Source organism: Labrenzia sp. C1B70 (assembly GCF_000475395.1).
Taxonomy (GTDB): Bacteria; Pseudomonadota; Alphaproteobacteria; order Rhizobiales; family Stappiaceae; genus Roseibium; species Roseibium algicola.
Genome location: NZ_AXCE01000024.1, coordinates 1 through 57,671, shown reverse-complemented (window position 1 = coordinate 57,671; position 57,671 = coordinate 1). Strand labels below are relative to the sequence as shown.

Below are 57,671 nucleotides of genomic sequence, written 5' to 3'. Positions count from 1 at the left end.
CGATGATGCCGCCGGCAGCGATCAGGATCAGGGACAGGAGCCACAGGCCGGAGCCCGGACCGATCAGGGTGGCAACAACGGCCAGTCCCATGCCGGCGATACCGTACCAGATGGCGCGCTTGGCGCTTTCCTGGCCGGAAAGGCCTCCCAGAGACAGGATGAACAGAACAGCCGCAACAACGTAAACGGCGGTCGTGAAACCGAATTCCATCTGCCGGCCTCCTTAGGATTTCTGGAACATGGCGAGCATGCGCCGGGTGACGAGGAATCCGCCGAAGATGTTGATCCCGGCCATGAAGACGGACAGGCCTGCCAGCAGGATGACCAGGAACGATCCGGATCCGATCTGCATCAGCGCACCGAGAATGATGATCGACGAAATGGCGTTGGTGACAGCCATCAGCGGCGTGTGCAGCGAGTGACTGACGTTCCAGATCACCTGGAAACCGACGAATACCGAGAGCACGAAAACGATGAAATGCTGCATGAAGCTGGCCGGGGCGATGAGGCCCACCAGCAGCAGAAGCAGGCCACCAACCGCCAGCAGGGTCACCTGCTGCTTGGTCTGCGCCTTGAAGGCGGCAGTTTCCTGCGCACGCTTTTCTTCCGCCGTCAGTTCCTTCGGCTTTTCCTTCGATTTCGCCGCGATTGCCTGCACCTTGGGCGGCGGCGGCGGGAAGGTGATCTCGCCTTCATGGGTCACGGTCGCGCCACGGATGACGTCGTCTTCCATGTTGTGAACGATCTGACCATCCTTCTCGGGCGTCAGGTCGGTCAGCATATGGCGGATGTTGGTGGCATAAAGCGTGGACGATTGAGCCGCCATGCGCGAGGGGAAGTCGGTATAGCCGATGATCGTGACACCATTCTCGGTGACGACCTTCTCGTCCTTGACCGTTCCTTCCGCGTTGCCGCCGCGTTCGGCGGCAAGATCGACGATGACCGAGCCCGGCTTCATGGCCTTGACCATGTCTTCCAGCCACAGCTTCGGTGCGTCCCTGTTCGGGATCAGTGCCGTAGTGATGACAATGTCCATCTCCGGAGCCAGTTCCCGGAATTTTGCAAGCTGGGCTTCGCGGAACTCTGGTGAGGAAACGCTGGCATAACCGCCGGTCGCAGCGCCGTCCTGCTGGTCTTCTTCAAAATCCAGATAAACGAATTCAGCGCCCATCGATTCGACCTGCTCGGCCACTTCCGGGCGCACGTCGAATGCATAGGTGATCGCGCCGAGCGACGTGGATGTGCCGATGGCCGCCAGACCCGCGACGCCTGCTCCCACGACCAAGACCTTCGCAGGCGGTACCTTGCCAGCAGCAGTGATCTGGCCGGTGAAGAAGCGTCCGAAATTGTTGCCCGCCTCGATAACGGCGCGATATCCGGCGATGTTGGCCATGGAGCTGAGAGCATCCATCTTCTGGGCACGCGAGATACGCGGCACCATCTCCATGGCAATGACGCTGGCGCCCGATTCCTTCGCCTTTTCCAGCCCGTCGGTGTTCCCACCGGGGTTGAAGAAGGAAATCAGGGTCTTGTCCTTTGTCAGATAGCCCAATTCCTTGTCATCGGGCTGCCGGACCTTGGTTACGATGTCCGATTTCTTCCAAAGACTTGCGGCAGTCTTGACGATTTCAACGCCGGCTTCTTCATAAGCCTGGTCGGAAAATCCGGCGGCGGTCCCGGCTCCGCTTTGCACAAGGCAGGAGAAGCCAAGCTTCTGCAGCTGCTTTGCGGATTCGGGTGTCATCGCCACACGGTTCTCCCCGGGGAAGGTTTCCTTTGGTGTGCCGATCTTTAGGGCTTCTGGCATACGTCTCTCCAGCAAGTGTCGAGGAATTGGCCTCAGGTAAGGGCAAGTTGGCCGGATTGGCTAACAAACTCCCCCCGTGCGTCCTGTCCCTCACAAACGTGCTGCGAATTTAGAAACGAAAATATTACTTATGACAAGGTGTCTTGCGATTGAATTTGGAGGGTATTACCGCACTGCACAGTGAGAGCAGCGCGATATAAATTTCACGGGATTTACAAAATAGGGGTATCGGAAACTGTGGGCGAGGGCATTCGGCAGTCGGAATACTCAAATAGGGCCCGGAATTAGTAAATTTTCCCGGCCCTATACACATATCAAGGCAAAATGACCAAAGACTGGTCGTGCGTAAAACCCCGGCAGCGGTTCCTGGGGAAAGAGCCGCTGCCGGACGAAAATTTATTCTGCAGCAGGGTCCAGAGCGGCTTTTGCGTCCAGATCCGCGGCATCATGACGCTCCGGAAGCTGCTCGTGATCTTCTCCCCAGGTCCGGTTCACCTTGCGCCCGCGAACAACCGCCGGGCGAGCATCGATCTTCTGGGCCCAGGCCAGGAGATTCTTGTATTCGTGAACGGAGAGGAATTCCGCCGCGTCATAGGCGCGGCCAAGAACCATTCCGCCATACCAGGGGAAGATCGCCATGTCGGCGATGGTGTAGTCGTCACCGGCGATGTAAGGGCGATCAGCCAGCGCCTTGTCGAGGACGTCAAGCTGACGCTTGGCTTCCATTGCGAAGCGATCGATGGGGTATTGGTACTTTTCCGGCGCATAGGCGTAGAAATGGCCGAAGCCGCCGCCAAGATAAGGGGCGGATCCCATCTGCCAGAACAGCCAGTTCAGCGTTTCGGTGCGTTTCGCCGGATCCTTGGGCAGGAATTCACCGAATTTCTCGGCCAGATACAGCAGAATGGAACCGGATTCGAACACGCGCGTCGGGGTCTCGGTCGAGTGGTCGACAAGGGCCGGGATCTTGGAATTGGGATTGGCTTCCACGAAACCACTGGAGAATTGATCGCCTTCGTTGATCTTGATCAGCCAGGCATCATATTCAGCGCCCTTGTGACCGAGTGCGAGCAATTCCTCGAGCATCACCGTTACCTTGACGCCGTTCGGGGTCGCCAGAGAATAAAGCTGAAGCGGATGCTTGCCGACAGGCCGGTCCTTTTCGTGGGTTGAACCGGAAATCGGCCGGTTGATATTGGCGAACTGGCCGCCGCTCGGCTGTTCCCAGGTCCAGACTTTAGGCGGGGTGTAGGTCAGGTCACTCATGTGAAAGGGTCTCCGGAACGGGTCGGGCAGTAAAGGAGGGCGTGGATCGGAGCCAGGGTTGGTTCGATCCATCGCAATCTTACGATTAAATAGGCGGCAATGGCAGGATTGCCTAGGGTCGATTTTTGCCCTGAGGCATATTATTGCGCAAAATCGGACCTGGTTGAAACCGGGTCGCGATAAGTTCCAGTTTAGAGGTTTTCTGTTCTTTCTTCTTCGTCAAAGTTAGGATGCGTTTTCGTCATCGACCCCTGATCGTATTTCAGGCATTGTACTAAAGTCGCATTTGGAAATGCCAATGGTCGGCACCGTGATCATTGGCGCGGCCCGGCTGCAAATTGCAGGACAAGCAGCATAGGAGACGAAGTCGGGAGGTCGGTAACAACAAGAAAAGGAATGCGGACATCCCGTCTTGAATGTCATCACGTTTAGGGAGGACGACATGAATTTAAGGCCCGATCCGAGTTTTTATCCGACGCCGCGCATGGCTATGGAAGCGCCGGTTGAGAAGCTGGCTTTCACCTTGATGCTCAGTCCAGATTTCTCTCAACCCGATGGTCTGGCTGTCGTCAATGTCGATCCGCAAAGTCCTGACTACGGCAAGATCGTGCATACCGTCTTCATGCCGAACAAGGGAGACGAATTCCACCATTTCGGGTGGAACGCCTGTTCCTCGGCGCTGTCGCCGCTGACAGGGCATGCCTTTCTCGAGCGCCGTTACCTGATCATCCCGGGCATCCGGTCGTCGCGCATCTACGTCGTTGACGTGAAAGAGCCGCTTCAAGCGAAAATTCACAAGATCATCGAACCGGAAGAAGTCTTCGCCAAGACAGGCTATTCCCGCCCGCACACCATCCATTGCGGGCCGGAAGGCATCTATGTCTCGACCCTTGGGGGAGGCGGTGCGGATGGCACCGACGGACCTCCGGGCATCTTTATCATGGACTGCGAGACTTTCGACATTCTCGGCCGATATGAAATGGATCGTGGCATCCAGGACAAACACTATGATTTCTGGTGGAACCTGCCGCGCGACTACATGGTGTCGTCGGAGTGGGGACTGCCGCCGCAGTTCGAGAACGGTCTCGTTGCAGAAGACCTTCTGTCCAACAAATACGGCCACAGCCTGCATTTCTGGGATCTGCGCGGGCGAAAGAACATCCAGACCATCGATCTGGGTGAAAACCACCAGATGGCGCTCGAGGTTCGCCCTGCCCACGATCCCGCCAAACAATACGGCTTTTGTGGCGTTGTCGTCGACACGACCAACCTGCAAGGGGCGATCTTCACCTGGTGGCGCAAAGACGATGGCACGTTTGAAGCCAGGAAGACCATCACCATCGACCCGCAGCCGGCCGATCCCGCAGACCTGCCTGAAATGCTGAAGGGGTTTTCCGCAGTTCCACCGCTGGTGACCGACATCGACCTGAGTCTCGATGACAAATATCTCTATGTCGCATGCTGGGGCACCGGTGAAATGCATCAGTATGATGTCTCCGACCCAATGAACCCGACGCTCGCCGGCAAGGTCGAGATCGGCGGGATCGTGAAGAAGACGAAACACCCGAACGGCAAGGATTTCGGTTACGGACCGCAAATGGTCGAAATCAGCCGGGATGGTCAGCGCGTCTATTGGACCAACTCGCTTTATTCCACCTGGGACGAACAGTTCTATCCGGGCGAGCGCGGCGCCGCGATGGTGATGGCTCGTGTTGGAGCCGGTGGCGGACTGACGCTCGATCCGGATTTCTGGGTCGAATTCCCGGCGGGCTACAGGTCGCACCAGATCCGGCTTGAAGGCGGGGACTGCTCTACCGACAGTTTCTGCTTCCCGTCGGTCTAGGTTTTGGAAGAGGCAAGTTTGTCGGCTCTCTGGTGGGCCGTCATTGCGTCTGGTCTCTATCACGGCGTGAACCCGGGCATGGGTTGGCCGCTGGCGGTGTCTGCTGCCTTGATGGAACAACGCGCGTTGGCCCTGCCGCGTGCGTTGTTGCTGCTGGCGGTCGGGCATCTGGCGGCAATGCTGGTTATTCTCTTGCCTTTTTCGGCAATGATCACGCTGGTTTCCCTGGAACAGGAAATCCGCATTGGCGCCGCCTGTCTGGTGATCGGCATGGGGCTGTACCTGCTGATCGCTGATCGCCATCCGCGCTTTCTGGCCCGTATTTCACCGGCGAAGCTTGGCCTCTGGTCCTTTCTGGTGGCGATCGCTCATGGGGCAGGGCTCATGCTGGTGCCTATCTACCTGGGTATCTGCGCAATGGAGCAGGAGGCCGGCCACGCGGCGGCCGGTACTCTCATGGGGGCAGATTTGAGGATGGCGTTGCTCGTGGCCGCGGTCCACACGCTCGCCATGGCGCTTGCCGGTGGCCTGCTGGCCATCGGCGTCTATTTCTGGCTGGGCCTGCGGTTCCTGCAAAAGGCGTGGTTCAACCTGGACAGGGTCTGGGCAGCCAGCCTCGTTTTCGTCGGTTTGTTTGCCCTTGTCCTGGCGCTCCGGAGCTGAGCTGCTCATCAGGTCAGCAGATGTGCCTCGAACGGAAACATCGACAGTGTCTCGATGCCGGTTTCGGTGATCAGGACCTGCTGCTCCAGCTTGACGCCTTCCTTGGCACCATCCTCGCCAATGTAGCTTTCGACACACAGTGTCATGCCCGGTTCCACGACACCGTCATAACCGGCGTCCGGAAAGTCGCCATGGTGATAGAGGTAGGGGTATTCGCCGGTCATGCCGCAGCCATGGGCAGACAGGTAGTAGCGGTTGGCATAGTAGCGGTCGGGGATGTTCCACGCCCGGTCGGCATATTCCCGGAAGCTCATTCCGGGCTTCAGAATGCCCATGTTGTAGTGAACCTGTTCGTAGGCGACCTTGTAAAGTTCGCGCTGGGTGTCCGTCGGCCGGTCCGGGCCGGAGTGGAAGGTGCGTGAAAAGTCGGCATAATAACCGTGGCAGCCGACAACATCCGTATCGAGGGCTATCAGCTCGTTCGCGCCGATGACGTTGTCAGATGTTTCCTGGAACCATGGATTGGTGCGCGCGCCAGCATTCAGCAGCCTCGTTTCGACATAGTCGCCGTTCTGCGCGATGATCGACTTGTGCAGCACTGACCAGAGTTCGGCTTCGGTAAGCCCCGGGCGAATTGCTTCACGCAGCTTGCCGACGCCTATTTCCGTCGCGCGCAACGAAGCAATCACGCATTTCATTTCTTCCGGCGATTTGATCGCGCGCGCCATCTCCACGGGTTGCTGCGCGTCGACCACGTTGAGTCCGGCTTCTTTCAGCGCGATGGTTGTTCCCGCATTAAGCCGTTCCAGCCCCACCGTGGCGTCCTTCAAGCCTGTCAGCTCATGAATGGTATCCGCCATCTCCGCCGCCCATGCGCGTTCGCGCTCTGCAATATGAGGACCGGCAGCGACGAAGCTCGCGGTTTTAGAGGGGCGGACCTCGTCGACGGTTTCATAGCCCTCTCCAAGATGAAGACAGCCGGTGAACTCAAATAGAATGGAGCGGTTCTGGGTCAGCAGCAGGTAGCGCGACGGGGCATTGCGCATGGAAAAAACCTGCATGTTCCGCGTGCCGGTCGCATAGCGGATGTTGACCGGGTCGGAGAGGATTACCGCATCAACACCATATTCAGCCATCTTTTGCCGCACACGCTGCTGCCGGTATGTGCGCACGGCCACCAGATCGATCCCTTCCACCTCGGGTGCGCGGTCAAGCTGCGCCAGTCCCTGAAGGTCGCTGCGCTCCGCGTGCCAGTCCAGTTCCGCCATTTGTCATCGTCTCCAGTTCAACTGGATGGAATATCGGGCGAGCTTCGATTCTTTAAAAGACTGGAAAAAATCGGGTCATTGGATAACCTGCAGTAATGCGAGCCTATCGAAAATCACTCCCGCCGCTCGACACATTGGTCTTCTTTGAAGCCGCCATGCGTCATTTGAACTTTACAGAGGCTGCCGAAGAACTCTTCGTGACCCAGGCCGCCGTTTCCAAACGCATTCGGCAGCTGGAAGACTGGCTGGGCGTCGATCTGTTCGAGCGGTCCGGTCGCAGGCTTCTGCCGACAGAAGCAGGAACATATCTTGCCGAGAAGACCGGCATGACGCTGGATTATCTGACGCAGGCGCTGAGCGCACTGAAAGTGCCGGAGAGGCCTGTCGTGCGGATTGCGTCTGTGACGGCACTTGCTGCCTTCTGGCTCCAGCCTAAGCTCAAGGAATTTGCACTGTCAGACGAAGCCTGCCTGTTCAATCTGGCAACAGCAGACGATCTGGGAGACCTGCTCAAACCAGAGCACGACCTTGTCATCCTGCACGGAGACGGCCGGTTTGCGGGCTGGCAGTCGGAATTGTTGTTTCAGGAGGTCCTGACACCTGTCGGGATGCCGGAGATTATTGACGCCCTGCGGTCAGGAGGTGGCGGTAAACAGCCGGCGCTTCTCAACTACCCGCGTCTTGCTCCGAACTGGATCGATTGGACAGGCTGGATCCAGCGGACAGGGAGATTGGATCTGAAAGATTGGCCTGTTCAGTCATGTGCAAGCTACAATCAGTCTATAGGGCGGGCCTTGAAGGGGCTCGGTATTGCGCTTGGCGCCTTGCCATTGTTGCGGGAAGAGATTTCTTCGGGAAGGCTCGTGCCGCTGGAAGGTGCTACGCTCAAGACGGGAATGGGCTATTACATCGCCTGGCCAAACATGCGGCCGCTCGGCACGGAGGCCGAGCGATTGAAATCCGCGCTGCTGGAAGCCGACTGAGGCGTCAGTTCCTCACCACATAGACCGAACATTTCGAATGACGGACGACCCGCGCTGCGTTTGGTCCGAGCAGGAATTCGCTCAGATGCGGCTGGTGGGCGCCAATGACAATGAGGTCTGCCCCGGTCTTTTTCGCGACTTCCAGGATTTCCTCGTAAATGGAGCCGGTGGCGACCAGATGCCGGATTTCGCTGTTTCTTTCCGCCCCGAGGACGCTTGAAACCTTCTCGACCAGCTTTTTCTGGGTTTCCGCCACCATCTGACCCTGGAAGTTCTCGTCGAAATAGGAAGCGACAAGATTGATACCGGCGCTCGGGACGACCGTGATCACATCGAGCTGGGCACCGTCCAGACGGGCGAGCTTGTCGGCCGTTTCCAGAACCTTGGTGTCGTCGACCTGCTGGACGTCGACGGCGCACAAGATGGATTTCGTCATGCCGCTACTCCTTCTTCACGGTTGGTCCGGCCTGCGCGGGCGCGCTGGAGCATGAAGACAAGGGCCAGAAGCAGAAGCCCCGGAATATAGATCAGCTCCTTCGGCAACTGATCCGCCTCGAGGCGAGCTTCTTTAACGACCACGGGTTCGTCGCCGTAGAAGTCGAACGTTCCGAGCTGTTCGAAATAGGGCGTCCCCGGGAAGGGTTCCTCCAGCTTCAGAACACCGTCTTCTTCGAGGGTCGTCAGGCCAAGCGCCTGCAATCTGGCTTCGCCCCCGTCTTCGCTTCCGGGCGTGATCGCAATGCGCGTTTCCATCGTGTTGCCGGTGTCGAAATCCGGACCACTCAGCACCAGACGGATCTCGCTGCCTGCAGGTGCATCACCAACTGCCTGGACGAAACGGTCCGGCGAGACGATCTCGAACGGAGGTTGGATCCGGTTCATGAAGAAATCCGGACGGAACAGCACGAAGGCGACCAGCACCAGGGCAACACTTTCGTAGATCCTGTTCTTGGTCAGGAAATAGCCCATGGTGCCTGCGGTAAACACAAGGATGGCTATCGTCGCCATGATGAAGACGAGTATGCCCTGGGTCACCGTGACGTCGATCAGGAGAAGATCGGTGTTGAAGATGAAGACGAAGGGCAGGGCGACCGTCCGCAGAGAATAGAAGAATGCCGTGAACCCGGTCTTTATGGCATCGCCTCCTGACACCGCCGCCGCGGCAAAGGAGGCTAGACCCACGGGTGGCGTTACGTCCGCCATGATGCCGAAATAGAAGACGAACAGGTGCACGGCAATGAGCGGAACTATCAGTCCGGATTGCGCGCCGAGTTCGACCACGACCCCGGCCATCAGTGAAGACACCACGATGTAGTTCGCCGTTGTCGGCAGACCCATGCCAAGTATCAGCGACAGGACGCCGACGAACACCAGCATCAGCACCAGATTGCCACCGGATACGAACTCGACGAGATCTGCCATCACCTGGCCGATGCCGGTCAGGGTGACCGTGCCGACGATGATGCCGGCTGTTGCGGTCGCAAGGCCGATGCCGATCATGTTGCGGGCACCGTCGATCATGCCGTGGACGAGGTCGTTGACGCCCTCCTTGAAGGCTTCAACTGTCTCGTTCTCGCCCCGGAAGATCGCCTTGATCGGACGCTGGGTCAAAAGGATCGCGAAGAGCAGAGCCGTTGCCCAGAAGGCTGAAAGGCCCGGTGACTTCTGCTCGATCATCAGGAAGTAGACGAGCACGACGATCGGAAGCAGGTAGTAGAGACCAGCCTTGTAGATCTGGGAAATATCCGGAAGCGTGATTTCCTTCGCGTTGGGATCGTCCGGATGAAGGTCATCGACGCTGGCGGCCAGTTTCAACAGAGCGATATAGGCAAGGAAAACCAGTAGCGCGAGGATCCACGACGCGCCTTCCGGTACCAGGGCGACAACCCAGCCGACCGGGTATTGCACACCATAGCAAAGAGCGGCAAAGGCCGCGAAAAACACGAACATGCCGATGATCGTGCGCAGGGTTGAAACGGTCTTGTGCCCGATGGTTGGCATGTTCCGCTTAACGGCTTCAAGGTGCACGATATAGACCAGCGCGATGTAGGAAATCACGGCCGGTAGAAAGGCGTGAGTGATCACGTCGACATAGGAAATGCCGACATATTCGACCATCAGAAAGGCGGCGGCGCCCATCACCGGCGGCATGATTTGGCCGTTCACGGAGGATGCGACCTCGACCGATCCCGCTTGTTCAGAGGTAAAGCCGACGCGCTTCATCAGCGGAATGGTGAATGTGCCCGTGGTAACGACGTTTGCGATGGACGAGCCGGAGATGAGGCCGGTGGCTGCAGAGCCGACAACGGCTGCCTTGGCCGGGCCACCTTTCAGGTGACCGAGCGCGCCGAAGGCCATCTTGATGAAGTAGTTGCCCGCACCCGCCTTGTCCAGCAAGGCGCCAAAGAGCACGAACAGGAAGACGAACTTGGTGGAGACACCGAGCGCGATACCGAAGACACCCTCCGACGTGATCCACATGTGGCTCATCGCCTTTTGCAGCGAAGCGCCCTTCCAGCGGATGACCTCCGGGACCCATTCTGAGGAGCCGAAGAAGACGTAGAGCAGGAATACGGTTGCGACGATGGCCATGGCCGGGCCGAGTGCCCGGCGCGCGGCTTCAAACAGGACCACGATACCTGCAAGGGCGAACCACTTGTCGGTGTCGTCGGCCAAACCGCCGTTGGCAACGATCTTGTCGTAGAAGAAGAAGCCGTAAAGCGAAATGAAGGCGCCGAAAAACGCCAGGGCCCAGTCCTGGATCGGGACGCGGTGTCTCGGACTGCTCGACAGTGCGGGGTAGGCCATGAATGCCAGGAACATCGCAAACGCCAGATGCACCTGTCGGCTGTTGTTGATGATGTCCGACGGCAGGACGTAATAGACGATGGGGGAGGCGAGCAAAACCTGGAAGCAGGACCAGATCAGGGCCACGGTGGCGATCATCATCCCGACGGACCCGGCAGGGTTCCTGGACCCGGAATCGGAGGAGGCGACGAGTTCCTGAAGTTCTTCTTCGGATAGTCCCTGTCGTTGGTCCCGTCCGTTCGGCTGGTTCTGTTCAGACATGAAGTTCCCCCGGTCTTCCGGCTGAAGCGCAACGTCGGCATTGCGCTCGGCTGGCACCCGACAGCCACGCAGCCCGTGGCATCTGTTAATTCATTCAAGAAATGCCTTGGCCAAAGTGTCGTTCAATGGGCCGCAGCAGAGAAACGGGCCCGGACATGGTCCGGACCCGAAATGTTGGCAAGGATTAGTTGATCCAGCCCTGTTCCTGGTAGTACTTCGCAGCACCCGGATGAAGCGGTGCGGACAGGCCGTCCTTCACCATTTCTTCCGGCTTCAGGTTGGCAAAGGCAGGATGCAGCTTCTTGAAGGCATCGAAGTTCTCGAACACTGACTTGACCAGCGTGTAGACGACTTCATCGTCCACCTTGGCGGACGTGATGAAGGTCGCGCCGACACCGAAGGTGGTGACGTCTTCGTCATTGCCGCGATACATGCCGCCCGGGATAGTGGCCTTGCGGTAGTAGCTGTTGTCTTCGATCAGCTTTCCGACAACCGGGCCGTCAACGTTCACGAGTTTGGAATCGCACGCCGTGGTTGCTTCCTGAATGGAACCGGACGGGTGGCCGACCGTGTAAACCATGGCATCGATCTGGTTGTCGCAGAGGGCGGCAGACTGTTCTGCAGCCTTCAGCTCGGTCGCCTGCGCGAAGTCATCCGTGGACCAGCCCATCGCTTCCATCAGAACTTCCATGGTGCCGCGCTGACCGGAACCCGGGTTGCCGATGTTGACCCGCTTGCCTTTCAGGTCCTCGAAGGACGTGACGCCGCTATCGGCGCGGGCAACGACGGTGAACGGCTCGGGGTGCACGGAGAAGACGGCTCGCAGGTCTTCGAACGGGCCTTTTTCCTCGAACTGCGAGGTGCCGTTGTAAGCGTGATACTGCCAATCGGACTGGGCAACACCAAACTCCAGTTCGCCTTCACGCACCGTGTTGATGTTGTAGACGGACCCGCCGGTGGATTCCACGGAGCAACGAATGCCATGGTCCTTGCGGCCCTTGTTGACGAGCCGGCAAATGGCTCCGCCGGTCGGATAGTAAACGCCAGTCACACCACCAGTGCCGATGGTGATGAATTGCTCTGCAGAGGCTGCGCCGGTGAATGCGATGCTGGTCGCCATGACGGCGCCCGCAAGGTTCAGTTTCATCATCATTTGACTTGGCTTCCCTTTGTTTGAATTCTTGTGTCCGGCATGGCGATCCACGCTAGACGTTTTCAAATTCGTCGAGCAGACGATTGTGTCTGTCGACCTCCTGGATCCGGGCTTCCGCCTCGGCTCCGGCCCGCGCAACCAGCATGCCTGTAATGGTTTCGATAAGCACAAGCGTGGCTGCGTAAGACGAAAAAAAGTGTGGACTTTCAGTGCGTTGTATGAAGTGGTAATTCGCGAATTGCAACCCTGGAAAGGCGTGGCTGTCGGTCAGGACGATCACCTGTGCACCATTTCCTGCCGCCACTTTTGCCGCGCGTACCGAACGGTGGGCATAAGGGTGCTTGGATAGGACGATGACCGTGTCGGCCGATGTAATGCCGGCAAGCGTGCTGCCCAGAGTGGCTCCATTGCGCCCGGCAACGACCCACCTGTCATCGAACCACTTGGCCAGATAGGCGAAATAGTCGGTAAAACCTGCTGAGGCGAGGGCGCCTATCAGGATGATCTTGCGGGACTGGCTTAGCCGGTCGACGGCAGCATCCAGAACGGCCGGGTCAATGTCGTCCACCAGTGCCTTGATGTTGTCGATGCAAGCGGAGACCTGGCGTGGCAGCAAAGGCAGGTCGGCATCCGAGCGCAGCTTCCTGGCCTTGTCCTGAAACGTGTCTCGCCCACGGTGGCTCAACTCGTTCCGGGCCTGTTCGCGCAACGCTTCGTAATCAGAAAAACCCAGTGCCCTTGCAAGTCGGGTGTAGCTCGCCGGCGAAACACCACTGGCAGATGCGACCGACCTCAGGCTGCGGGTGGCGATTTCCACCTGGTTTTCCGCAATGTAATCCGCTGCCGTACGCAATGCATCGCTCAGGTCGGCATAATTGGCCGAAATTGCGGTGCGAAGATGGGGCGACGAAATGGTTTCCATTCGGTTACTGTTCCATTTGTTTTTTACATTGTCAATTTGTGAAACAAATGTTTCGCGTTGAAAACGATCCCTCCCTTTCTACCGGAAATCCCTACGGTTTTGCCCGTCCTGCCCGCACTCGCAAGGCAGTAAAATGTCCCTGTCCAAGCGGTTTGGCGCGGTGATGACGGTTCTCGGAACCTGCTCAAAACGTCACTGATAAAAATACACGCATAAATTGATTTTTGAAAATTTAATACACGTTAAGGTTTTGTTAATGATATAATCCATTGGGGGCATTGCGCTTTTCCTGTGACCATAAGGGGAGAGAGACATGACTGACTACACATCGAGAACTTTGGCCACATGTGCCCGGTCGGTGCTGTTGACACTTGCAATGGCAGCTCCGGCAATTGCCGGTGACTTCTTTGAAGTCGAGCCCGGGGTCGATCTCTATTACGAGGATCACGGATCGGGACTTCCGATCGTGTTTGTTCCCGGTTGGACCTTCACCACACAGGTTTTCGAACATCAGATCGAAGCCTTTGCGAAAGACCACCGGGTCATCACCTTCGATCCTCGAAGCCACGGCCGCTCGACGCTGACACTGGAAGGCAATAACTACGTTACCCAGGGGGCGGACCTTGCAAAGTTGCTTGATCATCTCAAGGTCGAAAAGCCGGTGCTGGTGGGGTGGTCATTCGGTTGCCTGACCACTTGGGAATTCATCAAGACAAGGTCTGTGGATGCTGCGTCCGCCCATATGTGCATCGATCTTTCGCCGACACCGCTAACCGGCAATGACGGCGACTGGGCTGAGGGAAGCGTCGCGGAAATTGCGGAACTTTACAGCGGCATTCAGTCAGCTGAAGGCCAACGCAACGTCATCAACTGGTATGCCGACGAGGTCATGATCGAACAGGACTACACGCCGGAACTGTCCCGCTGGATTGTTGACCAGTCGACCAAGTCGCCACCATTCGTGGCCGCGGCTTATCTGGCGGCCGGAAATTTCAGCAATTACCTGGAGACGGCCAAGGAGGTCGATGCGAAGCTGCCGTCGGCCTTCGTGATCGCCGATCACTGGTCCGACAGTGCCAAGGCCTACCTTGCCGTCCATACGCCCAACAGCTCGGTGCAGGCCTTTGGTGGCCATATGATGTTCTGGGAGTATCCGGACCGGTTCAACAGGGTGCTGGCCGGATTCATCGCACAGATCGAATAAGCTTCAGGCTGAACCATTGAGTAAGTGGCGGGTGAGGCCTTGAAACTTTGCCTCACCCGCATCTGTTAGGTGACCCAAGTAGAAGGGCTTAAGCAGCCTGCAACGTATAGACCGAGAACCATTTGTTCTCGTCGCTGTCGACGTCCGTGATCTGCCATCCGCCTTCGCGGGCGATGCCTTCGAACGCTTCCTCGCTGTATTTGTGCGAGTTTTCCGTGTGGATTGTCTCGCCCTTTGCGAATGCGACGGTTTCCCCGGCGATGGAGACCTGCTGCTGACCCAGGCTTTCCAGATGCATCTCGATACGGCTTTCGCCCTCGTTCCAGATGGCTTTGTGTGCGAAGGCGGCGAGGTCGAAATCGCCATCCAGTTCCCTGTTGATCCGCTGCAAAAGGTTCTGGTTGAAGGCTGCTGTGATCCCGGCCGGATCGTCATAGGCTTCCTGCAGGACTTTTGCATCCTTTGGCCGGTCCACACCGATAACCAAGCTGGCCTCCGGCATGGCTGAGCGAATGTTCGCCAGGAGTGCCGCTGCCTCGGTTTTTTCGAAGTTGCCGATCGTGGAACCGGGAAAGAAGATCAGCACTGGCAACTCGGGCAGCAACGGCAGTTGTCCGAAGGGCTGTGTGAAATCGGCAGCAACCGGTATTACCGCCAATGACGGGTATGCGCGGCGCACCCGTTCGGCAGCAGCTTTCAGGTGATTGGCTGAAATGTCGATCGGCATGTAGACGGACAGGTCCGGAAAGGCATTCAGCAACAGGTCTGTCTTGCGGCTGGACCCGCTGCCCAGTTCGACCATCGCTCCGCGTGCGCCCGGTAGACGGCGATATTTCCTGGCATTCTGGGCGAGGATCGAGATCTCCGTTCGGGTCGGGTAATAGGCATCCAGTTCGGTGATCGCTTCGAACAGATGTGACCCGACATCGTCGTAGAGCCATTTGCTGCTGATCGCCTTCTGATCCTTGAGTAGACCGGAGAGGATGTCGTCGCGAAACATATCCGACTGGTTCTCGTCCGTTTGGTTCTCGGGAGAAACATGCTTGGTCATCATTGATCTCCCGCCAGCCTCAGGCCGAGCATCTGCCAGCGTTGGTGTGGATAGAAGAAGGTGCGGTAGGACGACCGCAACTGTTCCTTCGGGGTCGCGCAGGACCCGCCGCGCAGCACCATCTGGTTGACCATGAACTTGCCATTGTATTCGCCAATGGCCCCCTCGGGTGGTCTGAAGCCCGGATAGGGGCTGAAAGCGCTGCTGGTCCATTGCCAGACATCACCCCAAAGGCCGGGCCTGCGGCCAACAGGCTGAAAGGCTCCGCTTTCCAGGAAATTGCCTTCGATCGGGGTCGGCTCTGCAGCGGCTTCCCACTCTGCTTCCGTCGGCAACCGGCGACCTGCCCAGCGGGCAAAGGCTTCCGCTTCATAGTAACTGACGTGGACAACCGGTGCCGCAAGATCAACCGGTCGTGGTCCCTGCAAGGTATAGGTCCACCATTGACCGTCCTGCTGCCACCAGTAGAGGGGGCTGTCCCAACCGTTCTTCTCTCGCACGGCCCAGCCTTCCATCAGCCAGAGCGTTTGGGTTGAGTAACCACCATCTTCCATGAAGGCGATCCACTCGCCGTTTGTTACGGGACGATCCGCAAGACGATAGGGCTCCAGCCAGACCTTGTGACGTGGCCCTTCGCAGTCATACGCAAAGCCGGTCCCGTCGTGGCCGATTTCGAGAAGACCACCGTCGTAGGAAACCCATTCGGCGGTTTTAACCGCGCTGACCGGTGCCGGTTTTGGTTCGACATAGGCGGGCAGCAGCGGATTGAAGGAAAACGCATGGAGGAGATCGGTGACCAGCAGTTCCTGATGCTGCATCTCATGATGACAGCCGAGGGTAATCAGCTCTTCAAGCTTGTCCTGTTCGAGCGAAAAGGCGTTTCGGGCAACTCCTTCACGCAGGGCGTCTTCGACATGTGAGCGGTAGTCAAGCACGTCGGTGGCGCTGGGCCGCGAAAGCAGGCCCCGTCTCGACCGGGTATGCCTCGGGCCGGCTTGTACGTAGTACGAATTGAAGAGCACGGCGAAACGATCATCGCGTGGCTGATAGCCAGGTAGCGAAGGCTTCAGGATGAATTCTTCGAAGAACCAAGTGGTATGTGCCATGTGCCACTTGGGCGGGCTGGCATCCTCCATGGATTGCAGCCCCATGTCCTCCGGACTGAGGGGGGCGGCGAGAGCAAGTGTCTGTGCCCTGACCCGATCGAACAGGTCGGTAACGGCGGAAAGGGGCGCTTCATGCGTCCGCTCATCCAGCAATGTCATTTCAATCCCTCCACGCGGGAACCGGCTGCTGTGCCTCCAGCCGGACCTGTGTCTGCCACCAAGCGACTTCTAGGTAGGCAGCGAACGGGGCATTCCAATGTCGGAAATTGCACCGGTCCTGTGCACAAATGCGCGATCAAGGCACTTGGTTGCGCGTTGTTGATAAAAAGGAACATTGTTGAGATTGATCTTCAATTGATTGGATCGGATGCGGAAAGTCACCAAGTCGTTGAGAGTGATGGAAGTTTTGCGTTTTGCCTTCCTGCAGATCAGGTGTGACCGTCGAAACCCATCCTAAAAAACAGCTACTGACAGGGTGTGTCAGGAGTTGCAGCAACCAGAGTTCACATTGATGTGAGGGAAGCTAAAATCGTTTCGCGTCAGCTTGAAATGGCCCTTCGCAGCAGCGCCGCACTGCCTGTCTCGGGCGGCATCCGTGTTTTCCTGATGAACTTCACTTGACTTATTCGGACGGTCGTCCTAACTCGTCGATAGGTCATTTGTCCTAATGAATGGTGCGGAAACACGAAGGGAGATGGATATGGTTGCGGCAGGCGAGACACGGCGTCAGATCGTGGATGCGGCGGACAGCCTTTTCTATGCCCAAGGTTTTACGCAGACGTCCTTCGCGGACATTGCTGCAGCGGTGAAAATCTCGCGCGGCAACTTCTATTATCATTTCAAGACCAAGGACGAGATCCTCGATGCCGTGATCGACAAGCGTTTGTCGGATCGAAAAGAGCTGCTCGCCAAATGGGACGAGACGGCGGATGAAGCACGGAAACGGATTGAGTGTTTTATCCGGATCGTCATCGTCAACCAGACGAAGATCATGGCTTACGGCTGTCCCGTCGGTACGCTGACGACGGAGCTGGCAAAGATCGATCATCCCTCACGGGGCAAGGCCAACGAGATCATGGCCCTGTTCGGCGACTGGCTTGAAACACAGTTTCGCGAAATCGGCTGCGGTGAGAATTCGCGGGACAATGCCATGCATGTCCTTGGCTGGAGCCAGGGTGTCGCGACACTCGCCCAGGCATTCAAGGACAAGGCCTATGTCGAGCGTGAAGTCTCGAAAATCCTGCGCTGGCTGGACGGCGTCATTGCCGGGACACAGCAGAACAAGATCCAGTAACTCGCCTTTGCCTTTCGTAAAAACCTAAATGGAGAATGACATGTTTGTCGTGACACTCACCTTTGCTGACAAATCCCGGGCAGGCGAACTCATGGAAGGCCACAAGGCCTGGATCCAACGCGGGTTCGAGCAAGGATATTTCCTGATGGTCGGCAGCCTGCAGCCGAACCGCGGCGGTGGGATTATAGCGCACGGCGCTAGCATGGAAAAACTTGAAGGATTTGTTGCCGAAGACCCTTTCGTTGCTGAAGGTGTCGTTACGGCCGAAATTCTGGAAATAACACCTGCGCGGTTCGATGATCGCCTGGAGTTTTTGGCTGCCTGATCGCGGATCATGATGCAGTAAGATGTTCATGAGGGACGGGGCAGGTTGCCAGTGACGGGTTTTTGGTGGCACATCGATCTGGAATGACTATCGATGGAGATGGGACCGTGCTTTCAGACAGCGCGGATCCGGGAGGACGCCAAATGCTCGAACTCAAGGGATCCATTCCCGCCCTTGTCACACCGTTCAGGGACGGAAGCGTTGACATCGAAGCGCTGGAACGTCTCGTTGAGTGGCACATTGCCCAGGGCAGCGACGGGCTGGTTGCTGTCGGGACGACGGGCGAAAGCCCGACTGTCTCCAAGATCGAGCATAAGGACGTCATCAAGCGGGTCGTCGATCTTGTGGCCGGCCGCATTCCGGTTGTTGCCGGGACTGGCTCCAACGCAACGGCGCAATCCCTCGACATGCTTCAGCACGCTGAAGCCGTTGGCGCAGATGCGGCGCTGGTCGTGACGCCCTATTACAACAAGCCCAACCAGGCAGGCCTGCTCAGCCACTACAAGGTTCTCCACGACAACAGCGCGATCCCGATCATCCTCTACAATATTCCGGGACGGTGTGTGATCGACATATTGCCGGAAACCATGGCCGAGATGGCACGCTGGCCGCGGATTATCGGCGTGAAGGATGCCACCGGCAGCATGGAGCGGGTCAGCAAGCAAAGGGCACTTTGCGGCAAGGCTTTCATGCAGTTCAGTGCTGAGGACGCCGCTGCACTGGGTTTCAACGCCCATGGCGGGCACGGGTGCATTTCAGTGACCGCCAACGTGGCTCCAGGCCTTTGTGCCGAGTTCCAGAGCGCATCACTTGCTGAAAACCTCGAACTTGCCCGGGAGTATCAGGACCGCCTGTTGCCTCTCCACTCCGCGATGTTCCTCGAGCCACCCGCAGCCTGCGCCAAATACGGCCTGTCCAGACTGGGGCTTTGCCGCGAAGATGTCCGCTTGCCACTGACACCGGTGACTGAGGAAACCCGTCGCGAGATCGACAAAGCCATGGAAATCGCCGGTCTGCTCTAGAGCCTCTGCTCGTTCGCCGTACTCTCTGTGGCTGGAAATCGCATTCCGAGCGATTGGTTATCTGAAGCGCCCCGGCTCGGGGCGCTTCATTTATTTGATCAAGCCGTGACGGGCTTACTGAACCCGCGGAAAAAGCGTCTCGATTTCGCCGAGATCGCTATTGCCTTCCAGCCGGTCAAGTTCCGGCTTCCACGGGCAGGTGACAGCCGGTGCGTTCAGCATGGCAAGAGCCTTCCCGGCAGATGCAGGGATGACCTGTGTCAGCGCTTCCATGACGACGCGCAGGCAGTCCAGCGTCACGTAGATCACCGTCTGGCAACGCTCGCGGGTCTCCTCGTTCTTGATGAGATCCCAGGGAGCCTGCTCGGCGAAGTAGTTGTTCATCTCGTCGGCGACGGTAATGATCGACTGCATGCGAGCCGGGATTTCAGCAAGGTTGACCCATTCGCCCATGCCCTTGGTGGCTTCAAGCACGGACTTGCGGATCGCTTCGTCCTCGGCTGACAGCGGACCCGGTGCCGGCAGTTTGCCGTCAAAACGGGCCTTGGAGAACTTGGCCGCCCGCGACAGCAGGTTGCCGATCTTGTTGCCCAGTTCCGTGTTGTAGGACTGGGTGATGAAGTCGACCGAAATCTGGCTGTCGCTGTCCGCACGCATGTGCCGGGCGAGGTACCAGCGCAAGGCGTCGACGCCCAGCTTCTCGATGACCTCGATCGGATCGACGACGTTGCCGATGGACTTCGACATCTTCACGCCGCCCGCACCAACCCAGTGACTGTGGACGGACAGCTTCTTCGGCAGCGGCAGACCGGCGGCCATCAGCATGATCGGCCAGTAGACCCCATGCGGCTTGAGAATATCCTTGCCGATCAGGTGCTCGCATTCCGCCCACCAGCTCTCGTAGCCTGCTTCCGGCCAGTTGATGTTGGTGAGGTAGTTCGCCAGCGCATCGAACCAGACATAGGTGACGAAGTCAGTGTCGAAAGGCAGTTCGATACCCAGGGTTACACGGGCCTTCGGCCGGGAGATACAGAGATCTTCCAGCGGTTCGGACAGCATCTGCTTCAGTTCGTTCTTGAACGCTTCGGGCTGCACGAAGTCCGGATTTTCGACGATGTGCTGCAGAAGGCGCTCGCGGAACGGTTCCATCTTCAGGAAGTAGTTGGTTTCCTCCGTCTGCTCCACCTTCATTGTCGGGTGCAGCGGGCACTGGCCCTCTTCGGTCAGATCGGATTCCTTCTTGAACTCCTCGCAGCCCTTGCAGTAGGTGCCGGTGTAGTTCTTCTTGACGATCAGATCCTTGTCGAAGATCGACTGCTCCATTCCAGCGACGGCCGTCTTGTGGCCCTCGCGGCTGGTGCGCACGAAATAGTCGTAAGCCACGTCCAGACGGTCGAAGACATCGCGGAATTCTGCACAGCGCATGTTGAGGTAGTCTTCAACCGACATTCCCTCTTTTTCCGCTGCTTCCTGGTTCTTCTGTCCGTGCTCGTCCACGCCGGTGGACAGCATCATGTCATACCCCAGCGCCTGTCGGTTGCGTTTCAGGATATCGGCCATCACGGACGTGAAGGCGTGACCGATATGCGGAGAACCGTTGACGTAGTAGATCGGGGTGGTGATGTAGCTTTTCATCCAAACGCTTTCGAAATGTTTGGGCGGAAACAAGTCCGGTCCGGCCTGTTGCGGCGCATCTGCCGTTCCGCCTAAAGAGGTGCGAGCTATATTCCATACTCGCCCGCACAAGAAAAGCCCCGGCCTTTGAAAAGACCGGGGTTCTGCTTCGTTATATGGGGTGTGGCAAGGCCGATTGAAAGGTCAGCCGATCAGCCAGATGCCGCCCAGAACGAAGAGTGCCAGAAACGCTGTCTGCGTGACCAGCATCCAGATGGCCGGGCCGCCGACTTCCAGCAGTTTCGGAATGGAGGTTTTCATGCCCACTGCCGCAATTGCGGCCAGCAACGCCCAGCGGGAAACGTGTCCGGCCGCCTCCTTGGCAACGTCCGGAATAAGGCCGAAGGAATTGAGTGCGGCAAGCACCAGGAAGGCGACAACAAACGCCGGCATGATCGGAGGACGGGCGCTGCCCGGCTCCGAACTCTTGCGCAGGATGAGCGCCGCGACCAGAACGATGGGCGCCAGCATGGTGACGCGGATCAGTTTCACCAGCGTCGAAAGGTCTCCGGTTTCCTCGGAGATCGAGAAGCCGGCCCCGACAACCTGGGCAACATCGTGGATCGTGCCGCCAAGGAAGACACCCGTCGCGTCCATGGAAAGGCCGAGGGAGGAGGTGAGGATCGGGTAGAAGATCATGGCCAGTGTGGACAGGACGGTCACGGTAATCACCGTAAAGGCGAGATCGCGTTCGGCATGTTCGCGTTTCGGCAGGATGGAGCCGATTGCCATGGCCGCGGAGGCACCGCAAATGGCGACCGCGCCGCCGGTCAGAAACGAAAACAACCTGTCTCGTCCGAACAGCCCGCCGATCAAGAGGGAAAAGCCGATGGTAACCAGGACGCCGAGGATCACCAGAAGCAGAAACGGCAGACCCAGCTGCTGCACCATTTCCACGCTGATGCGGACGCCGAGCAGGGCAACGCCGACACGAAGCAGCGTGCGGGCTGCAAAGGCGATGCCTTCACCCGTGCGCTGTTCCTCCGAAAGGAAGTTCAGCGGCATGCCAAGCAGGATGGCCATCAACATGGCCGGTGCCCCGTAGTGCTCGTTGAGGAATTGCGCAGCAATGGCGACAAGCCCGGCAATCGCAATACCCGGGAACAGCCGGTTAGCCCGGTCTTTCAATGGAGCAACCATGAAACGTTCTTAGTCCTTGTTGATGTTTACCGGTCGACGGGAAGGCCGCTCGGGACAGTGGCAGGGATGCCGAAGGGCGGGGCCGTGACGGACTGCGTGCCGGTCAGGCTTTTCAGGAAAGCCTCCAGATCGGCAATCTCCGCATCCGAAAGGGGGAGAGGTTCAATATCCCTGAATCGGGCCTGACGCGCCATCTCACGAGCGTCATTCCAGACCACAAAATCGATCGCCTGCAGCCAGGGCGCTTGTGGAAGGGCTGCGGTTTCCGGTGTCCAGGCTTTCAGCATTCCCTTGGGGTCGAGATGATGCCGGATGATCCCCTCCAACGTGGGGTAGGCGCCATTGTGGCCGTAAGGGGCGGTCAGCTCGACATTGCGCAGCATCGGAGTCCGGAACCTGTAGGCATCTTCCAGGCGGTCGGTTTCTCCCATCACGCCGACATCGCGCACCATCGGATCGAAGCTGCGGGTGCGGCCCGGACCAAAGGGGGGCAGGCCCAGGGCGTGGAATTTCTGATCGCTGAGCAGTTTGCCCGAATGACACGAGGAGCACCCGGCCTTGCCGTAGAAGAGATCGAGACCCTGCTTCTGGGCCGGATCCAGAGCGCTTTCGTCACCGGTGAGATACGCGTCGAACGGGCTGTCGAAGCTCTGCCATTCAATTGCCTGGAAAGCTGCCAGCGCATTTGCGATTTCAACGATCGTGACCGCTTCAGGCGCGTCGATATGATCGAACGCCTCGACAAACAGGCGGCCATATTCCGGAATGATGCGGACGCGTTTGGCAAGGATCGGCCAGGCGTTGTCGATGCGATCGTAGATGGCCCCGGCGATCTCGTTTTCCTTCGGATTGCCCGCCATCTCGAACTGGGCCGTCACCGGAAAGACAGCCTGGGCGGCGAGCAGAGAATTGAAGCCCGTGGGCAGCCATTCTTCCGCCGGCGAATTGAAGCCGTTTTCGAAGGTGTCGGCAATCGACAGGCGGCCGTCATGAAACAGGACGTGGAGCTCTTTTGCTCCCAAGTTCCAGAGACCTGGAGCGTTTCGCGGAATCCGTTTCTTAATGCGGCTGTCACCGGTTCCGGCAATCCGCATGAGCCCCAACCCTTCGCCGCCTTCGCCGATGCCGAGCGACAACCGGTCCCCGGTGCCAAGGGTCGGGTGGTGGCATGTGGCGCAAGCAATATTCCTGTTGCCGGAGAGGATCTTGTCGTAAAAAAGCAACTGGCCGAGGGCTGCCTGCTTTCTGTCGAAGGCGATGAAATCGTCTTCCTTCAAGGGCGGTGGCAATTCGGAAGCAATCGCCGGTGCCGACAAGCCGAAGACCAGAGGGAGCAACCGCAACACATGAAAACCACGCTGACCGCCGCTCTTTTTGCTCTTGTGTTGTGCACGAGTTCTGCTCAGGCGGAAATCGAAGCCGCGCGCGACCTTATGGAGGCCAATCGCTACGAAGAGGCGATGAAGGAACTTTGGCCGGCGGCACGCTCCGGCAACGCGGATGCGGAAGAACTGATCGGTGTGATGTACGCTATGGGGCTGGGTGTCGAGCGCGACGACCAGCGGGCATTCGAGTGGTATCTCAGAAGCGCGATGAAGGGGCATCCGGGTGCCCAGTCCGGTGTCGGCTGGTACTATGAGGTGGGCCGGGGCATGCCGGCTCCGGATCTCGTGCGGGCTTACATGTGGTACACGCTCTCCGCCATCGGGGGGGACCCCGACGCCGCGATCTCTCTGGAAGAGGTGGTCAAGAAGATGACCAAAGACGAGATTGAGAAGGCGCATATCCTGGTCGGTGATTACAAGGTCTGGATGTATCCGTTCAATTGAAAGCCGGCGGTTCGTTCCTGATCGGCGCAGAACTCGCGTGATCGAGTGCTGGGCGGACCGGACCATTGAGTTCTGGCTCTCCCGGGTCTCCCGCGGCTTCACCATGGGACGTGTGCCGATCCCTGTCCAGTTTACGGCAGGCACGATTCCTGATCGGTGCATGTGCTGGGATGTGTCACGCCCTGCAGTGGCAAGGCGTGACACGGTGTTTCGTCAGTTCAGATCGGCAGAGCGATTGGCGTTGATGTCGGCTTCGGCCGTAGCCACGGCTTCTTCCAGGGCGCCGAAGATCTCGCCGCCGCGTCCGACATTGCCCTTGAACCAGTCATAGACCGGAGCGGCTGCTTCCTTGAAGGCTGCCTTTTCTTCCGGGGTCGGAACGTAAAGATCGCCGCCACCGGCCACGAAGTCCTCATAAGCCTTGATCGACTTGCGCTTCGGCGAAGCGAAGGTTGCCTGCTGCAGGGCGTAGAAACCGTCCACCACGACACGGCGCAGGTCTTCCGGCATCGACAGGAACTTCTCGTTGTTCATCCACCACAACGCGCCCATGTAGGCATGGCCGTCGAGGGTGACATACTGAAGCCCGGCATCCGGGAACTTCATGCCCATGATGTCGGTGATGCCGTTCTTGGAACCTTCGACAACGCCGGTCTGAAGCGAGGTGAACAGTTCCGGCCACGGGATCGGCGTCGGAGCAGCGCCAAGTGCCTTGACCAGTTCCTGCGGCAGGTCGGCCACCACGGTGCGGATCTTCAGGCCCTTGAGGTCTTCCGGCTTGGCGACGCGATGCTTGGTGTTGGCGAAGTTGCGCCAGCCACCGGTGTTGCCGATGGTCATCAGGCGGATGGTGTCACCGGAATCCTCCAGTGCCATCGTGCGCATGGTGCGGGTGAATTCACCCGACAGGACATGCTCCGCAATCCGGTCGTCGCTCATCATGTAGGGCAGGTCGAGAACCTGGACATACGGGAAAATGCCCGCCGCGCCGCCGGAGGTGGAGATGTAGATGTCGATCGCACCGTCGGAAATGCCCTGAAGGCATTCGGCGCCGTTGGAGCAAAGCTGCGTGCCGATGAACAGTTCAACCTCGATGGCGCCGTTGGAAGCGGCCTCAACGAAGTTCTTGAAAACGACAAGACCGTCGTAGTCTTCGTCGTTTTCGTTGGAGTTGGCGGTTGCGCGCAGCGTGTAGTCCGCGGCAAGCGCGCTCAGCGACGATCCGGCAAGCATCGCCGCGACGGTGAGCGTTTTCAGTGCAGTTTTGAGCATTAGGTTCCTCCCTTAGAAAGCTCAGGATCAGTTGGCAAATCCGGTCAGACGCGGGATCGTCATCGAAAGTGCCGGAATATAGGTGATCAGGAAGATCACCGCGATTTCCACCGCCAGAAACGGCAGGATGGCTTTGGCAATGGTTTCAACCCGTTCTCTTGAAACCGAAGCCGCAACGAAGAGCACCAGTCCCATGGGCGGCGTTGCCAGGCCGATGGTCAGGTTGACGCTCATGATGATGGCGAAATGGATCGGATCGACGCCCAGGTTGACGAAGATCGGTCCGAGAATGGGGCCGAGAATGATGATGGCAGGGCCTGCATCCAGGAACATGCCGACAACGAAGAGCAGCAGGTTGATCAGGAACAGCAGGATCAGCGGGTTCTCCGACAGGGTGAGAACGAACTCCGCCATGATTTCGGGAGCGTGGCTGAGGCTGACGACGGTCTTGAAGGCCATCGCCGCACCGACCAGGAGAAGCACCACTGCAGAGGTTATGCCGGCCCTGTTCAGGACACCCGGGATCTCGGACACCTTGATGGAGTGCAGAACGAAGAAGCCGATAACTAGCGCGTAGGCAACTGCGACCGCGGCTGCTTCCGTCGGCGTGAAGACCCCCAGCAGAATGCCGCCGAGAATGATGATCGGCGTCTGAAGCGGAGCAACTGCTTTCTTGCACACGACCCGAAAATCTTCCGAGACAGCACTTCTGAGCTTCCACAAGAGCACATGGGAAACCGCCAGGAAGACCGCGAACAGGATGAAGGAAGTCGTCGTTGAAAGGGAAGCGAACCCGGTCAGGTTGATCACAAGGTCCGCGATCACTGTGAAGAGGGCAGCCAGGTTTGCCCTCAGCACAATGAAGGAGAACCAGTATTCCACCGGTGCCATGGTTTGGCCGGGGTTGACGATCCTCTGTGCTTTGGGAAGGTCGTACTTGTTGGCCATGACCTTGACCATCAGCATCAGGCCGATGCCGACCATGATGCCGGGTACAATACCGGCCAGGAACAGCGCGGCAACGCTCTCGCCCATCACATAGGCATAGATGATCATGATGCCCGACGGCGGAATGATCGGCCCGATGACGGAACTCGCAGCGGTGATTGCCGCAGCAAAACGCCTTGTGTAACCCTGCTTCTCCATTGCCGGGATAAGCATGGATCCGAGTGCGGAGGTATCGGCAACAGCAGAACCGGACAAGCCTGCAAACAGCATCGACGACAGGATGTTCACATGAGCAAGGCCGCCGCGCAGATGTCCCATCAGGGCCTGGCTGAACTCGACCAGCCGCATGGTGATGCCGCCCTTGTTCATCAGCTCGCCTGCGAGCATGAAAAACGGAATCGCCATCAGAGGAAAACTGTCCATGCCGTTGTAGACGTTGCGGTAAAGCAGCGTGATGTCTTTTTCCTGGCCGTTCAGCCAGAGCAACAGGCCAGGGGCCGCCAGAAGGCCGAAGAAGACAGGCAGTCCGATCAGCAGGAAGACGAGGAAAACAGGAAGGAACCAGATCAGCATCAGTCAGCTCCTGCCATGTCGGGATCGGGAATGACCGGCATGCGGTCGGCGCCACCGAAGCTGGCGATGATGTTGCGCAGGATCAGCTCGATGTTGACGAGCGTCAGCAGGAATACGCCGACGAGGATGGAAGCCATCATCCAGCTGCGCGGCACGCGGATCCATTCGCTGAAGGAAAGGTTGCCTGGAACATAAAGCGAGGCGGTTGCGAAACGGCCTCCGAAACCGGTGACTTCCGAAAAGCCGATCTTCAGGGCAACGACGAGCACCACAAGTGAAATAAGCAGAAGGAGCAGGGATATGGCGCTTCCCAGCAGGCGAGGCAGGGAATGGGTGAACATGTCGATGGCAACGAAACCGCCTCTGCGGAACGCTGTTGGTGCCATAAGACCTGTCATCCAGAGCATGCAGAAACGGGCTGCTTCGTCCGGCCAGGGCAGGGCATTGTTGAAGACATAGCGGAACACGACCTGAACCAGGATCGCAATCACCATCAGGGCGACGGCAACAATGCCGATGCCCCGGCCAATTCGCAACAGCAGCGAATTGACGAAGTCGAGCGGTGCAAGAACCGCCAGCAAAATGCCCATTCGGGCTCCTCCCTGGATCAACCGGCCATCATGTGCGCGAACATGAGAACCGCGAAGCTGATCATGTTAAAAGTGGTGAAGCGGTCTTCTGCGTTCTCCTGCGACAGAAGGCTTCTCACTTTCCTCCAGAACGGGCCGGTCACCGCCCCGTTTTCCGCCCTTATTTTGGAGCGATTTGTCCGAGTTTGCCTGCATAAAACGTCAGGGCCTCGCCTGAACGCATCTCGGCCTGCAACACTTGCCCAAGAACGATCAGGTGATCGCCGCCCTCATAGGCGGTGAAGCGCTTGCACTCGAAGCGGGCGAGACAGTTTTCGATCAGGGGCACGCCGTTGCCGTCGATCGTATAGGTGAGCTGATCGAAAGCATGGGCATTGCGCACGAAACCGTTGCAGACTTCAGCCTGTTCGTTGCTGAGAACATGAATGGCGTAATGTTCGGCCGTTTCGAAATACCTGAACCTGCGCGATCCCTTGTCCGGCATCCACAGGACCAGCGCCGGTTCCAGGGAGACGGATGAAAAGCTGTTGGCTGTAATGCCGACGGGGCCGTCGGCCGAGCCGGTGGTCACCACCGTAACACCGGTGGCAAATCGACCGAACGCATCCCGCAAGAGGCGGGTGTTGTCGGCGTCCGGTTCGAAGGTCACGGTATGATTGGCATTCTGCATGGTCATCAGGGCACCTCTGTTCCAAGTGCCGCTTCGTAAAGACGGTACCAGGTTTCGCGATCCAGGCTGACTTTCAGCGCGTCGGAGATCTGGGCAATGCGCTCCAGATTATTCGTGCCCATGACCGGCAAAAGTTGCGCCGGATGAGCCAGAAGGAAGGCGACCGCGACAGCGGACCGGTCTACACCGGCCTCTGCAGCAATTTCGTCCATTACGGTGCCAAGCTTGCCACTTTCGGAAATCAGCGAGCCACCACCGAGGGGGGACCATGCCATCAACCGGGTGCCGAGGCGCTGGTGGAACGCGAGGTCGCCATTGGTGAACGGCGCGATTTCCTTCAGTGAGATCTCGATCTGGTTGGTCACAAGCCGGTTCGACATCGCCGACTGCAGCAGCTCCCAGTCCCAGGGGCGGAAGTTGGAGACACCGACATTCCGCACCTTGCCGCTCTTGACGAGGTCATCGAGCGCGGCGCCGGTCTCGTGATGATCCATCAGCGGGTCCGGGCGATGGATCAGCAGCAGGTCGATGGTCTCGATGCCCATCTCCGTGAGGGAGAACTCGACAGACTTCTCGATGTGTGATCGGGACGTGTCGTAGTATTTCACCCTGGCATCCGAATACCGTCCCATCGGCGCGACAATGTCGCATTTGGTGACGATTTCCATCTGACCACGCAGGGCCGGATTGGCTTTCAGCGCCCCGCCAAGCACGGCCTCTGCGGCATAACCGCCGTAAATGTCAGCCTGATCGAAGGTTGTGATGCCTTGGTCGAGACAGGTCTGGATCTTGCGTTCCACGTAAGCGGGGGACGTGTCGCTGTCGTCGCCGATGCGCCACATGCCATAGATCAGCCGGGAGAAGTCCAGGGTTTCAGAAAGTTTCACGCGGTCCATTAGCGGCGCACTCCTTGGCCAAGCGGGGTTGCCGGCGTTTGAGCCGGTACACGACCATAAGCGTGCGGCAGGGAACATGTCTTCAGGTTCGGCAGGACCCTGGACCCGAAATGCCTGGCTTCTTCCAGGTGCGGATAGCCGGAGAAGATGAAGGCACGAATACCCATCTTCTGATAGGCCTCGATCTTGGACATCACCTGATCGGTTGACCCGACCAGCGCTGCCCCGCAACCGGACCGCGCCCGGCCGACACCCGTCCACAGGTTCGGTTCGATATAACCGAATTCATCAGCGATCTCGCGGTTCTTTGCCTGGTGGCTCACCCCCAGCGACTTGGCATCAAGTGCCCGTTCGCGAATGGCGGTTCCCTGGGTCTCGTCAAGTTTGGAGACGATATAGTCCGCGTATTCCTGCGCTTCCTTTTCCGTGTCACGCACGATCATGTGCACGCGCAGGCCATAGTCGAGTGTGCGGTCGTATTTCTCGGCGACCGCGTTGACCGCCTTCATGCGGCCTTCCAGTTCCTCGATCTTTTCCGGCCACATCAGGTAGACGTCGCAATGCTGACCGCAAAGGTCCAGCGCATCCGGAGAATAACCTCCGAAATAGAGCAGGGGCCCACCGGTCTGGTAAGGCCGGGCGGGGTCCGTGGTCAGGCCCTTGAAGTTATAGACCTTGCCTTCGTAATTGATTTCGTCCTGCGTCCAGGCCTGCTTCAGGATCTCCACCACTTCCCGCGAACGCTGGTAGCGATAGCTGCTGTCGGCCTGCTCGCCCGGAAAGTCGGACGAGATGATGTTGACCGTCAACCGGCCCTCGAGCATGTGGTCCAGCGTGGCAATGGTCCGCGCCAGCATGATCGGCTGCATCTCGCCGCAGCGAACCGCTGCCAGCAGGTTGATCTTGTCGGTGATCGGAGCGCAGCCGGCGACGAAGGACAGGGTGTCCTGGCCCACCTGGTAGGACGACGGGCACAGGATGTTGCGGAAGCCCTGCTGCTCGGCTGTTTTCACGATCGAAGAGCAATGCTCCCAGGAGGAACGCAGATGGCCTTCGGGTACGCCCAGAAACTGATAGTCGTCGGAACACAATGCGGCGAACCAGGATACCTCCGCTGCATCAAGATCCGGTGACGTGACTGGGACTACGGTCATGAAGTGCCTCCCTTGGACCATCTTGTCGAATACCGAAACCCGCATGCACCGACATGGGCGCGATTGTGGTTTCGCTATTTTCGTTTGTTTTCGAATGGCTTCATTCTGCCTTCGATTTCTTCTTGCATATCACCCGTTTTGATGTAAATCAATAGTGTATCAATTTTGAAAACGAGACCTTCGAACCGCCATGCCAGCCGCCTCGCAAACCTCTACCGCGCTGCCGTTATATGTGCAGATAAGTGAGCTTTTGATCAGGGATATCGCGGCCGGGCGGCTGATCGACGGGGAGCGGCTGCCGCCTGAAAGGGACATGGCAGAGGAGCTTGGCATCTCCATCGGAACCCTTCGCAAGGCACTCGCCGACCTTACGCAAAAAGGCTTACTCGAGCGGATCCAGGGGTCGGGAAACTACATACGGCAGGGCGGCACGCATGAGAGCGTCTACGCCATGTTCCGTCTGGAACTCCTGAGCGGAGGTGGTCTGCCACGCGCGGATATTCTGGACGTAAAGCGCCTGGACAAGCCGGACGATCTGCCGCTTTTCGGTACCAGCGCCGAAGGCACCCGTATCCGCCGGCTGAGGTTTCTCAACGATGTGATGATTGCGGTGGAGGAAATCTGGCTCGACGGCGACGCGGGATTCGTGCGGCGCGAGCTTCTGTCGGACTCGCTTTACCGCTTTTACCAGAAACACCTCGGGTTCTGGATCGTGCGTGCAGAAGACCGGGTGACCATCCGTGCGCTGCCGGACTGGACGCCGGAACTCTTTCAGAAGACGCCGGGTACTCTCACAGGCTTTGTCGAACGGTTCAGCTGGGCGGATCGCCCCAAGCCGGTCGAATATTCGCGAACCTGGTTCGACACGGACCGGGCGCATTACGTGCAGCGCTTGAAATAGGTGGACGAGAAATGCCACCGCGCATGGAGGACTGAATGCCTGCAAAGGTAAGATATGGTGTCATTGGCTGCGGGATGATGGGGCAGGAGCACCTGCGCAACATCGCACTCCTGCCGGACACCGAAGTAACGGTGATCTTCGAGCCGGACGCCGGAATGGCGGAAGCGGCAGCAAGATTTGCGCCTCTTGCGCGATTTGCCAATTCCGTTTCGGAACTGCTGGAAGTGGACGAACTGGACTGCATCCTGATTGCCAGTCCGAACCACTGCCATGTGCCGCAGATGGAAGAAATTCGCCGCAAGCGCCCGTTGCCGCTTCTCGTCGAAAAGCCTCTCTTCACCGATCCCAAGGATGTTGCCGAGCTGGAGGCTTTCAAGGCGTCCTATCCGGCGCCCGTGTGGGTGGCGATGGAGTACCGCTACATGCCGCCGATCGCGGCGTTGATCGAGCAGGCGGAAGCAGCCACTGGCGGCATCAAGATGCTGACCATCCGCGAACACCGTTTTCCCTTCCTCGACAAGGTCGGCGCATGGAACCGGTTCAACCGCTACTCCGGTGGTACATTCGTTGAAAAGTGTTGCCATTTCTTCGATCTCATGCGGCTGATCATGCAATGCGAACCAGTCCGCGTGATGGCGTCGGCCGGCCAGGATGCCAATCACAAGGACGAGGTCTACAATGGCGAGCAGCCGGACATACTCGACAATGGCTATGTGATCGTCGACTTCGAAAACGGTGCTCGGGCCATGCTGGAACTTTGCATGTTTGCCGAAGGCTCGCGCTACCAGGAAGAAGTGTCGGCCGTTGGCCCGGAAGGCAAGATCGAAGCCTTCGTGCCGGGTCCCGGACGCTTCTGGCCAGAACACCTCGGCGAGCCGCCGGTGCCTCAGCTTGTCGTGTCGCCCAGGGACCCGAAGGGGCCGCGTCAGATCGATATTCCGGTTGACCCGATGATCCTCGATGCAGGCGACCACAACGGCTCGACATTCTATCAGCACGAAGGCTTCGTGGCTGTCGTACGCGGTGAAAAGCCGGCACCTGAAGTGACGCTTGAAGACGGATGGCGGGCTGTGGAAATGGGGCTGGCGGCACAGCAGTCTGCCCGTACGGGTCAGGCCGTGACGCTAAGATCTCAGGCGCTTTCCTCCGTCGCCTGCTGACAAGGGGATTTTCCTCTGGAAACCTGGCCGGTACGACATTTGTCGTGCCGGCTTTTTTCTTGCCAGCCCGGCAGACGAGAAAGGGCTACCAGCGTTCCTTCGGCAACAGGGACTGCACGTTGTTGGAACTGAAGCCATCCCGTCCGCGCCGCAGGTTGATGGCGCGGATCGGTACCTGGTATTCTCGGCCCGTGTCCGACTTCTTGCACTGCTGTTTCCGGTAGGCGAAATTGTCCGGCACGTTCCTGTGGTTTTGCACCAGGACGCAGAAGACGTCGTAGCGGCCGTTCACGGCCACGTCCCGCCGCGCGCCCTGGGCGACGATTACCTGCATGTGGCGGGTGAAGGCCTTGTCGAAAAGCATAAAGTTGCAGTAGGGCTCGCTGCCGTTGGGTGTGCGCGTGCTCTGGCAATAAAATATCTCTGCCCAGGCTTTCTGCGGAGCAGCGAGCGGGAAAGAGCCGATCGAGACCAAGCCCGCCAATACGGCTGCCAGAGCGTAACGCTTCACCATTCCCTTAAACTCCTGGTCGAAATGCAGTTTTTTTCAACGTGATCTTGCGGATAGAATATCACTCCACGTAAGATTTACCCGTGACGCCCCTCACAGGGAATAGGCGTGACGACGAAATTTAGCTTGCCTCGGGAACGCACAGGTTCCCGTCACGTGCACAGACACATGCACCGACATCGACAGGGTTGGTTGAACCGGCCCCCGGGAGGTCCCAATGCGTAAGTCTCTTTCCGTTCTTTTGTCTTCCACTTTGATTTTGCAAACGGTTTTCGTAAACGGCGTGCTTGCCGCGCCGGCCCTGACGACCGCCAACGTGAATTTCCGACAAGGCCCGGGAACGAACTTCGGCTCACTGGGAACGGTGCCGTCCGGCACGCAGGTCGAAATGGAGAACTGCGATGACAGCGGGGCCTGGTGTTCAATCAGCTACAACGGCCAGAACGGGTTTGTCAGCGGACAGTATCTTCAGCTTAGCGAACCGGAACAGACGACCGGCTGGCCGCGGTCTTTCCAGACCGATGCCGGGGCGACGCTGGTGCTCTACCAGCCGCAATTCACCGAGTGGGACAACTTCAAGACCCTGAAGGCGATGGTGGCAGCGGAGTACATCAAGGACAAGGACGCCAAGCCTGTCTTTGGTGTGATCGGTGTCAGCGGCGCGACCGTGGCCGACACCGACAAGAGCGAAGTTGACATCAACCAGATCCAGGTAACGGAACTGAACTTTTCGGCCTTGGACCGGGAATCCCTCACTGACCTGTCGCTTCAGGTCGGCAAGATCATGCCGACCGGTACGATCACCGTGAAAGAGGATCGGATCACCGCAGGCCTTGCCGAATACCAGCGCATGGAGGATGTCCAGGGCCTGAGTTCGGAAGCACCACCTATCTATGTCTCGACCGAGCCGTCCATTCTCGTGCAGACCGAAGGCACGCCAATCTTTGCGCCAGTCAAGGGTGATCAGGGGCTCAGCTTCGTGGTCAACAGCAACTGGGACATTCTGAAAATCGACGAGAGCGGCGAACTCTATCTGCGCGATGAAAAATCCTGGATGAAAACCAAGGACGTCTCGGCAGGGTGGGAAGCGGTCGACAAGCTGCCGGATCTGATCGGGTCTCTTCCAGATGACGATAACTGGAAGGAAACCCGGGAAGCGATCCCGGGGGAACCGTTCGCGGACAATACTCCGCCGAAGGTGATCTATTCAGACACACCGGCCGAAATGATCGTCTTTGACGGCGAACCGGCTCTGGAACCGGTGGATGGCACCGATCTGGAATGGGCGTCCAACACCGAAAGCGACGTGTTCTACCTGAAATCCACGTCCACCTGGTACATTCTGGTATCCGGCCGCTGGTTCAAGTCCACCTCGCTCGACGGGCCGTGGACCTTCACCACTCCGGACATGCCCTCCGATTTTCAGAACCTGCCGGAAGACGCGCCGTACTATTCGGTCCGTTCGTCCATTCCAGGCACTTCTGAAGCGTCGCAGGCACGGCTGAAAGCCAGCATTCCGACAACGGCTCGCGTTGAGGTCGGTTCCGTCAGTGCGGATGTCTCCTATGCCGGCGATCCGGAATTCGAGAAGATCGACGGCACGTCGATGTCCTATGCGGTCAATACCAGCGACCAGGTGATCCAGGTCGGTGCGAAATACTACGTGCTGCAGGACGGTGTCTGGTTTGTCGGAGACAGCCCGGAAGGACCATTTACGGTTGCCACGGCGGTTCCTGACGAGATCTACACCATTCCGCCGTCTTCCCCGGTCTACAACACCACCTATGTGCGCATCTACGACAGCGAACCGGGAGCGGTCTGGTACGGCTACACGATGGGCTATCTGGCTGGGTTCCTGTCCTGGGGCGTCTTCGTTTACGGCACAGGCTATTATTATCGGCCCTGGTACCGTCCGGGGCTGCGCCCGATCTACTTCCCGCGTCCGGTGAGCTACGGGATCGGTGCCTTCTACAATCCGGTCCGTGGCACTTTCGGACGCTATGGCTATGCCTACGGTCCGCTGCGCGGCATCGCCGGCGGCGGCATCTATAATCCGCGTACGGGCGGCTACATTCGCGGTGCCGCCATCAGCGGCCCGCGCGGCAGTGCAGGCTTCATCAGCGCCTATAATCCGCGCACCGGCAATCGTGTCGTGGTTGGCGGAGCCCGGGGCATTTACGGCTCCTGGGGTGGCAAGGTCGTAAGCGGGCCGGAATGGTCACGCACGCGCGATATCCAGGCTGGCGCCGTGCAGCGCTGGAAGCAGGACGGCAATCTGGGCCGTGTAGCGAACCTTGATCGCCGTGGTGATGTCTTTGCCGGTCGGGATGGTAGCGTCTATCGCCGCGATGGTGAGAAATGGCAGAAATTCGAGGGTGGTCGTTGGGGCGAAGTCGCTGCGCCCTCCCACGAGGCAATCCAGGACCGCGTGGGTGACATTGGTGCCGGACTGGCCGGGGGAGCGATTGGCGCCGGAGCAGGCGCAGCCCTTGCCAACCGCCCCCTTGGCGACAAGATCCAGAACCGGCCGAACGTTCAACGCCCGACCAACCTGCCTGCAGGCCAGCGCCCGAATATCGAGCGTCCCAACGTCCAACGCCCGAATGTTCAAAAGCCGAATGTGGAGCGCCCAAACGTCCAACGCCCGGCGCAGAGGCCCAATGTTCAGCGCCCCAATGTGCAACGACCGAATATCCAAAAGCCGAATGTGCAGCGACCGGCGACCCGCCCTGCCACACGTCCGGCGGCACGACCCCAGGCGCCTGCACACCTGAGCAGGGACAACCGGGCGAGAACGGCAGGCAACCGTCAGGTCAATCGGCAGCGCAACGTTCAGCGCTCACGTCCGCAGGCACGCCCGCAACGTCATGGCGGCGGTGGCGGTGCGCGCAGGGGAGGTGGCGGACGCCGCCGCTGAGAATACCTAGATTGGAAGGTCGCGGGCATCCGCGATCGATTCCATGGTCATGTACGACGTGACCGTATCCAGATCGACTTTCTCGATCAGGCGCTGATAGACGCGGTCGAAGGCATTCATGTCTTCGGCCACCACTTTCAGCATGTAGTCGTAGTCTCCGGCAATCCGGTAGAAATCGATCACGTTCGGAATGGCCACCACTTCGCCCCTGAACCTTTCCAGCCACTCCTTGGAATGGTGCCGGGTCCGGATCATCACGAAGACCGTGAGATTCAACCCGAGCTGCGCCGGGTCCAGCCGGATCGTATGTCCTTCAATCAATCCACTGTCGTACAGCGTTTTCAACCGGCGCCAGCAGGCGTTCTGGGAAAGACCGACCTTGTCGGCAAGGTCTCTTTGCGAAAGACGAGCGTCGCGTTGCAGGGCGCGCAGCAGCGCGCGATCAATATGATCGAATTTTTTCTCCATGTTCGATCAATTGACACGATCCGGAGCGAAAAACAATCGAATGAGGTGAAGATATCCCAGTGAAAGGGGTCGTATGATCCGAAAAAGGCGTTTCGGAGCACAAAATGACCCAAAAAACAGGCACGGCACTCGATCATTTCATCGAGGAACTGAAATCACCGGACCTGGTTTCCCGCCTGCGCGCGGGATTGATCGGCGAGGGGGCAACCATCTCAGGCCCGTTTGGCGAACGCGAGCTTATTTACGCCGACTACGTCGCCTCCGGGCGGGCTCTGCGTCAGGTCGAGGATTTCGTTCTGGAAGAAATCCTGCCGGTCTACGCGAACAGCCACACCGAGGCTTCCTACTGCGGCAGCGCAATGACACGAATGCGCGAGGCCGCGCGATCTGAAATCGCCCGCATTTGCGGGGCTGACCAGGGCTACGCGACGGTCTTTTGCGGCTCGGGGGCAACCGCAGGCCTTAACCGGCTTGTACATCTTCTTGGTGTTTCAGCCGCCGCAGAGCGAGGCGAACAGCCACTTGTTGTGATCGGTCCCTATGAACATCACTCAGACATTCTGCCCTGGCGCGAAAGCGGAGCGGAGGTGATCGAGATAGACGAAGCGGAAACTGGTGGACCTGATCTTGCAGAGCTCGAGGTTGTCTTGCGCAAGGCGGGGGGCGGCCGGCTGATTGTTGGAGCATTCTCGCTGATGTCCAACGTAACCGGCATCGTTACCGACGACGTGGCGGTCACACGCATTCTGAAGCGTTACGGCGCGCTCAGCGTTTGGGATTGCGCGGGTTCCGGCCCTTACCTCCCGGTAGATATGAAAGCCGGCACTGATGCCCAGAAAGATGCGGTTGTTGTCTCGCCGCACAAGTTCATCGGTGGGCCAGCCGCGTCAGGCGTCATGATCGTGCGTAAGGAAGCTGTCAGCAAGGCGACACCGGTCTTTCCGGGCGGAGGGACGGTACGCTTCGTCTCGCCCTGGGCTCACGATTATTCAGACAATCTTTCAGCCCGCGAGGAAGCCGGTACACCGAACGTGATTGGCGATATCCGGGCGGCGCTCGCCTTTCTGGTCAAGGAAGCCATTGGGCAGCGGCTCATGGACGAGCGGAACGCCGCCTGGCGTGCCAAGGCGCTGGCGGTCTGGCGTGACAATCCGGCGATCGAGATCCTCGGAAACGACAAGGCCCGTCACGTGCTACCCGTGTTCTCGTTCCGTGTGAAGGATCTGGAACGCGGAGGCTATGTGCACCAGCAGCTCGTCACCCGCATGCTATCGGACATCTATGGCATCCAGGCCCGTGGTGGCTGCGCCTGTGCCGGGCCCTATGCCCATCGGTTGCTGGATATCGGTCCGGAACAGTCCGAAGCGTTGAGGGCGGGTATTCTTTCCGGTGAAGAACTGAAGAAACCCGGCTGGACACGGCTCAATTTTTCAGTGCTCATGACAGTAGACAAGGCGGACAAGATCATTGCCGCCGTCGAAGATCTGGCGCTGCATCCTTATCCGGCCGCGGATTACTACGCGTGCGATGAAACCACGGCCCGTTTCAAGGCCATGCAAGACGCTGCTTGAAGGACACCAAGTCGACATGTGCCGCTGGGCTGCCTGGAGCGGAGCTCCCAAATACCTGGAAGAAGTCATTTGCGATCCGGCGCATTCGCTGATCGACCAGAGCCGCAACGCGCTGTCCTGCAAGACATCGGTCAATGCCGACGGGTTCGGCGTTGCCTGGTACGGCGACCGGGACACCCCTTGTGTCTACAAGGACGTCCGGCCCGCCTGGTCGGATCCAAACCTGTTGCAGATCTCCAAGCACATCCGGTCTCGCCACTTCCTGGCACATGTGCGCGCCTCAACCGGAACGGCGACCACGCGGGACAACTGCCATCCTTTCACGTTCCAGCGCTGGACCTTCATGCATAACGGTCAGGTCGGCGGCTACGACAAGGTGAAGCGTCGCCTCGACAACATGATCCCGGACGACCTTTACCGCGACCGCATCGGCGGCACCGACAGCGAAAGCCTGTTTCTGGTCGCGCTCGCCTATGGACTCAATCTGCACCCGCGCGCGGCGATGGCGAGAGCTGTGTTCGAAGCAGAAGCCCTGTCCAAATACGCCGGAACGACGCCGCACATGCGTTTTGCTGCCGGCTGGTCGGATGGTGAAACGCTCTATGCCGCCCGCTATGCTTCGGACAACCTGGCGCCGACGCTCTATTACCGGGTGTATGACGACGGTGTGATGGTGGTGTCCGAACCGCTGGATGAAGCCCGCGGATGCTGGATGGAAGTGCCTCAGGGCCAGATGATCGAGGTCAGGGACGGGAAAGTGAACCAGGTTGCCTTCCTGAGTGATGAACAGCTCGCCGACGCCTGAGTTTCCGCACTGACCTGCCCGGACTGACCTGCCAGAACTGAATTGTCAGATGAGGCTGGACGGCAGCCTCAGCGGCAGAAATCGCCAACGGCTTGACCTCAGACTGGCGTTTCGATCCAGTGCCAGGCGATATCGATTTCATCCCGGTCGAAGTGCTTTTCCTGAATGCCGACCATCCGTGCAAACGTGGCGTCGATCGCAACGAGGGCGGCAAGCAACTTGCTGTCCGTCACGATGGCGATCTTGTTGAGATGCTGCATGTTGGCAAGCACCCACCGGATGTCCGCCTTGGCGGCCTCGAAGGAAACGCCGACATGATCGCCAAGAACGACCAGAACGCTGATCTTGCCCTGGTCTTCAATCATCTCCTCGGCCTTGGCGATCAGGTTCTTTTCCTGATCAATATCGATTTTTCCGGAAATCTCGACACCGAGAACGGCACCCTGGCTGCGGGGCAGAATGGTGTACATGCTGGTTCCTCCGGCAGTGACTGGACGGCACAACCAGAAGGGTAAACCCAAACACGAAAAATAAGAACCTGCCTGACCTTTTTTGCTGACCGCCCGGCAAGGCGCCAGGCACCCTTGAGCGGCAAAGTCTCTGGTGCAATCAGGCGATTTCCCGTCCGGCGCCCGTCATCATGGTGCGGGTCAGCTCGTCGACTTCGTCCCGCAACTGGCGCGTGAGAGCACTGCAATCGGTGCGATCACGGCCGTAACCCAGGTTGAACTCATAAAATGAAGGCGCTTGCCTTGGCATCAGAACGTGCTGAAGCATGGTCTCCAGCTTGTCGAACGCCTTGGCAAGTCGGGCTTCGACGGTTCGTGCCGCTGCATACTCATCCCAGAGGGAGGTTAGCTCCCCAGCCACGTCACCCGGCAGCGGTTCACACAAGGTCAGGAAGTCCCGCCTCTCGCGTTCCTGCCGGTCGTCACCCGGCGTCTGGAGTGGAGCGGGGACATCTCCGGAGATGGCTTCGCCCAGGTCATGCACAAGCGTCAGCTTCAGGAGCTTGAGCAAGTCGATTTCTTTCAGCTCTGGTTCGAACAACAGAACCATCAAGGCCAGTCGCCAGCTATGTTCGGCAGTGCTCTCCGGCCTGCCGCCGGTTGTCGTTCCCGAGCGAAGCGTGTCTTTCAGCTGCTCTGCAGCCTGAAGGAAGTCCAGCAGGCCTCTCAGTCTGGTGTGGGAAATTTCAGGAAGATCGAGGGAAGGGAGCGTCTTTGTCATGGTGGCCAGATTATTGCGGGCCACCGCGCCAGACGAGTTACCGCATAATTTATGCGGCATCCTGTTCTTCACGGACCAGCCGCGCAAACCGTCCGTCTGACAGCGGCAGGCGCGAAATCCGGATGGTGCTCTCCGGGATGGTCATTTCCGGAAAATCAACGTGTTCCGTTCGGTAGACAATGTCCGGAGCATCCGGCTCGAACCAGCCATAGTCGGTCAGTCTGTGCTCCGTTGCCCGGATGCCTTCGGACGCAAAACGCCATAGGGGCCGGTTCAGAAACTCGCTCACCGGTGCGCGCCATTCGCAGGCACGCGGTACGGATATGGCCAGCAGCCTGTGTGTGAGGTCGCAGACCAGATGCACGGGAACTGCGGACCGGGAGACAAGATCAAGCAGGGCCTTGTCGGCGGCGCTCTCCGGACGTGCCCTCAGCAGACGGGTGATCTTCGCCCTGTTGCTGTCGTCCGGCTGCAACTTGCCACTCTCCCAGCGCGATATCCTCGTCTGCGAGACGCCGAGTTCATACGCCAGAGCTTCCTGCTTGACCCGGTTCAGTACGCGCCAGCGCCGCAGCGACGGTCCAAGACTGCTTTCAAGAACGGCGGTTTCTGTTTGCATGGTGCAAGTGTAACGCGTCCCGGGAATTTTGTGCAGCGGGAAAAGAAGCACGGTTCACCTGAGCAGGTGTCCGCGCCATCTGCGGGATCAGCGATACTTCTCGATGAACGCGTCGATCGACAACTTGCGAAAATCGGGCAGCCGTTGCTTCAGTTCTTCATGGGACCAGTCCCACCAGGAGATATCGATCAGCGCCTGTTCCTGATGTTCGGTGAAACGCCGTTTGATTTCCCTGGCGGCCACACCGCCAACAACGGTGTAAGGGGCGACATCCTTGGAGACGACTGCCCCGGCTGCAACAATAGCTCCGGTGCCGATCGAGACGCCGGCAAGCACGGTGACGTTGTGGCCGATCCACACATCATGGCCAATGGTGACCCAGTCGTCCTTGCGCCACTGGAAGAAATCCGCGTCGTCTTCGCCAAGGTCATAGGCAGCAGCACGGTAGGTGAAGTGGTGCTGGGAGGCGCGCCAGGTTGCGTGGTTTCCCGGATTGATGCGGACGCGACGGGCGATTGAACAGAACTTGCCGATGGTCGACCAGACGACATCGCCTTCCTGCACGATATAGGAATAGTCCCCCATGCTGCTTTCGCGCATTTCCGTGCGTGCGCCAACCTCGGTCCAGATGCCGAGATCACAATTCAGCACCCTGGCCTCCGGATGAATGTTCGGGGCTTCGGTGAGGGAAGGCTTCTGGGTCGGGGCGGACATGGATGCTCCATATAGCGTTGGAAGGAGTGCGGAAACGGTTTGTAGCCGTGTTGCTGGCACCGGTCGTGACGCTTTGATGACACTGGCGTGACTTCCGTTACTTTTTTTGCATGCATCCACAGCGGTGAAAACGGCATTTGGCGGGTAGAAGCCTTGTATTTGAGCACTGATTTCCGAGTGAATTTCAGCCAGGCATGTGTGACGCCGAGGGGGCCCGGAAAGCGCTGAGAGCGCAGCGGAATTCCCGCCGGCGATGGTTGTTCTGCCGATGCTTCAGGCAGGGATGTCATTGATTTGTCATAAAATTTTGGGCTCCCCGACAAAGGAATGTCATTTTTCTGTAATGGTCCGGTGGCTCTTGTCGCGCAGCACGACGAACACAACGGACAGGGCTGGCGCGTGATTCAATTTCAGGAAGTCACCAAGACCTTCGGGTCTCGGACCGCGGTCAACAAAGTAAGTTTTAATATCGAAAAACCGCAGATGGTCGGGATCATCGGTCGCTCCGGTGCCGGCAAGTCAACCTTGCTGCGCATGATCAACCGGCTGACCCCCGCCAGCGCCGGACAGATCCTGTTCGATGGCCGGGACATTCTCAGCCTGAAAGGCGGCATGATGCGCCGCTGGCAGCGCGACTGCGCCATGGTGTTCCAGCAGTTCAACCTGGTGCCGCGCCTGGATGTTGTCACCAACGTCATGTTGGGGCGCCTCAACGGTCACGGCACCTTGAAGAGCCTCTTCAACATCTTCAGCCAGGAAGACGTCAATTCCGCGCTTGGTGCGCTCGACAGACTGGGCATTGCCCAGGAAGCCACCAAGCGGGCCGAGGAGCTGTCCGGTGGTCAGCAGCAGCGTGTTGCGATTGCCCGCGCTCTTATGCAGGACCCGCACATGATCCTGGCGGACGAGCCGATTGCCTCGCTCGATCCGATGAATGCCAAGATCGTCATGGATGCGCTGCGTGAGATTCACGAGCGCGACAACAAAATCGTCATCTGCAACCTGCACACGCTCGACACTGCCCGGACCTATTGCGACCGGGTGATTGGCATGCGCGACGGTTTCCTCGTGTTCGACGGGGCGCCGGAAGCGCTGACCACAGCCGTCGCACGCGAAATCTACGGTGCCGATGAGAGCTTTAACGAGGCGGCGACATCCACCGCCATCGATGCCGGCCAGCCCGGTTCCAGAGAATCCGCCGGTGCGATGACCCCGGCGGCAGCAGCGGTCTGATCCGGCTGCGCACCCGCTTAACGTCATCAAAATTGAGAACTCTCGGGGAGTGTCCCAAATGAAACTCGTTGCTAAAGTTGCTGCGCTTGCTGCCGTCAGCATGATCGCTCTGAACGCTTCTGTTGCCGGTGCAGCGGAAATCACGGAATTCCGTATCGGCCTGCTCGGCGGTGAAAATGCTTCCGACCGTCTGCGTGCCAACGAATGCCTGCGCGAAAAGACCGAGGAACTGCTCGGCGTTCCGACAAAGCTGTTTGCTCCGGCAGACTACAACGGCGTTATCGAAGGCCTGCTCGGCGGTAACCTCGACATGGCCTGGCTCGGTGCTTCCGGCTACGCAAAAGTCTTCCTGACCGACCCGGAAGCCGTTGAGCCGGTTCTGGTCAAGGTCAACAACGACGGCAGCTACGGCTACTACTCCATCGGTTTTGCCCGCGTCGACAGCGAGATCAACTCCCTGGAAGACATGAAGGGCAAGACCTTCGGCTTTGGTGACCCGAACTCCACGTCCGGTTACCTGATCCCGTCCATCGAAATCCCGAAACTCGGCTACTCCATGAAGCCGGGTGAGTATTTCTCCGACGTCGTCTTCACCGGTGGTCACGAGCAGACCATCGTTGCCGTATTCAACGGCGACATTGCCGGCGGCGTGACCTGGGCTGACGGTCTTGGCGAATGGGAAGACGGCTACAATTCCGGCGCTCTGCGCAAGGCAACCGATGCGGGTCTGGTCGACATGACCGAGATCAAGGAAATCTGGCGTTCGCCGGTGATCCCGGAAGGCCCGGTTGTCCTGTCCAAGAAGCTGCCGGACGACATCAAGGCAAAGATGACCGAGCTGATGGCCAACCTCGTCAAGGAAGACAAGGAATGTGGTTACGGCGTGATGGCCGGTGAAGCACGCGGCTTCGAACCGATCACCCATGCGGCTTACGAATCCATCGTCGCTGCCCGCAAGGCAAAGAGCGAGTAATCGGAATTTCCGATCTCCGCGCGGGCCGGTCTCCGGCCCGCGTTTTCTCAAGTATCGGCCAGCGGAATCGACTTTCCGCCAGAAGTGGCTCCACAGGGCCAGGATCGCCAGGTTTCGAAGGGTTGATCCAGCTAAGCCACCCCGCTTCGGATGAAGTGAGCATCAAGTAAAGGTCCCAAACAATGGCTGTTGCCGCACTCGAGCAGGAAATCCTGTCCATGCGCAAACGCCGCCAGCTCTATTCGTTGATAGGGTTGCTGCTGGTCGTAGCGGTTCTGGTCTCCGGTTATTCGAAATCCAATTCGATGAATTCCGGCGGATTTATTCAGGGTCTTTCCAAGTTCTTCGACTATCCGGGCGAGATCGTCGTTGAAGCCTTTGAAGCCGGCCCGGCCTTTTTCTCGCTGATGCTGCAGTTCGTTCCGGCCATGCTGGAAACCTTGAACATTGCCGCGGTTGCGACCCTTCTGGGCGGCGCGATGGCGGTGGTGCTGGCGATGGCCTCCACACGCAATGTCGACAGCTGGGGACCGTTGATCCCGGTAGTCCGCCGCATCATGGACATCACACGTGCCTTTCCCGAACTGATCATTGCGCTGTTCCTGATCTTCGTACTCGGCTCCAGCCCTGTACCAGCCATGATCGCTGTTGCGTTTCATACCGCAGGTGCGCTCGGCAAACTCTTTTCCGAAGTGAACGAGAACATCGACCGCAAGCCCATCGAGGGCCTGTCGGCCTGTGGGGCCAGCTGGCTGCAACGCATCCGGTTTGCGGTGCTGCCCCAGGTGGCGCCAAACTATCTCAGTTATTTCCTGCTGCGCCTTGAAATCAATGTGCGTGCTTCTGCCATTCTCGGCTTCGTTGGCGCTGGCGGCATCGGCCAGGAACTTCGCCGCACGATCGGCTGGGGCAAGGGTGCAGGCGATGAAACCGCCGCTATCTTCGTCCTTCTGTTCATAACCATCATGGCCATCGACCAACTGTCGTCCTATCTGCGCGGCAAGCTGGTCGGGTCCGGCCGGGCGCATTGAGGGGAAATCTCATGACCGTCGATACGCTCGAAACACCCGTCACCCAGGCTCTCGTCTGGAATCAGGTCCGCCGGCGCGCATGGCTCACTGTCGTCGTACCGCTCGCGATCTTCACCTACCTCGTTTACACGTGGTTCGCCTTCGGGGTGCCGGAACTGCTCTCTCGTGCCCAGCCGGAACGGGCGGTGATCCTGGCAACGGATAGCGTCGCCTACAAAGTTCACGTCACAAAGAGCTTCCGGGACAACGAGTTCGAAGTTGCGATCGAAGGCGAGCGCACCGCTACCTACGACAACGCCAAGGTGCCCGACTGGGTGCAGCTCAGCGGCGAAAATGGTGTGGTTGACCTCGGCGATGGCTACAAGGTCGAGATCGATGGCAGGACAGCCCTGTTCACCATACCGGGCTATGGCGTGGTGGAGGGCACCGCGACTGCCGATGGTGTCGAAACGGCTCTGCCGGCAGGGCCGGCACCGGACTGGATCAAGATCGACCCGCGCAAGCTCGATGTGCGCCCGACCCTTGATCGGCGCCTTCAGGTCACCAAGACGAAGATCGAGGTTCACAACTATTTCGGCGGTTGGGAGAACTTCTGGTTTCCGTTCCGCTCACCACTTTATGGCATGTCTTTCAGCCAGCTTTATGCGTTGGCTTTGAGCTCAGACCGAATGGATCCGGAAACGTCGAACATCTGGTTCATCGTGAACGAGTTTCTGGAAAACCCTGACTGGCAGCACGGCAAGGTTCTTACCGCCTTGTTCGAAACCATCATGATGGCCGTTCTCGGCACTCTCACGGCCGCGTTCTTCGGATTGCCGCTGGCATTTCTTGCAGCTCGCAACTTCACGCCGTCGAAGCTGCTTCGGTTCGGAACACGCCGCCTCTTCGATTTCCTGCGCGGCATCGACATGCTGATCTGGTCGCTGATCTTCATTCGCGCCTTCGGTCTCGGGCCGCTGACAGGAGCTCTGGCAATTGCATTCACCGATACCGGTTCGCTCGGCAAACTGTTTTCCGAAGCGCTGGAGAACATCGACAACAAGCAGGTCGAGGGTGTGAGGGCGACCGGCGCCAATCAGATCCAGCGGTATCGCTACGGTGTGATCCCGCAGATCCTGCCGGTCTTCGTGTCCCAGGTCCTCTACTACCTGGAATCGAACACCCGGTCAGCCACGGTCATCGGTGCTCTCGGGGCAGGGGGGATCGGTCTCTTGCTGGTCGAAACCATGAAGACCTCGCGCGATTGGGAAAACACCAGCTACATCATCATCCTGACAATCATTGTCGTGATCCTGATGGATCAGACCTCAGGTTGGCTGCGCCGGAAGCTGATTGAAGGCAAATAGGTCCGTCTGACCTGAAAGTGATAAACCCGGCGCCGTAATGGCACCGGGTTTATCTTGATAACTGCAGGTACCCCCTTTTTGCCGCATTTATGTCGCGCTAGCGTGTCAGCGTTCGGAAATTGCTTCGAAGCTGCGGAGGGGGCTGTGCGCCAGGGCATGCGAAATCATCTTGTGAATGTTGCGTTCGGAACCGGTCTGTCCATGATGGCCATGGCAGGATCGGCCTTTGCGATCGAAAGCTGTGTTGCATCCCTGAAGAAACAGGCTGTTGCCGCAGGCGTCCGGCCGGACATCGCCGAGCGCATGCTGTCAGGTGCAACGTTTGACGAGAAGGTCATCCGGTTCTCGACGTCACAGCCCGAGCACAAGACCGAAATCTGGGATTACATGGCCTTTCTGGTCGACGCGCAGCGGATCCAGGACGGCAAGGCAAACCTGAAAAAACACAACAGCACACTCACCTCCATCGAAAAGCGGTACGGTGTCGATCGGCACGTGGTTCTGGCGGTCTGGGGCATCGAGAGTGACTACGGCAACTTCCGCGGCGATTTCTACACCCCACATGCTTTGGCCAATCTGGTTTGCGCCGGCAAACGGCGCCAGAAATACTTCCAGGGCGAACTGATCAAGACCATGCAGATTGCTTCACGAGGGGATGTACCGGCCAAAGACTTCGTCGGCTCCTGGGCAGGGGCTTTCGGGCAAACCCAGTTCATGCCAAGCACCTACAACAGTCTTGCGGTCGACTTTGACGGCGACGGCCGCAAGGATCTGGTGAATTCCGTCCCCGATGCCCTGGCTTCAACGGCAAACTTTCTGAAAAATGCCGGATGGAGCAACAGCCGGCCCTGGGGATACGAGGTCAAGGCACCGAAGAGTTACAGTGGGCCGTCGGGTCTGAAGAACTATTCCTCCCTGTCGACCTGGGCCAAAAGAGGCTTCACCAAAATCGACGGCGGCGCTCTTTCCGGCAGTCTGGATGCAGCGCTGATCCAGCCGGCAGGAGCGGGTGGCCCGTCCTTCCTGGTGACCCGCAACTTCCGGGCTCTGCGTTCCTACAACGCATCAACCTCCTACGGTCTGGCGATCGCCCTTTTGTCGGAACTCGTATCAGGCGGCGATCCGTTCAAGACACCCTGGCCGACGGACAACCCCGGTCTTTCCCGTGCTCAGCGTGTGGAGCTGCAGAAGCTTCTCAACCGCAACGGCTTCAACGTCGGTGAACCGGACGGGAAGGTCGGCCCGGCCACACGTGAAGGCATCCGCAAGGCCGAGGCACGCCACGGCCTCCCGGTAACAGGACGTCCGTCCTGGAATGTGTACTCGGTGCTGGGGGGGAAATAGCCCACGGGCAATCGGCTGAAATAGGGTGAACCTGCTTGACAGGTGCCGCTCAGGAAGCGTTCTGGGGAATGGAAAGCGGCACACTGCAATGGAGGCAGCTTCTGTTCCGGCCCGTTTTCTTGGCCTGGTACATGGCCTCGTCCGCGGTCCTGAGAAGCTCATATTCGAGGTCCGGGCCGTTCGCCTGAACCGAGACCCCGACACTTGCGCCGACTGTCCTGTCCACCGCCCCTTTGATCGGGATCGGCAGGTTGATGTCGTAAACGATCCTGTCTGCCAGGGCGGATAGACTGTCCGCGTCAGTGCGCCGTGTCGACAGGATCAGGAATTCGTCGCCGCCCATCCGGATGATCGTCTCATCTTGTTGCAGCAAATCCGACAACCGTTCCGCCACTGCCTTGATGACCTGATCACCGACCGAATGGCCATGGTGATCGTTGACGGTCTTGAACCGGTCCAGATCGATCAGAATGGCGGCAACCTTGACGCCGGGGCCCACGCTGAGCCGGGTCGTTTCGAAGAATTTCGACATCATGCGCCGATTGCCGACACCTGTCAGCGCGTCGTGCAGTGCGTTGAATTCGATCTGGGCGTTGAGTTCAAGAAGGCTCGTGTTCGCCTCCTGCAATTCCGTGTTCAAGGTTTCGGTTCTGGTGCGCAATTCCCTCTCGTAATCGGCCTTGCTGTGTGCAAGCCGGAATTCCAGACGGTTCCGGAAATCGTTGCTCTGGCGTTCCGTTTCCTCGGTGAACATCTTCTTTTGAAGTTTCACATAGGCCTTCAGATAGTCGAGTGCACTGCGGTGCTCTTCCAGGGCTTCGTGGGTCTGGGAGAGCTTGAGGTAGAAGTTTCGCGTCCAGTGGTGATAGTCGGCACCGGCAGCGTTCAGCAGACCGTTTTCCAGTTCGGCACGCGCTTCGTCATAGCGTTTCTCTTCGAAAAGGCTCAATCCGAGCACGTAGTAAAGGTGGCAGGCGACCCGGTGATCCTGGCTGAACTGTGCCGCTGCCAGGCCCTTGGCGGCGCAGGCGCGCGCCTCCTTCAATGCGCCGGTTTCCACCAGCGCCGCTCCCAGCACTTCATAGGCGTAAGGCAGGTTCACGGCGTTGCGATGCTCCAGGGCATCTTCCAGGCACGCCTTTGCCGCTTCGACGGCTGCGTCGGGGCTACCGCATCGCAATTCGGTGCGCGATAGGGTTTGCAGGATGTGCGAACGCTCGTAAACAAGGCCCAGCCGATCGGCGATGTCCATGGCTTCCTGAAGCTTGGACTGAGCCTTTTCGTAGTCATGATAATAGGCGCACATGTTGGCGAGTACGGTCAGCGGCTCGATACCGGCGCGTCCGTGAGTTGCCGCCCCGAGGATCTCCAGGCTTTCTCCCAGAATGGCATCGGCCTGGCTGAGTTCACCGAGGCTGTAGACGCAAACCGACTTGATGACCAGAAGCTCGGACCAGCCTTCCGGATCCTGCCTGGGATCCATCATCGAGAAGGCTTTGTCTGCAAGCTTTGCCGCCGCATCGAAATGACCGGACCAACGCTCCAGCCATGCAAGATTGAACTGAAGGGGACGGTTGCCGGGATCCGGTTCCGGCTGCCGTTTCAGCGCGTCATACAAAAGGCGTTTGCAGAACGCCGGATTGCGCCATCGCAAGGCCCAGCTTCGCTCTTGCAGTTCCTTCAGGTGCGCCTCCCTTGACGGCAGTTATTAAAAAATACCACTGGTGATCATAGCCATAATTCCGGAAACGCAACGTAAATTCATTTGGATAAGACATAGATTTGTTGCGTTGCGAAAAACATCAGCGCAATATATTGGCGAAATTCTGGAGGTTTAGGCATGTCCGGGCGGATTCTGACGGTTGCACAGCAAAAAGGCGGGTCGGGGAAGACAACCCTTGCGGCCCATCTTGCCGTTGCGCTTGCCAAAAAGTCCGGCGAACCGGTGGCAATCCTCGACGTGGATCCGCAAGGCTCTTTGGGGACCTGGTTCGAGGCACGCGAAGACAACTTTGGCGAAGACAATACCGGTCTTGAATTCCGCACCGCGTCAGGCTGGGGCGCAAGGCGTGAGGCGCGTTCGCTCGCAAAGTCCCATGGTTACGTTGTCATCGATACACCGCCCAAGACCGACAGTGATGCCAAGCCGGCAATCGACGCCGCTGACTTCGTGATCGTTCCGATCCAGCCGACGCCGGTCGATCTCTGGGCAACCTCGCAGACGATCGAGATGGCTGCGCGTGAAGATACTCCCGCACTTCTGGTACTCAACCGCGTACCGCCCCGCGCGTCCTTGACAGGCGAGATGGCGGACGCCATTGCCGCTTCGGGATATGACGCGCTCAATGCCCGCCTGGGCAACCGGACCGTCTTTGCCTCTGCAATGGGCAGAGGCCGCGCCGTGACCGAGGACGCACCATCCAGCAAGGCGGCCCAGGAAGTTGCGCTGCTGATCGAGGAACTGGTCAGCAGGATTGGCTGAACTCTCAGACCATCTCGTCTGCATTTGCGCGACCACGCCCTTATGTCAGGAGAGTTCACTCTAAAAACTATTTTGCCTTGTCCTTGTCACGATCCAGTGACTTGATAGGGGAAATTATAGGCCCCGGAGGATTGGCCATGTTCGTTTTTTCGTTTGTTTCCCAAAAGCTTTCCCTCAATTTCAAGCATCGTTTCAAGAAGGTTGCCAAAAGCGCGCTGCTTCTTGTAGCGAGCGCCGGTTTCGCCGGTGTCTTGGCCACCGCAGCAGGCGCGCAGGACAGGCGTATTGTCACCATCGATGATGCGGATTTCTTCGGTGGTGACTATCGCACCGTGAAAGACGTGGATCTGGACGGGTGCAAATCCGTCTGCCTCAGCGACAATCAATGCCGCGCCTTCACCTTTAACACCTCTGCGGGCTGGTGTTTTCTGAAGACCGACTATGGGGAACTGCAGAGTTTTGCCGGTGCGATCGCCGGACGGGTCGTTGAAGTCAAGGCGCCACGCGCCGACCAGAGCGCAGACCGAAAGGCAGAGCTGGTTTTTATTCCCAAATCCCAGCTGGAAAGCGCACAGACCTATTCCCTCAGCATTGCAAATTCGGTGCGCCCGAACGGGCAGACTGCGGATCAGCTGCGCCGGAACGGTCAGGACGCACTCGGCGAGCGTAACGGCGCACTGGCAGAAGCCGACTTCCTGCAGCTGATCAAGCTGGAACCGGGTGAATTTGATGCCTGGACCCAGCTCACCACCGCCCTGCTGCTGCAGGATCCAGACAACTGGCAGGACAGGGAAACCAAGCGCAAGAACGCGATATCAGCCTCGATCAATGCCTATCTGCGGTCCGTCAGCGCACCTGAGCGCGCCTTGGCGCTTGAACTTGTGGGCCGTGCGATGATCCGCAGCAGCGAATACAAGACCGCGATCAAGGCCTTGCGGGCATCGTTGGCGGTCGAGGAAAATTCCAGCGTCCGTCGGCAATACGCGGACCTGGTTGCCGAGCACGGCTTCCGGATCGTTGATCACGAAGTCGATTCCGACAGCGCGTCGCCACGGATCTGTCTGGTCTTCTCGCAAAAACTGCCGCTTGGCGAAGACATGAGCCCTTATGTCAGCGTAAGCGGCGAGGGTACTTTCGCGATCGAGGCGGAAGGCAGCCAAATCTGTGCGGATGGTCTCAAGCATGGCGGCCGTTATCAGATCACCGCACGCAGCGGCTTGCCGGCAGCCGATGGCGAGAAGCTGGAAAAGACCGCGGATCTGACTGTCTATGTGAAGGACCGGTCTCCCTCCGTCAGCTTTTTGAGCCGTTCCTACGTTCTTCCTGCTGGTGGCGACCCCACCATTCCGATCGTTTCCGTGAACACCTCTGAAGTCGAGACCTCGATCTACCGCATCGGCAACCGCTCCATCGCCGATATTCTGCGTGACAACCGCTTCCTGCGGCAACTCGACAGCTGGCGGGCAGACCAGATCGAGGACGAACTGGGTCAGAAGGTCTGGTCCGGAATTGTCGAGACCGGCAACGACCTGAACCAGGACATCACGACCGCCATACCGATTTCGGAAACCGGCATCGAGCTGAAACCGGGCGTCTATGCCATGACTGCGCGGTCCAAGCTCGATCAGAAGAACCGCTGGGGCACGCTGGCAACGCAATGGTTCCTGGTGTCCGATCTGGGCCTGACGGCCCTTTCAGGCGATAACGGCATTGCCGCCAATATCCGGTCTCTCACAAGCGCTGAGGCACTGGAGGGCGTGACCGTACGCCTGTTGGCCGTCAACAACGACATTCTCGGTGAAGCTGTCAGCAACGCGGAAGGCTTTGCGGAATTTGCCGTCGGCCTTACCCGCGGCAGAGGCGGTCAGGCCCCCGGTATCCTCGTGGCTGAAACGTCCGAGGGCGACTATTCCTTCCTCGACCTGCGCAAACCGGCGTTCGATCTGTCCGACCGGGGTGTCGAAGGACGTGCAGCACCGGGACCGCTAGACGTTTTTGCCTGGACGGATCGCGGTATCTACAAGGCCGGCGAAACCGTTCACGCGCAGGCTCTGCTGCGCAATGCAAGCGCAACCGCACAGGAAGACTTCCCGCTCACCTTCATCTTCAATCGGCCTGACGGTGTGGAGCACGCCCGCTTTACAGTGAACGACGGCGGGCTCGGTGGCCACCTTCAGGATGTGACGCTGGCAGCGTCGGCTCAGCAGGGTATCTGGTCCTGGCAGGTTTTTGCCGATCCGAAGGGCAGGGCTCTCACCGAGCAGACCTTCCTGGTGGAAGATTATCAGCCCGAGCGAGTCGATTTCGAACTTGAAACAGATGCAAAGGCCTTCAACCGTACCGGACCGACAGCGGTATCGCTGGACGCCAAGTATCTCTATGGCTCGCCGGCCAGCGGCCAGACCCTGGAAGGTGATGTCATCGTGCGGCCCATCCGCACGCTTGAAGCCCACCCGGGCTATCAGTTCGGCATTGCCGATGCGGATGCCTATACACAGCGTGGCTCCCTGTCGTCGGGCCTGAAGACCGATGAAGATGGCAAGCTTACCTTCGACGTCTTCATGCCCGAACTTCCCGAGACCACCATGCTTTATACTGGCGAGCTGATCGCACGCCTGGTGGAAGCGGGTGGCCGCTACGTTGAACGGGACATGGACCTGCCTGTTGCCATCGACGGACCACGCATTGGCGTGAAACCCGCCTTCGACGGCGGTGTCGATGAAGGCGGTCCGGCCGATTTCTCCGTAATCGTCATCGATGAAGACGGCAAGGAAGTCGACGGAGCGGACATCGGCTGGACCCTGTCCAAGGTCGATCGTCGGTATCAATGGTACCGCTATGACGGCAACTGGTCCTATGAGCCGATCACCACCACCCGCCGTGTTGCCACCGGCACCGTGCAGGTGACTGCTGGACAGCCGGCACAGCTGTCCCTTCCGGTCGAATGGGGTGAGTACCGTCTCGACGTTGAAGGCAGCGGAACGCTGCAGACCTCGACGCGCGTCACCTTCAATGCCGGCTGGTATTCTGCCGATGCCTTCTCCGATACGCCTGATTATCTGGACGTTGGCCTCGACAAGACCAGCTACCGACCCGGCGACACCGCCAAGCTGCGCCTCAAGCCACAAATGGCCGGTATTGCCGTGGTCAATGTTGTTTCCGGCGGATTGCTGGCCAGCAAGACCGTTGAAGTGACTGCCGAGGAAACCGAGGTCGAGATCCCTGTCAGCGACGATTGGGGGGCAGGGGCCTATGTCACGGCCAGCCTCTACCGACCGATGGACCTGGACCAGAAGCGAATGCCGTCACGGGCAGTCGGTCTGTCCTGGCTGCAGGTTGACCCGGGTGACCGGGCGCTTGACGTGCAGTTGTCTGCGCCTGACCGGATCCTGCCCGAGACGACACTGGACGTTCCGGTGAAACTCGCGAACCTGAAAGCAGGAGACCAGGCGTATCTGACGATTGCCGCGGTTGACGTCGGCATTTTGAACCTGACCGGTTTCAAGACACCGGATCCGGAGAAATGGTACTTCGGCCAGCGGCGTCTCGGCACCGATTTCCGTGATCTTTACGGCCAGTTGATCGACCGGATGGCTGGAACCCGCGGGCGCGTCCGTTCCGGAGGAGATGCCGCAGGCATGCGGCTCGATGCACCTCCGCCGGATGAAGAACCGCTTGCCCTGTTCTCGGGACTTGTAACCGTGGGCGATACTGGCGAAGCAACCGTCTCCTTCGATATCCCGGCCTTCAACGGCGCCGTCAAACTGATGGCGGTTGCCTGGACAAAGGATGGCGTCGGTCATGCCGACCAGGAAGTGGAAGTGCGTTCACCAGTCGTGATGACGGCAAGCGCACCCGCCTTCCTTGCACCGGGAGACCAGTCGCGAATTTCCCTGGAAATCGACAACGTCGATGGCCCTTCCGGCTCTTATGCGCTCGAAGTCTCGGTCGCTGACGGCCTTCGGCTGGAAGGTGGCAGCACGGATCAGTCGCGTACGCTGGATCTGGAAAACGGCAAGAAAGCCCTGGTGCTGCTTTCGGTTTCGGCAGAAGACATGCTGACGAAGTCGGAAGTCGTGGCGTCGCTGACCGGGCCGCAGGGCGAAGTTTTCGTCAAGCGTTTCAGCCTCGAGGTTGAAGATACCCAGCCTGAAGTTGTCCGTCAGTCCAGCTTCTCGCTGGCATCCGGAGACAGCCTCTCGCTGGATGCGGACACCTTCGACGGCCTGCGGGCGGATACGGTTGACATCACCTTGTCTGCCGGTGGTGCTGCAAGCATCGATGTCGCCGGCCTGCTGGCGGCACTTGACCGCTATCCTTATGGCTGCACCGAGCAGACGACCAGTCGTGCCTTGCCGCTGCTTTACCTCAGTGAAGTTGCCGAGGCTGCGGGGCTTGGCGGCGATAGTGCCATTCGGGAACGGGTGGTCAAGGCCATTGCCAAGATCCTGTCGAACCAGTCCTCTTCCGGCGATTTCGGTCTCTGGAACAGCTACGGCGGCGGTGATACCTGGTTGGACGCCTATGTCACCGACTTCCTGACCCGTGCACGCGAAAAGGGATATCTGGTGCCTGATCTTGCGTTCACTTCGGCACTGGACAATCTGGAAAACAGGTTGGCCTATTCCTCCGACTTCCAGGATGGCGGCGAAGACATCGCCTATGCGCTTTACGTGCTGGCCCGCAACGGCCGCGCCTCCATGGGCGATCTTCGCTACTACCTGGATGCCAAGCTGCAGAACTTCGCAACACCGCTTGCCAAGGCACAGGTTGCTGCCGGGCTTGCCCTTTATGGCGAGCGTGACCGGGCGGCCACCGGTTTCCGGGCGGCTCTTGCCGCTCTGCCGAAGGAGGCTCCGAAGTACTATCGCGACGACTACGGCTCCGTCCTGCGCGACAGCGCGGGCGTGACGGACTATGTCGTTTCGGCGTCCATGGAAGACAGTCTGAAGACGGAAGCCATCGACTTCCTGAAAACGGCCCAGGCCAACAAGCCATACCGGTCGACACAGGATATGGCCTGGATGCTCCTGGCAGCGAATGCGCTCAACGAATCCGCGCAAGACGCCCGGATCTCCGTTCGTGGTGAAGTAACGCCCGGACGGCTCGCCTGGTCGCTGGCTGGCCGCGAGGTTGCCGACTTCCCGGTCGAGGTGAAGAACAACGGTGACGCTGGAACGGAGCTTCTTGTCTCCGTGGCCGGCCAGCCGCTGGTGCCCGAGCCCGCAGGTGGCAAGGACTATGCGGTTGAACGCACGGTCTACGACCTTGACGGAAATCCGATCGATCCGGCCGCCGTTCCGGTCAACACCCGGCTTGCTGTGGTCGTCACAGTACGGGCCCTGACGGATCATCCAGGCCGGTTGATGGTCGTTGATCGCCTGCCTGCCGGCCTGGTGATCGACAATCCGCGGCTTGTGCGTTCCGGCGATATCGGTGGCCTGTCGTTCCTCGATACGGTTGATCAGCCGGAACATTCGGCGTTCTACAGGGACCGTTTCGAAGTGGCCGTGGACCAGACTCGTTGGAGCAGCAAGGAACTGACCTTTGCCTATCTTGCAAGGGCTGCAACCCCGGGCGACTATTCGCACCCGCCGGCGTCGGTAGAGGATATGTACCGTCCGGACCGTCGCGCCATTACGGCAACCGGCAGGTTGGTTGTTCTCGGCCCGACGCGGTAAGGCAGCCGTACGATGAAAACGTTGGCGCGGCGGAATTGGCTCATGATCCGGCGGTGGTTCGCTGCCGCCGGTCTTGGTGCCGCCGCGCTGTCTGTTTGCCTGATTACAAAGGTCGGGCACGACTATGCGTCGCTGTCCGCGCCGCCCCGTGTCGGCGACCTGCCTCTGTCGGTTGTCGTTCTGGACCGGAATGACCGCCTTCTACGGGCTTTCACCAGCCAGGACGACAAATGGCGCTTGCCGGTGGAACTACCAGAAATAGATCCGCTTTATTTCCGGATGTTGCTGGCGTTCGAAGACAAGCGGTTTTACGAACACGGCGGGTTTGACGCGCTGGCGCTTGCTCGCTCTGCCCTGCAAAGTCTCAGGAACGGCCGCATAGTTTCCGGCGGTTCGACGCTGACCATGCAGGTTGCGCGGTTGCTGGAAGAGCAGCCGACGAAGTCGCTTGAGCGTAAATACGAGCAGCTACTCAGGGCCGTTCAGCTGGAAGCGGAGTTTTCGAAAGAAGATATCTTGCGGCTTTATGCTCTCAGGGCGCCGTTTGGCGGCAACTTGGAGGGGGTTCGGGCGGCAAGCCTTACCTGGTTCGGCAAGGAACCTGGGCGTCTCACGCCTGCGGAAGCTGCGCTGCTGGTGGCATTGCCGCAAAGCCCGGAGGCGCGGCGGCCGGACCGATTTCCAGAGCAGGCGCGCAAGGCCCGCAACCGTGTCTTGCGCCGCGCAGCAGTGGCTGGTGTCCTCGGCAAAGAGGATGCGGCTTCGGCTGCGAATGAACCGGTCCGGACGATACGTTATGCAATGCCATTCCTGGCGCCGCACGAAAGCCGGCAGGCGCGTGCCGATGCGCCTCTTTTGCCTGTCCACCGGTTGACGATCGACCTTGAGCTTCAGCGTGCGATCGAATCCCTGGCGAGACGGAAGAGCGAGACGATGCCATCGCCAGTTTCCCTGGCCATTCTGGTCGCCGATCACAAGAGCGGAGAAATTCTGGCAAGCGTTGGCGCGCCGAACCTTCTGGACACGCTCCGCCAGGGGCATGTCGACATGACCCGCGCCACACGTTCGCCCGGATCAACGCTGAAGCCGTTCATCTATGGTCTTGCCTTTGAAGAAGGTGTCGGTCTGCCGGAAAGTTTCATTGAAGATCGGGCGACCAACATTGGTGGCTACCAGCCGACGAACTTCGACCAGTCCTACCAGGGCACGGTCACCCTGCGCGAAGCCCTTCAGTTGTCGCTCAATACACCGGCCGTGAAGTTGCTGGAAGCGGTCGGGCCAGCTCGGCTGATCGCCCGGCTGAAACGTGCCGGTGCCAATCCCGTCATGGAGAAAGGCATCGCACCGGGGCTTGCCATCAGCCTTGGCGGTCTCGGCATGACCTTGCGGGACCTGACCCAGGCCTACGCCGCAATGGCTCGAGGTGGCGAGCCAGTAGCCCTGTCCGTGTGTCGCAAAGACTGCCAAGAGGGTACGACGCCGGTGTCTTCAGCCCGCGTCCTTTCGGAAAAGGCCTCCTGGATGGTGGGCGATATTCTTTCCGGATTGCCGCAGCCGCAAAGTGCAGAAACACACCACGTCGCCTACAAGACGGGCACAGCCTACGGCTATCGTGACGCTTGGGCTGTCGGTTATGACGGTCGTCATGTGGTGGCGATCTGGTCGGGGCGCCCGGATGGCACGCCAGTGCCCGGGGCGACGGGAGCTTCGGTCGCCGTACCTATTCTCTTCGAGGCGTTTCAGATCCTGGGACCCGACAGGGTTCCGCTTCCGGACGGTCCGGCGGAAGCCATGAGTATCGCCGGGCAACAGGTTCCCGAACCGCTTCGCTTTGCCCGCTTGCCACAAAACCGCGGCACGGTTCGCACGGGTGACACCTTGCAGATATCCTATCCGCCGGACGGAGCCGAGCTGGATCTTGGGTTCGCACGGGACAGTTCGTTGGAACAGTCTGCGCAGCCGCTGGTCGTCAAGTTCAAGGGCGGTGCAGGGCCGTTCTCCTTCCTTGTCAACGGACGCCCCCTCCATACAGGGCAGCGGGAAAGGCAACTTGTCTGGCAGCCGGACACGCCTGGTTTTGCGGATGTGACGGTGCTCGATGCCAACGGCAACAGTGCAGGAATAACGGTTCTCTTGCGCTAATCGAACAACAGCGCGCCAAATCGAACCCTTTCATTGTCGGCATCACATAAAGGCCTGCCGACCGGTCTGCATCAAAGATGCGGATCGACAAACCCCGCCTGCGCATCCGCTTGTTTTGCGAGAGTTCGCATGGAATGAGCGAATCTTCCGAAAAACATGCGGTTTTCATCGCCGTGGGGCGAATCTTTCAGCATCGAATCCCGCGGCAAAGTATGTGGAAGACAAGAAACACCTACCTTGGCGAGGTTTTAGCGGATTTTCTCCACTCGTCTGAGTGGTGTCGTATTTTCCTTAAGGGAAGGGTGTTGAAATTCTCCATTGAACTTGTTTTCAGGTGTTAATAAAGTATAAATTAAGAAAATATCTTAAATAAGAAAGACATGTATATTCTATTTTAGAAGTATGATCTATTTTTTGATTGAGTATTATCTTTTTAGATAGAAGTTCTTTGTTTTTCTGTGTTGTGTTTCGGAGGGGTGGGGTTGGGGTGTCTCATCGCGAAATAGTGATTTTCCCGGGATTTTCCGCGAATTTTTGTTTGATGGTTCCCTTGGGTAATGGAAAACTGGTTGCAAAACAGCATGTTGCAGAAAAAACACACAGCTGCCTGACAGTGCTGCCAGTCAGCAGTTTGGACTTGCTGTGCCAACTCGAGTTTGGTTCTTAAGCCCTGCGACGGCGAGTAATCGCCAGAAAAAATAGTTCGGACTTTTTCGACTGAATTGTTTTTGTACGAAATCGCGGGGATGGAGCCCGCCAGGTCCTTGAGGGTCAGGTTCGGTTCCAATGAAAATTGACTTTTGGAGGTCAGATATGAAACT

48 protein-coding genes (1 of these 48 running past the window's edge) are annotated in these 57,671 nt (G+C 58.8%); 21 read left to right on the top strand and 27 right to left on the bottom strand.

Going from position 1 to position 57,671, the window contains the following annotated elements; all coding sequences use genetic code 11:
- The 3 genes from Q666_RS53945 to yghU all read right to left on the bottom strand — a co-directional run.
- Positions 1 to 211, bottom strand: the beginning of a protein-coding gene (locus tag Q666_RS53945) for an NAD(P)(+) transhydrogenase (Re/Si-specific) subunit beta (protein WP_023000234.1). 1,223 nt of this gene lie to the left of the window's left edge; the window shows 211 of its 1,434 coding nt (coding positions 1-211); the start codon lies at positions 209 to 211; its stop codon lies off the left edge, out of view.
- Between the two features lie 12 nt (positions 212 to 223).
- Positions 224 to 1,807, bottom strand: coding sequence for a Re/Si-specific NAD(P)(+) transhydrogenase subunit alpha (locus tag Q666_RS53940; protein WP_023000233.1), 1,584 nt, complete (start codon positions 1,805 to 1,807; stop codon positions 224 to 226).
- Between the two features lie 396 nt (positions 1,808 to 2,203).
- Positions 2,204 to 3,073, bottom strand: a complete 870-nt coding sequence (gene yghU, locus Q666_RS53935; RefSeq protein WP_023000232.1) for a glutathione-dependent disulfide-bond oxidoreductase — start codon at positions 3,071 to 3,073, stop codon at positions 2,204 to 2,206.
- Positions 3,074 to 3,515: 442 nt separating this feature from the next.
- Here yghU and Q666_RS53930 point away from each other — a divergent pair, with 442 nt between their 5' ends.
- Positions 3,516 to 4,916 carry a selenium-binding protein SBP56-related protein gene (locus Q666_RS53930; protein WP_031269032.1) on the top strand — a complete coding sequence of 467 codons (1,401 nt, stop codon included), beginning with the start codon at positions 3,516 to 3,518 and terminating at the stop codon, positions 4,914 to 4,916.
- A gap of 78 nt (positions 4,917 to 4,994) precedes the next feature.
- The gene (locus tag Q666_RS53925) at positions 4,995 to 5,579 is read left to right on the top strand and encodes a hypothetical protein (protein WP_286133769.1); all 585 of its coding nucleotides are present in this window, start codon (positions 4,995 to 4,997) and stop codon (positions 5,577 to 5,579) included.
- Positions 5,580 to 5,587: 8 nt separating this feature from the next.
- Here the strand turns inward: Q666_RS53925 and Q666_RS53920 are convergent, their stop codons facing one another.
- Positions 5,588 to 6,847 (bottom strand): Xaa-Pro peptidase family protein, encoded by a 1,260-nt coding sequence (locus Q666_RS53920; RefSeq protein WP_023000229.1) that lies wholly within the window; start codon positions 6,845 to 6,847, stop codon positions 5,588 to 5,590.
- A gap of 95 nt (positions 6,848 to 6,942) precedes the next feature.
- On the opposite strand from Q666_RS53920, the gene Q666_RS53915 reads away from it, so the two are divergent.
- A complete protein-coding gene (locus tag Q666_RS53915) occupies positions 6,943 to 7,830 on the top strand; it encodes a LysR family transcriptional regulator (protein ID WP_023014573.1) in 888 nt (295 codons plus the stop codon).
- A gap of 4 nt (positions 7,831 to 7,834) precedes the next feature.
- Here Q666_RS53915 and Q666_RS53910 read toward each other — a convergent pair whose 3' ends face one another.
- The 4 genes from Q666_RS53910 to Q666_RS53895 form a co-directional block, all read right to left on the bottom strand.
- Entirely contained in the window at positions 7,835 to 8,266 is a 432-nt protein-coding gene (locus tag Q666_RS53910; protein ID WP_023000227.1) for a universal stress protein, read from the bottom strand.
- On the bottom strand, positions 8,263 to 10,899 hold the full coding sequence (locus Q666_RS53905; RefSeq protein WP_031269031.1) for a TRAP transporter permease: 2,637 nt from the start codon (positions 10,897 to 10,899) through the stop codon (positions 8,263 to 8,265). Before Q666_RS53905 ends, Q666_RS53910 begins: the two co-directional genes overlap by 4 nt.
- 184 nt (positions 10,900 to 11,083) lie before the next feature.
- Positions 11,084 to 12,052 (bottom strand): TAXI family TRAP transporter solute-binding subunit, encoded by a 969-nt coding sequence (locus Q666_RS53900; protein ID WP_023000225.1) that lies wholly within the window; start codon positions 12,050 to 12,052, stop codon positions 11,084 to 11,086.
- A gap of 52 nt (positions 12,053 to 12,104) precedes the next feature.
- Positions 12,105 to 12,974, bottom strand: coding sequence for a MurR/RpiR family transcriptional regulator (locus Q666_RS53895; protein ID WP_023000224.1), 870 nt, complete (start codon positions 12,972 to 12,974; stop codon positions 12,105 to 12,107).
- Between the two features lie 313 nt (positions 12,975 to 13,287).
- Here Q666_RS53895 and Q666_RS53890 point away from each other — a divergent pair, with 313 nt between their 5' ends.
- Complete coding sequence (locus tag Q666_RS53890) at positions 13,288 to 14,178, top strand: alpha/beta hydrolase (RefSeq protein WP_077290300.1); 891 nt, start codon at positions 13,288 to 13,290, stop codon at positions 14,176 to 14,178.
- 88 nt (positions 14,179 to 14,266) lie between these two features.
- On the opposite strand, the gene egtD is transcribed toward Q666_RS53890, so the two are convergent.
- On the bottom strand, positions 14,267 to 15,229 hold the full coding sequence (egtD, locus tag Q666_RS53885) for an L-histidine N(alpha)-methyltransferase (protein WP_031269029.1): 963 nt from the start codon (positions 15,227 to 15,229) through the stop codon (positions 14,267 to 14,269).
- Positions 15,229 to 16,494, bottom strand: a complete 1,266-nt coding sequence (gene egtB, locus Q666_RS53880; RefSeq protein WP_023000221.1) for an ergothioneine biosynthesis protein EgtB — start codon at positions 16,492 to 16,494, stop codon at positions 15,229 to 15,231. Before egtB ends, egtD begins: the two co-directional genes overlap by 1 nt.
- A 541-nt stretch (positions 16,495 to 17,035) precedes the next feature.
- Here egtB and Q666_RS53875 point away from each other — a divergent pair.
- The 3 genes from Q666_RS53875 to dapA all read left to right on the top strand — a co-directional run bounded on the left by Q666_RS53875 (position 17,036) and on the right by dapA (position 18,976).
- Positions 17,036 to 17,629 (top strand): TetR/AcrR family transcriptional regulator, encoded by a 594-nt coding sequence (locus Q666_RS53875; protein ID WP_031269028.1) that lies wholly within the window; start codon positions 17,036 to 17,038, stop codon positions 17,627 to 17,629.
- Positions 17,630 to 17,669: 40 nt separating this feature from the next.
- Positions 17,670 to 17,954: a YciI family protein gene (locus Q666_RS53870; RefSeq protein ID WP_031269027.1), complete on the top strand. Its 285-nt coding sequence runs from the start codon at positions 17,670 to 17,672 to the stop codon at positions 17,952 to 17,954.
- Positions 17,955 to 18,097: 143 nt separating this feature from the next.
- Positions 18,098 to 18,976, top strand: a complete 879-nt coding sequence (gene dapA, locus Q666_RS53865) for a 4-hydroxy-tetrahydrodipicolinate synthase (protein WP_023000218.1) — start codon at positions 18,098 to 18,100, stop codon at positions 18,974 to 18,976.
- A gap of 114 nt (positions 18,977 to 19,090) precedes the next feature.
- Here dapA and metG read toward each other — a convergent pair whose 3' ends face one another.
- The 3 genes from metG to Q666_RS53850 form a co-directional block, all read right to left on the bottom strand.
- Entirely contained in the window at positions 19,091 to 20,611 is a 1,521-nt protein-coding gene (metG, locus tag Q666_RS53860) for a methionine--tRNA ligase (protein ID WP_023000217.1), read from the bottom strand.
- 183 nt (positions 20,612 to 20,794) lie between these two features.
- Positions 20,795 to 21,790 carry a YeiH family protein gene (locus tag Q666_RS53855; RefSeq protein WP_023000216.1) on the bottom strand — a complete coding sequence of 332 codons (996 nt, stop codon included), beginning with the start codon at positions 21,788 to 21,790 and terminating at the stop codon, positions 20,795 to 20,797.
- Between the two features lie 26 nt (positions 21,791 to 21,816).
- A complete protein-coding gene (locus Q666_RS53850) occupies positions 21,817 to 23,136 on the bottom strand; it encodes a cytochrome c peroxidase (protein ID WP_023000215.1) in 1,320 nt (439 codons plus the stop codon).
- On the opposite strand from Q666_RS53850, the gene Q666_RS53845 reads away from it, so the two are divergent.
- On the top strand, positions 23,137 to 23,619 hold the full coding sequence (locus tag Q666_RS53845; protein WP_023000214.1) for a tetratricopeptide repeat protein: 483 nt from the start codon (positions 23,137 to 23,139) through the stop codon (positions 23,617 to 23,619).
- A 213-nt stretch (positions 23,620 to 23,832) separates the two neighbouring features.
- On the opposite strand, the gene dctP is transcribed toward Q666_RS53845, so the two are convergent.
- The 6 genes from dctP to Q666_RS53815 form a co-directional block, all read right to left on the bottom strand.
- Entirely contained in the window at positions 23,833 to 24,891 is a 1,059-nt protein-coding gene (gene dctP, locus Q666_RS53840) for a TRAP transporter substrate-binding protein DctP (protein ID WP_023000213.1), read from the bottom strand.
- A 27-nt stretch (positions 24,892 to 24,918) separates the two neighbouring features.
- Positions 24,919 to 26,412, bottom strand: coding sequence for a TRAP transporter large permease (locus Q666_RS53835; protein ID WP_023000212.1), 1,494 nt, complete (start codon positions 26,410 to 26,412; stop codon positions 24,919 to 24,921).
- Entirely contained in the window at positions 26,412 to 27,002 is a 591-nt protein-coding gene (locus Q666_RS53830) for a TRAP transporter small permease (protein WP_023000211.1), read from the bottom strand. Before Q666_RS53830 ends, Q666_RS53835 begins: the two co-directional genes overlap by 1 nt.
- A gap of 160 nt (positions 27,003 to 27,162) precedes the next feature.
- Positions 27,163 to 27,678 carry a flavin reductase family protein gene (locus tag Q666_RS53825; protein WP_023000209.1) on the bottom strand — a complete coding sequence of 172 codons (516 nt, stop codon included), beginning with the start codon at positions 27,676 to 27,678 and terminating at the stop codon, positions 27,163 to 27,165.
- Positions 27,678 to 28,568 carry an aldo/keto reductase gene (locus tag Q666_RS53820; RefSeq protein ID WP_023000208.1) on the bottom strand — a complete coding sequence of 297 codons (891 nt, stop codon included), beginning with the start codon at positions 28,566 to 28,568 and terminating at the stop codon, positions 27,678 to 27,680. The genes Q666_RS53825 and Q666_RS53820 overlap by 1 nt, the downstream gene beginning before the upstream one ends.
- A complete protein-coding gene (locus Q666_RS53815; RefSeq protein WP_023000207.1) occupies positions 28,568 to 29,722 on the bottom strand; it encodes an LLM class flavin-dependent oxidoreductase in 1,155 nt (384 codons plus the stop codon). Before Q666_RS53815 ends, Q666_RS53820 begins: the two co-directional genes overlap by 1 nt.
- 190 nt (positions 29,723 to 29,912) lie before the next feature.
- On the opposite strand from Q666_RS53815, the gene Q666_RS53810 reads away from it, so the two are divergent.
- Together Q666_RS53810 and Q666_RS53805 are read left to right on the top strand one after the other, a co-directional pair.
- Positions 29,913 to 30,623 (top strand): GntR family transcriptional regulator, encoded by a 711-nt coding sequence (locus Q666_RS53810; RefSeq protein WP_023000205.1) that lies wholly within the window; start codon positions 29,913 to 29,915, stop codon positions 30,621 to 30,623.
- A gap of 35 nt (positions 30,624 to 30,658) precedes the next feature.
- On the top strand, positions 30,659 to 31,783 hold the full coding sequence (locus tag Q666_RS53805) for a Gfo/Idh/MocA family oxidoreductase (RefSeq protein WP_031269024.1): 1,125 nt from the start codon (positions 30,659 to 30,661) through the stop codon (positions 31,781 to 31,783).
- 85 nt (positions 31,784 to 31,868) lie between these two features.
- On the opposite strand, the gene Q666_RS53800 is transcribed toward Q666_RS53805, so the two are convergent.
- A complete protein-coding gene (locus Q666_RS53800) occupies positions 31,869 to 32,297 on the bottom strand; it encodes a hypothetical protein (protein ID WP_023000203.1) in 429 nt (142 codons plus the stop codon).
- Between the two features lie 214 nt (positions 32,298 to 32,511).
- Between Q666_RS53800 and Q666_RS53795 the strand changes: the two genes are divergently transcribed.
- Positions 32,512 to 35,211, top strand: a complete 2,700-nt coding sequence (locus Q666_RS53795; protein WP_031269023.1) for an SH3 domain-containing protein — start codon at positions 32,512 to 32,514, stop codon at positions 35,209 to 35,211.
- 6 nt (positions 35,212 to 35,217) lie between these two features.
- On the opposite strand, the gene Q666_RS53790 is transcribed toward Q666_RS53795, so the two are convergent.
- Entirely contained in the window at positions 35,218 to 35,679 is a 462-nt protein-coding gene (locus Q666_RS53790) for an Lrp/AsnC family transcriptional regulator (protein WP_023000201.1), read from the bottom strand.
- Between the two features lie 104 nt (positions 35,680 to 35,783).
- Here Q666_RS53790 and Q666_RS53785 point away from each other — a divergent pair, with 104 nt between their 5' ends.
- Together Q666_RS53785 and Q666_RS53780 are read left to right on the top strand one after the other, a co-directional pair.
- Entirely contained in the window at positions 35,784 to 37,250 is a 1,467-nt protein-coding gene (locus Q666_RS53785; RefSeq protein WP_023000200.1) for an aminotransferase class V-fold PLP-dependent enzyme, read from the top strand.
- 16 nt (positions 37,251 to 37,266) lie between these two features.
- Positions 37,267 to 38,055, top strand: a complete 789-nt coding sequence (locus Q666_RS53780) for a class II glutamine amidotransferase (RefSeq protein ID WP_023000199.1) — start codon at positions 37,267 to 37,269, stop codon at positions 38,053 to 38,055.
- 98 nt (positions 38,056 to 38,153) lie between these two features.
- Here the strand turns inward: Q666_RS53780 and Q666_RS53775 are convergent, their stop codons facing one another.
- The 4 genes from Q666_RS53775 to Q666_RS53760 all read right to left on the bottom strand — a co-directional run bounded on the left by Q666_RS53775 (position 38,154) and on the right by Q666_RS53760 (position 40,618).
- Positions 38,154 to 38,525 (bottom strand): STAS/SEC14 domain-containing protein, encoded by a 372-nt coding sequence (locus tag Q666_RS53775; protein WP_023000198.1) that lies wholly within the window; start codon positions 38,523 to 38,525, stop codon positions 38,154 to 38,156.
- Positions 38,526 to 38,664: 139 nt separating this feature from the next.
- Complete coding sequence (locus Q666_RS53770; protein ID WP_035909116.1) at positions 38,665 to 39,285, bottom strand: HD domain-containing protein; 621 nt, start codon at positions 39,283 to 39,285, stop codon at positions 38,665 to 38,667.
- 49 nt (positions 39,286 to 39,334) lie between these two features.
- A complete protein-coding gene (locus Q666_RS53765; RefSeq protein WP_023000196.1) occupies positions 39,335 to 39,904 on the bottom strand; it encodes a helix-turn-helix transcriptional regulator in 570 nt (189 codons plus the stop codon).
- A gap of 87 nt (positions 39,905 to 39,991) precedes the next feature.
- Positions 39,992 to 40,618 (bottom strand): DapH/DapD/GlmU-related protein, encoded by a 627-nt coding sequence (locus tag Q666_RS53760; protein ID WP_023000195.1) that lies wholly within the window; start codon positions 40,616 to 40,618, stop codon positions 39,992 to 39,994.
- A 399-nt stretch (positions 40,619 to 41,017) separates the two neighbouring features.
- Here Q666_RS53760 and phnC point away from each other — a divergent pair, with 399 nt between their 5' ends.
- The 5 genes from phnC to Q666_RS53735 all read left to right on the top strand — a co-directional run bounded on the left by phnC (position 41,018) and on the right by Q666_RS53735 (position 46,545).
- Positions 41,018 to 41,851 carry a phosphonate ABC transporter ATP-binding protein gene (gene phnC / locus Q666_RS53755; RefSeq protein ID WP_031269021.1) on the top strand — a complete coding sequence of 278 codons (834 nt, stop codon included), beginning with the start codon at positions 41,018 to 41,020 and terminating at the stop codon, positions 41,849 to 41,851.
- A 58-nt stretch (positions 41,852 to 41,909) separates the two neighbouring features.
- The gene (gene phnD / locus Q666_RS53750; RefSeq protein ID WP_023000193.1) at positions 41,910 to 42,824 is read left to right on the top strand and encodes a phosphonate ABC transporter substrate-binding protein; all 915 of its coding nucleotides are present in this window, start codon (positions 41,910 to 41,912) and stop codon (positions 42,822 to 42,824) included.
- Positions 42,825 to 43,006: 182 nt separating this feature from the next.
- Entirely contained in the window at positions 43,007 to 43,855 is an 849-nt protein-coding gene (gene phnE, locus Q666_RS53745) for a phosphonate ABC transporter, permease protein PhnE (RefSeq protein WP_023000192.1), read from the top strand.
- A gap of 11 nt (positions 43,856 to 43,866) precedes the next feature.
- Positions 43,867 to 45,201, top strand: coding sequence for a phosphonate ABC transporter, permease protein PhnE (gene phnE / locus Q666_RS53740; RefSeq protein ID WP_023000191.1), 1,335 nt, complete (start codon positions 43,867 to 43,869; stop codon positions 45,199 to 45,201).
- A gap of 156 nt (positions 45,202 to 45,357) precedes the next feature.
- A complete protein-coding gene (locus tag Q666_RS53735) occupies positions 45,358 to 46,545 on the top strand; it encodes a lytic murein transglycosylase (protein ID WP_023000190.1) in 1,188 nt (395 codons plus the stop codon).
- A gap of 49 nt (positions 46,546 to 46,594) precedes the next feature.
- Here Q666_RS53735 and Q666_RS53730 read toward each other — a convergent pair whose 3' ends face one another.
- Positions 46,595 to 48,199 (bottom strand): tetratricopeptide repeat-containing diguanylate cyclase, encoded by a 1,605-nt coding sequence (locus Q666_RS53730; protein WP_152533399.1) that lies wholly within the window; start codon positions 48,197 to 48,199, stop codon positions 46,595 to 46,597.
- Between the two features lie 186 nt (positions 48,200 to 48,385).
- On the opposite strand from Q666_RS53730, the gene parA reads away from it, so the two are divergent.
- The 3 genes from parA to pbpC all read left to right on the top strand — a co-directional run bounded on the left by parA (position 48,386) and on the right by pbpC (position 56,850).
- The gene (parA, locus tag Q666_RS53725) at positions 48,386 to 49,027 is read left to right on the top strand and encodes a ParA family partition ATPase (RefSeq protein ID WP_023000188.1); all 642 of its coding nucleotides are present in this window, start codon (positions 48,386 to 48,388) and stop codon (positions 49,025 to 49,027) included.
- Between the two features lie 137 nt (positions 49,028 to 49,164).
- The gene (locus Q666_RS53720; RefSeq protein ID WP_023000187.1) at positions 49,165 to 54,708 is read left to right on the top strand and encodes an alpha-2-macroglobulin family protein; all 5,544 of its coding nucleotides are present in this window, start codon (positions 49,165 to 49,167) and stop codon (positions 54,706 to 54,708) included.
- A 42-nt stretch (positions 54,709 to 54,750) separates the two neighbouring features.
- The gene (pbpC, locus tag Q666_RS53715; RefSeq protein WP_023000186.1) at positions 54,751 to 56,850 is read left to right on the top strand and encodes a penicillin-binding protein 1C; all 2,100 of its coding nucleotides are present in this window, start codon (positions 54,751 to 54,753) and stop codon (positions 56,848 to 56,850) included.
- Between the two features lie 433 nt (positions 56,851 to 57,283).
- Here pbpC and Q666_RS66560 read toward each other — a convergent pair.
- Positions 57,284 to 57,671, bottom strand: a 388-nt coding sequence (locus Q666_RS66560) for a hypothetical protein (protein ID WP_035909106.1), incomplete at its 5' end; no start/stop codon positions are given.

Coding starts and splice junctions, on each gene's coding strand:
- yghU (WP_023000232.1), bottom strand. CDS start 3,073: ATGAGTGACCTGACCTACACCCCGCCTAAAGTCTGGACCTGGGAACAG.
- Q666_RS53925 (WP_286133769.1), top strand. CDS start 4,995: ATGGGTTGGCCGCTGGCGGTGTCTGCTGCCTTGATGGAACAACGCGCG.
- Q666_RS53785 (WP_023000200.1), top strand. CDS start 35,784: ATGACCCAAAAAACAGGCACGGCACTCGATCATTTCATCGAGGAACTG.
- Q666_RS53895 (WP_023000224.1), bottom strand. CDS start 12,974: ATGGAAACCATTTCGTCGCCCCATCTTCGCACCGCAATTTCGGCCAAT.
- egtD (WP_031269029.1), bottom strand. CDS start 15,229: ATGACCAAGCATGTTTCTCCCGAGAACCAAACGGACGAGAACCAGTCG.
- phnE (WP_023000191.1), top strand. CDS start 43,867: ATGACCGTCGATACGCTCGAAACACCCGTCACCCAGGCTCTCGTCTGG.
- Q666_RS53825 (WP_023000209.1), bottom strand. CDS start 27,678: ATGACCATGCAGAATGCCAATCATACCGTGACCTTCGAACCGGACGCC.
- dctP (WP_023000213.1), bottom strand. CDS start 24,891: ATGCTCAAAACTGCACTGAAAACGCTCACCGTCGCGGCGATGCTTGCC.
- Q666_RS53760 (WP_023000195.1), bottom strand. CDS start 40,618: ATGTCCGCCCCGACCCAGAAGCCTTCCCTCACCGAAGCCCCGAACATT.
- Q666_RS53870 (WP_031269027.1), top strand. CDS start 17,670: ATGTTTGTCGTGACACTCACCTTTGCTGACAAATCCCGGGCAGGCGAA.
- Q666_RS53930 (WP_031269032.1), top strand. CDS start 3,516: ATGAATTTAAGGCCCGATCCGAGTTTTTATCCGACGCCGCGCATGGCT.
- phnD (WP_023000193.1), top strand. CDS start 41,910: ATGAAACTCGTTGCTAAAGTTGCTGCGCTTGCTGCCGTCAGCATGATC.
- Q666_RS53900 (WP_023000225.1), bottom strand. CDS start 12,052: ATGATGATGAAACTGAACCTTGCGGGCGCCGTCATGGCGACCAGCATC.
- Q666_RS53920 (WP_023000229.1), bottom strand. CDS start 6,847: ATGGCGGAACTGGACTGGCACGCGGAGCGCAGCGACCTTCAGGGACTG.
- Q666_RS53915 (WP_023014573.1), top strand. CDS start 6,943: ATGCGAGCCTATCGAAAATCACTCCCGCCGCTCGACACATTGGTCTTC.
- Q666_RS53795 (WP_031269023.1), top strand. CDS start 32,512: ATGCGTAAGTCTCTTTCCGTTCTTTTGTCTTCCACTTTGATTTTGCAA.
- Q666_RS53805 (WP_031269024.1), top strand. CDS start 30,659: ATGCCTGCAAAGGTAAGATATGGTGTCATTGGCTGCGGGATGATGGGG.
- Q666_RS53830 (WP_023000211.1), bottom strand. CDS start 27,002: ATGGGCATTTTGCTGGCGGTTCTTGCACCGCTCGACTTCGTCAATTCG.
- Q666_RS53940 (WP_023000233.1), bottom strand. CDS start 1,807: ATGCCAGAAGCCCTAAAGATCGGCACACCAAAGGAAACCTTCCCCGGG.
- Q666_RS53905 (WP_031269031.1), bottom strand. CDS start 10,899: ATGTCTGAACAGAACCAGCCGAACGGACGGGACCAACGACAGGGACTA.
- Q666_RS53815 (WP_023000207.1), bottom strand. CDS start 29,722: ATGACCGTAGTCCCAGTCACGTCACCGGATCTTGATGCAGCGGAGGTA.
- Q666_RS53735 (WP_023000190.1), top strand. CDS start 45,358: ATGCGAAATCATCTTGTGAATGTTGCGTTCGGAACCGGTCTGTCCATG.
- metG (WP_023000217.1), bottom strand. CDS start 20,611: ATGAAAAGCTACATCACCACCCCGATCTACTACGTCAACGGTTCTCCG.
- Q666_RS53835 (WP_023000212.1), bottom strand. CDS start 26,412: ATGCTGATCTGGTTCCTTCCTGTTTTCCTCGTCTTCCTGCTGATCGGA.
- Q666_RS53910 (WP_023000227.1), bottom strand. CDS start 8,266: ATGACGAAATCCATCTTGTGCGCCGTCGACGTCCAGCAGGTCGACGAC.
- Q666_RS53890 (WP_077290300.1), top strand. CDS start 13,288: ATGACTGACTACACATCGAGAACTTTGGCCACATGTGCCCGGTCGGTG.
- Q666_RS53770 (WP_035909116.1), bottom strand. CDS start 39,285: ATGACAAAGACGCTCCCTTCCCTCGATCTTCCTGAAATTTCCCACACC.
- phnE (WP_023000192.1), top strand. CDS start 43,007: ATGGCTGTTGCCGCACTCGAGCAGGAAATCCTGTCCATGCGCAAACGC.
- pbpC (WP_023000186.1), top strand. CDS start 54,751: ATGATCCGGCGGTGGTTCGCTGCCGCCGGTCTTGGTGCCGCCGCGCTG.
- Q666_RS53820 (WP_023000208.1), bottom strand. CDS start 28,568: ATGGACCGCGTGAAACTTTCTGAAACCCTGGACTTCTCCCGGCTGATC.
- Q666_RS53875 (WP_031269028.1), top strand. CDS start 17,036: ATGGTTGCGGCAGGCGAGACACGGCGTCAGATCGTGGATGCGGCGGAC.
- Q666_RS53780 (WP_023000199.1), top strand. CDS start 37,267: ATGTGCCGCTGGGCTGCCTGGAGCGGAGCTCCCAAATACCTGGAAGAA.
- Q666_RS53790 (WP_023000201.1), bottom strand. CDS start 35,679: ATGGAGAAAAAATTCGATCATATTGATCGCGCGCTGCTGCGCGCCCTG.
- dapA (WP_023000218.1), top strand. CDS start 18,098: ATGCTCGAACTCAAGGGATCCATTCCCGCCCTTGTCACACCGTTCAGG.
- Q666_RS53775 (WP_023000198.1), bottom strand. CDS start 38,525: ATGTACACCATTCTGCCCCGCAGCCAGGGTGCCGTTCTCGGTGTCGAG.
- Q666_RS53720 (WP_023000187.1), top strand. CDS start 49,165: ATGTTCGTTTTTTCGTTTGTTTCCCAAAAGCTTTCCCTCAATTTCAAG.
- parA (WP_023000188.1), top strand. CDS start 48,386: ATGTCCGGGCGGATTCTGACGGTTGCACAGCAAAAAGGCGGGTCGGGG.
- egtB (WP_023000221.1), bottom strand. CDS start 16,494: ATGACATTGCTGGATGAGCGGACGCATGAAGCGCCCCTTTCCGCCGTT.
- Q666_RS53765 (WP_023000196.1), bottom strand. CDS start 39,904: ATGCAAACAGAAACCGCCGTTCTTGAAAGCAGTCTTGGACCGTCGCTG.
- Q666_RS53855 (WP_023000216.1), bottom strand. CDS start 21,790: ATGGTTGCTCCATTGAAAGACCGGGCTAACCGGCTGTTCCCGGGTATT.
- Q666_RS53810 (WP_023000205.1), top strand. CDS start 29,913: ATGCCAGCCGCCTCGCAAACCTCTACCGCGCTGCCGTTATATGTGCAG.
- Q666_RS53800 (WP_023000203.1), bottom strand. CDS start 32,297: ATGGTGAAGCGTTACGCTCTGGCAGCCGTATTGGCGGGCTTGGTCTCG.
- Q666_RS53845 (WP_023000214.1), top strand. CDS start 23,137: ATGAAAACCACGCTGACCGCCGCTCTTTTTGCTCTTGTGTTGTGCACG.